53 protein-coding genes and 5 tRNA genes (1 of these 58 running past the window's edge) are annotated in these 57,362 nt (G+C 57.7%); 42 read left to right on the forward strand and 16 right to left on the reverse strand.

Translation table 11 applies throughout. The annotated features are described in order from the left end of the window. Nucleotides 1-128: 128 nt before the first annotated feature. Nucleotides 129-204, forward strand: a tRNA-Trp gene (locus K5R89_RS20475). Nucleotides 205-313: 109 nt separating this feature from the next. Here K5R89_RS20475 and hdfR read toward each other — a convergent pair. Next, nucleotides 314-1,135 (reverse strand): HTH-type transcriptional regulator HdfR, encoded by an 822-nt coding sequence (gene hdfR / locus K5R89_RS20480; protein WP_023291542.1) that lies wholly within the window; start codon nucleotides 1,133-1,135, stop codon nucleotides 314-316. A 118-nt stretch (nucleotides 1,136-1,253) separates the two neighbouring features. Between hdfR and K5R89_RS20485 the strand changes: the two genes are divergently transcribed. Continuing rightward, complete coding sequence (locus K5R89_RS20485; protein ID WP_004886877.1) at nucleotides 1,254-1,592, forward strand: DUF413 domain-containing protein; 339 nt, start codon at nucleotides 1,254-1,256, stop codon at nucleotides 1,590-1,592. Nucleotides 1,593-1,616: 24 nt separating this feature from the next. Here K5R89_RS20485 and K5R89_RS20490 read toward each other — a convergent pair whose 3' ends face one another. Continuing rightward, the gene (locus K5R89_RS20490) at nucleotides 1,617-3,137 is read right to left on the reverse strand and encodes a YifB family Mg chelatase-like AAA ATPase (protein ID WP_032454493.1); all 1,521 of its coding nucleotides are present in this window, start codon (nucleotides 3,135-3,137) and stop codon (nucleotides 1,617-1,619) included. A 354-nt stretch (nucleotides 3,138-3,491) separates the two neighbouring features. Between K5R89_RS20490 and ilvL the strand changes: the two genes are divergently transcribed. The 7 genes from ilvL to ilvA all read left to right on the forward strand — a co-directional run bounded on the left by ilvL (nucleotide 3,492) and on the right by ilvA (nucleotide 10,035). Further along, nucleotides 3,492-3,590, forward strand: coding sequence for an ilv operon leader peptide (ilvL, locus tag K5R89_RS20495; RefSeq protein WP_001311244.1), 99 nt, complete (start codon nucleotides 3,492-3,494; stop codon nucleotides 3,588-3,590). Nucleotides 3,591-3,677: 87 nt separating this feature from the next. After that, nucleotides 3,678-3,728, forward strand: a complete 51-nt coding sequence (ilvX, locus tag K5R89_RS27880; protein WP_175426296.1) for a peptide IlvX — start codon at nucleotides 3,678-3,680, stop codon at nucleotides 3,726-3,728. Nucleotides 3,729-3,730: 2 nt separating this feature from the next. Next, entirely contained in the window at nucleotides 3,731-5,377 is a 1,647-nt protein-coding gene (gene ilvG, locus K5R89_RS20505; RefSeq protein ID WP_049013138.1) for an acetolactate synthase 2 catalytic subunit, read from the forward strand. Then, the gene (ilvM, locus tag K5R89_RS20510; RefSeq protein ID WP_004886870.1) at nucleotides 5,374-5,631 is read left to right on the forward strand and encodes an acetolactate synthase 2 small subunit; all 258 of its coding nucleotides are present in this window, start codon (nucleotides 5,374-5,376) and stop codon (nucleotides 5,629-5,631) included. Before ilvG ends, ilvM begins: the two co-directional genes overlap by 4 nt. A gap of 16 nt (nucleotides 5,632-5,647) precedes the next feature. Beyond that, nucleotides 5,648-6,577, forward strand: a complete 930-nt coding sequence (gene ilvE / locus K5R89_RS20515) for a branched-chain-amino-acid transaminase (RefSeq protein ID WP_002883171.1) — start codon at nucleotides 5,648-5,650, stop codon at nucleotides 6,575-6,577. 60 nt (nucleotides 6,578-6,637) lie between these two features. Next, a complete protein-coding gene (gene ilvD / locus K5R89_RS20520) occupies nucleotides 6,638-8,488 on the forward strand; it encodes a dihydroxy-acid dehydratase (RefSeq protein WP_023291545.1) in 1,851 nt (616 codons plus the stop codon). Nucleotides 8,489-8,490: 2 nt separating this feature from the next. Continuing rightward, nucleotides 8,491-10,035, forward strand: a complete 1,545-nt coding sequence (gene ilvA, locus K5R89_RS20525; RefSeq protein WP_017899412.1) for a threonine ammonia-lyase, biosynthetic — start codon at nucleotides 8,491-8,493, stop codon at nucleotides 10,033-10,035. On the opposite strand, the gene ilvY is transcribed toward ilvA, so the two are convergent. After that, the gene (gene ilvY / locus K5R89_RS20530) at nucleotides 10,032-10,922 is read right to left on the reverse strand and encodes an HTH-type transcriptional activator IlvY (protein ID WP_012543253.1); all 891 of its coding nucleotides are present in this window, start codon (nucleotides 10,920-10,922) and stop codon (nucleotides 10,032-10,034) included. The genes ilvA and ilvY overlap by 4 nt on opposite strands. A gap of 152 nt (nucleotides 10,923-11,074) precedes the next feature. Here ilvY and ilvC point away from each other — a divergent pair, with 152 nt between their 5' ends. Beyond that, nucleotides 11,075-12,550 (forward strand): ketol-acid reductoisomerase, encoded by a 1,476-nt coding sequence (ilvC, locus tag K5R89_RS20535; protein ID WP_023291546.1) that lies wholly within the window; start codon nucleotides 11,075-11,077, stop codon nucleotides 12,548-12,550. A gap of 203 nt (nucleotides 12,551-12,753) precedes the next feature. Here the strand turns inward: ilvC and ppiC (K5R89_RS20540) are convergent, their stop codons facing one another. Both ppiC (K5R89_RS20540) and ppiC (K5R89_RS20545) read right to left on the reverse strand, forming a co-directional pair. After that, entirely contained in the window at nucleotides 12,754-13,035 is a 282-nt protein-coding gene (gene ppiC, locus K5R89_RS20540; protein ID WP_004886861.1) for a peptidylprolyl isomerase PpiC, read from the reverse strand. Nucleotides 13,036-13,085: 50 nt separating this feature from the next. Further along, the gene (gene ppiC / locus K5R89_RS20545) at nucleotides 13,086-13,367 is read right to left on the reverse strand and encodes a peptidylprolyl isomerase PpiC (protein ID WP_032454495.1); all 282 of its coding nucleotides are present in this window, start codon (nucleotides 13,365-13,367) and stop codon (nucleotides 13,086-13,088) included. Nucleotides 13,368-13,479: 112 nt separating this feature from the next. Between ppiC (K5R89_RS20545) and rep the strand changes: the two genes are divergently transcribed. Then, nucleotides 13,480-15,504 (forward strand): DNA helicase Rep, encoded by a 2,025-nt coding sequence (gene rep / locus K5R89_RS20550; RefSeq protein WP_004886858.1) that lies wholly within the window; start codon nucleotides 13,480-13,482, stop codon nucleotides 15,502-15,504. A 51-nt stretch (nucleotides 15,505-15,555) separates the two neighbouring features. On the opposite strand, the gene gppA is transcribed toward rep, so the two are convergent. Further along, complete coding sequence (gppA, locus tag K5R89_RS20555) at nucleotides 15,556-17,046, reverse strand: guanosine-5'-triphosphate,3'-diphosphate diphosphatase (RefSeq protein WP_023291549.1); 1,491 nt, start codon at nucleotides 17,044-17,046, stop codon at nucleotides 15,556-15,558. 117 nt (nucleotides 17,047-17,163) lie between these two features. After that, nucleotides 17,164-18,429 carry an ATP-dependent RNA helicase RhlB gene (rhlB, locus tag K5R89_RS20560; protein ID WP_023291550.1) on the reverse strand — a complete coding sequence of 422 codons (1,266 nt, stop codon included), beginning with the start codon at nucleotides 18,427-18,429 and terminating at the stop codon, nucleotides 17,164-17,166. A 342-nt stretch (nucleotides 18,430-18,771) separates the two neighbouring features. On the opposite strand from rhlB, the gene trxA reads away from it, so the two are divergent. The 19 genes from trxA to K5R89_RS20655 all read left to right on the forward strand — a co-directional run bounded on the left by trxA (nucleotide 18,772) and on the right by K5R89_RS20655 (nucleotide 35,844). Continuing rightward, nucleotides 18,772-19,101: a thioredoxin TrxA gene (trxA, locus tag K5R89_RS20565; RefSeq protein WP_002883224.1), complete on the forward strand. Its 330-nt coding sequence runs from the start codon at nucleotides 18,772-18,774 to the stop codon at nucleotides 19,099-19,101. A gap of 331 nt (nucleotides 19,102-19,432) precedes the next feature. Then, a complete protein-coding gene (rho, locus tag K5R89_RS20570) occupies nucleotides 19,433-20,692 on the forward strand; it encodes a transcription termination factor Rho (protein ID WP_002883293.1) in 1,260 nt (419 codons plus the stop codon). Nucleotides 20,693-20,932: 240 nt separating this feature from the next. Next, entirely contained in the window at nucleotides 20,933-22,036 is a 1,104-nt protein-coding gene (wecA, locus tag K5R89_RS20575) for a UDP-N-acetylglucosamine--undecaprenyl-phosphate N-acetylglucosaminephosphotransferase (RefSeq protein WP_004886849.1), read from the forward strand. A 13-nt stretch (nucleotides 22,037-22,049) separates the two neighbouring features. Next, nucleotides 22,050-23,096, forward strand: coding sequence for an ECA polysaccharide chain length modulation protein (gene wzzE / locus K5R89_RS20580; RefSeq protein ID WP_032429045.1), 1,047 nt, complete (start codon nucleotides 22,050-22,052; stop codon nucleotides 23,094-23,096). Between the two features lie 56 nt (nucleotides 23,097-23,152). Continuing rightward, complete coding sequence (gene wecB / locus K5R89_RS20585; RefSeq protein WP_071997580.1) at nucleotides 23,153-24,283, forward strand: non-hydrolyzing UDP-N-acetylglucosamine 2-epimerase; 1,131 nt, start codon at nucleotides 23,153-23,155, stop codon at nucleotides 24,281-24,283. Beyond that, nucleotides 24,280-25,542 carry a UDP-N-acetyl-D-mannosamine dehydrogenase gene (wecC, locus tag K5R89_RS20590; RefSeq protein WP_050534268.1) on the forward strand — a complete coding sequence of 421 codons (1,263 nt, stop codon included), beginning with the start codon at nucleotides 24,280-24,282 and terminating at the stop codon, nucleotides 25,540-25,542. Before wecB ends, wecC begins: the two co-directional genes overlap by 4 nt. Beyond that, entirely contained in the window at nucleotides 25,539-26,606 is a 1,068-nt protein-coding gene (gene rffG, locus K5R89_RS20595; protein WP_044521750.1) for a dTDP-glucose 4,6-dehydratase, read from the forward strand. The genes wecC and rffG overlap by 4 nt, the downstream gene beginning before the upstream one ends. An 18-nt stretch (nucleotides 26,607-26,624) precedes the next feature. Beyond that, the gene (gene rfbA, locus K5R89_RS20600) at nucleotides 26,625-27,506 is read left to right on the forward strand and encodes a glucose-1-phosphate thymidylyltransferase RfbA (RefSeq protein WP_023291555.1); all 882 of its coding nucleotides are present in this window, start codon (nucleotides 26,625-26,627) and stop codon (nucleotides 27,504-27,506) included. Continuing rightward, complete coding sequence (gene rffC, locus K5R89_RS20605) at nucleotides 27,484-28,158, forward strand: dTDP-4-amino-4,6-dideoxy-D-galactose acyltransferase (protein WP_023291556.1); 675 nt, start codon at nucleotides 27,484-27,486, stop codon at nucleotides 28,156-28,158. Before rfbA ends, rffC begins: the two co-directional genes overlap by 23 nt. Nucleotides 28,159-28,162: 4 nt before the next feature. Beyond that, on the forward strand, nucleotides 28,163-29,293 hold the full coding sequence (gene rffA / locus K5R89_RS20610; RefSeq protein WP_117132124.1) for a dTDP-4-amino-4,6-dideoxygalactose transaminase: 1,131 nt from the start codon (nucleotides 28,163-28,165) through the stop codon (nucleotides 29,291-29,293). Between the two features lies 1 nt (nucleotide 29,294). Continuing rightward, a complete protein-coding gene (wzxE, locus tag K5R89_RS20615; RefSeq protein WP_032454508.1) occupies nucleotides 29,295-30,545 on the forward strand; it encodes a lipid III flippase WzxE in 1,251 nt (416 codons plus the stop codon). Further along, nucleotides 30,542-31,618, forward strand: a complete 1,077-nt coding sequence (locus tag K5R89_RS20620; protein WP_101995824.1) for a TDP-N-acetylfucosamine:lipid II N-acetylfucosaminyltransferase — start codon at nucleotides 30,542-30,544, stop codon at nucleotides 31,616-31,618. Before wzxE ends, K5R89_RS20620 begins: the two co-directional genes overlap by 4 nt. Further along, nucleotides 31,615-32,961: an ECA oligosaccharide polymerase gene (gene wzyE, locus K5R89_RS20625; protein WP_032454510.1), complete on the forward strand. Its 1,347-nt coding sequence runs from the start codon at nucleotides 31,615-31,617 to the stop codon at nucleotides 32,959-32,961. The genes K5R89_RS20620 and wzyE overlap by 4 nt, the downstream gene beginning before the upstream one ends. An 11-nt stretch (nucleotides 32,962-32,972) precedes the next feature. Then, entirely contained in the window at nucleotides 32,973-33,713 is a 741-nt protein-coding gene (gene wecG, locus K5R89_RS20630; protein ID WP_023291561.1) for a lipopolysaccharide N-acetylmannosaminouronosyltransferase, read from the forward strand. 206 nt (nucleotides 33,714-33,919) lie between these two features. Continuing rightward, nucleotides 33,920-35,305, forward strand: coding sequence for an amino acid permease (locus K5R89_RS20635; RefSeq protein ID WP_087827006.1), 1,386 nt, complete (start codon nucleotides 33,920-33,922; stop codon nucleotides 35,303-35,305). Between the two features lie 102 nt (nucleotides 35,306-35,407). Further along, nucleotides 35,408-35,484 (forward strand) — tRNA-Arg (locus K5R89_RS20640). A 55-nt stretch (nucleotides 35,485-35,539) separates the two neighbouring features. Continuing rightward, nucleotides 35,540-35,615, forward strand: a tRNA-His gene (locus K5R89_RS20645). Nucleotides 35,616-35,638: 23 nt separating this feature from the next. Then, nucleotides 35,639-35,725: transfer RNA gene (locus K5R89_RS20650), tRNA-Leu, on the forward strand. A 42-nt stretch (nucleotides 35,726-35,767) separates the two neighbouring features. After that, nucleotides 35,768-35,844, forward strand: a tRNA-Pro gene (locus K5R89_RS20655). A gap of 462 nt (nucleotides 35,845-36,306) precedes the next feature. Here the strand turns inward: K5R89_RS20655 and hemY are convergent. Genes hemY through hemC form a run of 4 tightly spaced genes read right to left on the reverse strand, consistent with a single transcriptional unit; the run spans nucleotide 36,307 to nucleotide 40,388 of the window. After that, a complete protein-coding gene (gene hemY / locus K5R89_RS20660; RefSeq protein WP_023291562.1) occupies nucleotides 36,307-37,503 on the reverse strand; it encodes a protoheme IX biogenesis protein HemY in 1,197 nt (398 codons plus the stop codon). Between the two features lie 3 nt (nucleotides 37,504-37,506). After that, nucleotides 37,507-38,688, reverse strand: a complete 1,182-nt coding sequence (gene hemX / locus K5R89_RS20665) for a uroporphyrinogen-III C-methyltransferase (protein ID WP_032454512.1) — start codon at nucleotides 38,686-38,688, stop codon at nucleotides 37,507-37,509. Between the two features lie 21 nt (nucleotides 38,689-38,709). Further along, nucleotides 38,710-39,450 carry a uroporphyrinogen-III synthase gene (gene hemD, locus K5R89_RS20670; RefSeq protein ID WP_023291564.1) on the reverse strand — a complete coding sequence of 247 codons (741 nt, stop codon included), beginning with the start codon at nucleotides 39,448-39,450 and terminating at the stop codon, nucleotides 38,710-38,712. Next, nucleotides 39,447-40,388, reverse strand: a complete 942-nt coding sequence (gene hemC, locus K5R89_RS20675; protein WP_032454513.1) for a hydroxymethylbilane synthase — start codon at nucleotides 40,386-40,388, stop codon at nucleotides 39,447-39,449. Before hemC ends, hemD begins: the two co-directional genes overlap by 4 nt. A 358-nt stretch (nucleotides 40,389-40,746) precedes the next feature. On the opposite strand from hemC, the gene cyaA reads away from it, so the two are divergent. Beyond that, the gene (gene cyaA / locus K5R89_RS20680) at nucleotides 40,747-43,299 is read left to right on the forward strand and encodes a class I adenylate cyclase (RefSeq protein ID WP_002883383.1); all 2,553 of its coding nucleotides are present in this window, start codon (nucleotides 40,747-40,749) and stop codon (nucleotides 43,297-43,299) included. 148 nt (nucleotides 43,300-43,447) lie between these two features. Here cyaA and cyaY read toward each other — a convergent pair whose 3' ends face one another. Further along, nucleotides 43,448-43,768: an iron donor protein CyaY gene (gene cyaY / locus K5R89_RS20685; RefSeq protein ID WP_004886799.1), complete on the reverse strand. Its 321-nt coding sequence runs from the start codon at nucleotides 43,766-43,768 to the stop codon at nucleotides 43,448-43,450. A 138-nt stretch (nucleotides 43,769-43,906) separates the two neighbouring features. Between cyaY and K5R89_RS20690 the strand changes: the two genes are divergently transcribed. The 8 genes from K5R89_RS20690 (at nucleotide 43,907) to corA (ending at nucleotide 50,821) form a co-directional block, all read left to right on the forward strand. Next, complete coding sequence (locus K5R89_RS20690; RefSeq protein ID WP_004886794.1) at nucleotides 43,907-44,110, forward strand: lipoprotein; 204 nt, start codon at nucleotides 43,907-43,909, stop codon at nucleotides 44,108-44,110. A 35-nt stretch (nucleotides 44,111-44,145) separates the two neighbouring features. After that, entirely contained in the window at nucleotides 44,146-44,970 is an 825-nt protein-coding gene (gene dapF / locus K5R89_RS20695; RefSeq protein ID WP_002883394.1) for a diaminopimelate epimerase, read from the forward strand. After that, on the forward strand, nucleotides 44,967-45,674 hold the full coding sequence (locus K5R89_RS20700; RefSeq protein ID WP_044521756.1) for a DUF484 domain-containing protein: 708 nt from the start codon (nucleotides 44,967-44,969) through the stop codon (nucleotides 45,672-45,674). The genes dapF and K5R89_RS20700 overlap by 4 nt, the downstream gene beginning before the upstream one ends. Further along, nucleotides 45,671-46,573, forward strand: a complete 903-nt coding sequence (xerC, locus tag K5R89_RS20705; protein ID WP_004886788.1) for a tyrosine recombinase XerC — start codon at nucleotides 45,671-45,673, stop codon at nucleotides 46,571-46,573. The genes K5R89_RS20700 and xerC overlap by 4 nt, the downstream gene beginning before the upstream one ends. Further along, nucleotides 46,573-47,289, forward strand: coding sequence for a 5-amino-6-(5-phospho-D-ribitylamino)uracil phosphatase YigB (gene yigB / locus K5R89_RS20710; protein WP_023291569.1), 717 nt, complete (start codon nucleotides 46,573-46,575; stop codon nucleotides 47,287-47,289). Before xerC ends, yigB begins: the two co-directional genes overlap by 1 nt. 63 nt (nucleotides 47,290-47,352) lie before the next feature. Continuing rightward, nucleotides 47,353-49,515 (forward strand): DNA helicase II, encoded by a 2,163-nt coding sequence (gene uvrD / locus K5R89_RS20715; protein ID WP_004886784.1) that lies wholly within the window; start codon nucleotides 47,353-47,355, stop codon nucleotides 49,513-49,515. A gap of 148 nt (nucleotides 49,516-49,663) precedes the next feature. Continuing rightward, a complete protein-coding gene (gene ysgD / locus K5R89_RS27885; RefSeq protein WP_349815745.1) occupies nucleotides 49,664-49,720 on the forward strand; it encodes a YsgD/CorL family protein in 57 nt (18 codons plus the stop codon). Nucleotides 49,721-49,870: 150 nt separating this feature from the next. Beyond that, nucleotides 49,871-50,821, forward strand: a complete 951-nt coding sequence (gene corA / locus K5R89_RS20720; protein WP_002883400.1) for a magnesium/cobalt transporter CorA — start codon at nucleotides 49,871-49,873, stop codon at nucleotides 50,819-50,821. 84 nt (nucleotides 50,822-50,905) lie between these two features. On the opposite strand, the gene rarD is transcribed toward corA, so the two are convergent. Next, a complete protein-coding gene (rarD, locus tag K5R89_RS20725) occupies nucleotides 50,906-51,802 on the reverse strand; it encodes an EamA family transporter RarD (RefSeq protein ID WP_064155690.1) in 897 nt (298 codons plus the stop codon). Nucleotides 51,803-51,850: 48 nt separating this feature from the next. Continuing rightward, a complete protein-coding gene (gene yigI, locus K5R89_RS20730) occupies nucleotides 51,851-52,315 on the reverse strand; it encodes an acyl-CoA thioesterase YigI (protein ID WP_002883404.1) in 465 nt (154 codons plus the stop codon). 152 nt (nucleotides 52,316-52,467) lie between these two features. Between yigI and pldA the strand changes: the two genes are divergently transcribed. The 3 genes from pldA to rhtC all read left to right on the forward strand — a co-directional run bounded on the left by pldA (nucleotide 52,468) and on the right by rhtC (nucleotide 55,904). Next, a complete protein-coding gene (gene pldA, locus K5R89_RS20735; RefSeq protein ID WP_004886777.1) occupies nucleotides 52,468-53,328 on the forward strand; it encodes a phospholipase A in 861 nt (286 codons plus the stop codon). Between the two features lie 67 nt (nucleotides 53,329-53,395). Then, nucleotides 53,396-55,222, forward strand: a complete 1,827-nt coding sequence (gene recQ, locus K5R89_RS20740) for an ATP-dependent DNA helicase RecQ (protein WP_032454515.1) — start codon at nucleotides 53,396-53,398, stop codon at nucleotides 55,220-55,222. Between the two features lie 61 nt (nucleotides 55,223-55,283). Continuing rightward, a complete protein-coding gene (gene rhtC, locus K5R89_RS20745) occupies nucleotides 55,284-55,904 on the forward strand; it encodes a threonine export protein RhtC (protein ID WP_023291572.1) in 621 nt (206 codons plus the stop codon). Nucleotides 55,905-55,947: 43 nt separating this feature from the next. On the opposite strand, the gene K5R89_RS20750 is transcribed toward rhtC, so the two are convergent. Next, entirely contained in the window at nucleotides 55,948-56,868 is a 921-nt protein-coding gene (locus K5R89_RS20750; protein ID WP_087827005.1) for an Rpn family recombination-promoting nuclease/putative transposase, read from the reverse strand. 162 nt (nucleotides 56,869-57,030) lie between these two features. Further along, nucleotides 57,031-57,362: the 3' portion of a homoserine/homoserine lactone efflux protein gene (rhtB, locus tag K5R89_RS20755; protein WP_087827004.1), read on the reverse strand. Its footprint extends 289 nt past the window's final position; the window shows 332 of its 621 coding nt (coding positions 290-621); its start codon lies off the right edge, out of view; its stop codon occupies nucleotides 57,031-57,033.

Below are 57,362 nucleotides of genomic sequence, written 5' to 3' on the forward strand. Positions count from 1 at the left end.
AGCGGTAGTTCAGTCGGTTAGAATACCTGCCTGTCACGCAGGGGGTCGCGGGTTCGAGTCCCGTCCGTTCCGCCACTTATTTAACATTAAGCCTGCTCAGATAGCAGGCTTAGTGGTAAGAAAGCTTTAGGGGCGTAGTTCAATTGGTAGAGCACCGGTCTCCAAAACCGGGTGTTGGGAGTTCGAGTCTCTCCGCCCCTGCCATTTATAAGAATCCTTTGCTCAGGCAAAGGATTTTTTTTTATCTCTACTCTCTATCTGCAATATCCCTGTTCAAAATACCTTGCTTCTCTCCGTCCATGGAGAGTACTGCTTATTCCAGGATAGGGCTTTTCAGGATCTCGTGGATCTGCGCCTGCTTATCGCTATTTTGTAACCAGATCGCATAGAGTGGGCGGGAAAGCGTAGCGCTGTCCATGACCGTATGTAACCCATGCTTCTCTTTCGCCCAGCGAACAGGTAGCCAACAGCAGCCGTTCAGGCGTGATAATTGCTGGTAGATCAATTCAGCTGAAGAGGTAGTGAGCAGCGGAACATCATCGCTTCCTATCAGACCCACTTCGTTTTGCTGAAAATCAGGCCCCCATTCAAGGCGCAAGTAATTCAATTCATTTCTGTTTTTTGCAGGCGATGCGCAATACAAGGCAAGGGTAAAATTACCCAACAGCTGGCTGCTTAATTCATCCATCTTCGGCGATTCGGTGGTGATCAGCAGATCCAACTGGCGTTCATGAAGCTGTTTAACCAGCGACTGCCGCTGTGCGATACGCGCTTCAAACTGGAGATTGTAAGGTGCGCTGTAGAGGGTGCCGAGCCAGCCGTTAAGCATGCATTCCCACAGCGAGGCGCTGGCTCCGATGGAGAATTCATTATGTCGCGAAGAGTGTGCGACCTCCTTGCGCGCAGCCTGCCAGGTATTCATTAACGTTTCGGCGTAAGGCAGGAGCTTTTCTCCGGCCGTCGTCAGGCGAATGTTATTACGATGTCGGGTGAACAGGTTCACACCAAGTTGATTTTCCAGCTGACGAATACGAAAGCTGACCGCTGACTGCGTCAGGTAAAGCGCCTCTGCTGCTCGCCCAAAGTGACGAGTTCTGCTCACTTCCAGGAAAGTCTTGAGCAATTCCGTATCCACACCGTTCTCCACAAAATTATTTGTCGTGATGATTTAAATGTTTTGTTTGACGCTCTGTCAAGCGTAACTAATACTCCGCGCCATAAATAGCTCGGCCAAAGAATCAGGAGCGTGTAGGATGGCGGAAAGCTTTACGACGACTAATCGTTTTTTCGACAACAAAAATTATCCACGCGGGTTCTCCCGTCACGGTGATTTCACCATCAAAGAGGCGCAACTGCTGGAACGTCATGGTTATGCCTTTAACGAACTGGAACTGGGTAAACGCGAACCTGTTACCGATGATGAAAAACAGTTTGTCTCGGTGTGCCGTGGTGAGCGTGAGCCGGTAACGGAAGCAGAACGCGTATGGATTAAGTATATGGCGCGCATCAAGCGGCCGAAGCGTTTCCATACCCTTTCCGGCGGCAAACCGCAGATGGAAGGCGCTGACGATTACACCGAAAGCGATGACTAAGAAAAAAGGGCGTAAGCCCTTTTTTTACGCCATCATTTTCTGCAGATGGTTTAGCATCCGGTCTATCGCCCGATAGCTGAGCGCCTCCTGCAAATGACGGCGTTCAATCTCTTCAGCCTCTGCCAGATCGGCAATGGTTCTCGCCACCTTTAACAGCCGCTGCCAGGCTCGAATAGAGAGCCCCAACTGCGTTAGCGTCTGTTCCAGCCAGACAGCGTCCTCCCGCCGTAAGTGGCAGCAGCTCTTCATTTCACGATTCTCAAGATGAGCATTGAGCTTATTTTGCCTGAGCATTTGCCGTTCGCGCGCCGCCAGCACCCGCTGCCGGACCGTTGCGCTAGACTCTTCGCCCTGCGTGCCCTGGCTCAGTATCCCTGGCGGCGGCAGCGGGATCTCTAAGGAGAGATCGAAGCGGTCAAGGAAGGGGCCTGACAGACGTCCCAGATAACGTAATGTCTGCTCAGGCGATGTACGATTATGTTTGCCCTGATAATGCCCTGTCGGGCTTGGGTTCATCGCCGCGATAAGCTGAAAGCGCGCCGGATAGTCAATTTTGGCGCGCGAGCGTGATATGTGGATCTTGCCTGACTCAATGGGTTCGCGCAGCGCATCCAGTACACGCCGCTCAAACTCAGGCAGTTCATCAAGAAACAGCACGCCATTATGGGCCAGGGAAATCTCACCGGGGACCGGTATTGAGCCGCCGCCCACCATCGCTGCCAGCGAGGCGCTATGGTGAGGCGCGCGAAACGGCCTCTGACGCCACCGGGTCTTCGCGGTATGCAGATTGACCAGGCTCTGAATGGCGGTGCTCTCCAGTGCTTCCTGATTGCTTAATGGCGGCAGGAGACCGGGTAGCCGGCTGGCAAGCATGGTTTTCCCGGTGCCGGGCGGGCCTATCAGGAGCAGGTTGTGACCCCCGGCGGCCACAATCTCCAGCGCTCGTTTTCCCTGCTGCTGGCCGATAACATCGCGCAAATCTTCGCCGCGTTCATCAACAATGGGTGCCTCGGCAAGAGGCGGTGAAAGCGATGTCTGCCCCGCGAGAAAAGCGCACACCTCCTGCAGATGGTCGGCGACGAGGCAATCGCTGCCGCCGATCAGGCCGACCTCAGCCGCATTATCAGCGGAGACGACGATACGCCGGCCGGCTTTGATGGCCTCCATTGCGCTGGGGATCGCCCCTGGAACGCCGCGTAACCCACCTGTGAGGGCGAGTTCGCCCACAAACTCATAGTGATTCAGTCGCGTCGTATTGAGCTGCTCTGAGGCGACGAGAAGCGCGAGAGCGATAGGCAGATCGTATCGTCCGCCCTCTTTAGGTAGATCCGCTGGCGCCAGGTTAATGGTTATTTTCTTGGCAGGGAAAGCGTAGCCGCTGTTGATCAGGGCGCTACGGACCCGGTCACGGGCCTCTTTCACGGTAGTCTCCGGCAGTCCGACCATAGTCAGGCCGGGCAGACCGTTGCTGAGATGAACCTCGACAGTAATCAATGGCGCTTCGATACCAAGCGCCGCGCGAGTATAGACGATGGCGAGCGACATAAAACCTCCTGGACCAGGCAGGATTATGGCTGACCTGTGGTAAAACGGGAGCGGTAATAGTGAGAATTTAGGACCATAAATCCATACTTTTCGCGCTATATCGTTACATTTAGCCGAAAATGGAATTTCGCTCGCAAAAGAGAGTGGCATGGGAAAGGCACGCGCAAAAGCGCGCGCCAGGCGAGAGAAAACTGAATTTTTTTCATTTCTGATTTTTTTCATATAAAACAATTATTTTTGCTGAAACTGTTAGGCTGCTCAGCAACGGAGATATAAAAAAATCTTGTGTTTTATGTGATGTCTGTGGTACCTCTTTAGGTATTCCTTCGAACAAGAAGCCAGAAAGTACAGAAAATGACAGCCCTTCTACGAGTGATTAGCCTGGTCGTGATTAGCGTGGTGGTGATTATTATCCCACCGTGCGGGGCTGCACTTGGACGAGGAAAGGCTTAATAATCAAGCCTTAACGAACTAAGACCCCCGCACCGAAAGGTCCGGGGGTTTTTTTATAACTGAAATAACCTAAGCGAGGAGCAGATGATGACTTTTAGCATAAAATTCTGTTTCTCCCGATTTATGACGGGGAACTAACTATGAATGGCGCGCAGTGGGTGGTACATGCTTTGCGGACACAGGGGGTCGACACCGTTTTTGGCTATCCGGGTGGCGCAATTATGCCGGTTTACGATGCACTGTATGACGGCGGCGTGGAGCACCTGCTGTGCCGGCATGAGCAAGGGGCAGCCATGGCGGCCATTGGTTATGCGCGAGCAACCGGTAAAACCGGAGTGTGTATCGCCACCTCCGGCCCGGGCGCGACCAATCTGATCACCGGCCTGGCGGACGCTTTGCTTGACTCCATCCCCATTGTCGCCATCACCGGCCAGGTGGCCGCGCCCTTCATCGGCACGGATGCGTTTCAGGAAGTAGACGTTCTCGGTTTGTCACTGGCCTGTACTAAGCACAGTTTCCTCGTGCAGTCTCTGGACGAGCTGCCGCGGGTCATTGCTGAAGCTTTCCAGGTGGCAAACTCAGGCCGTCCAGGCCCGGTGCTGGTTGATATCCCTAAGGATATTCAGATGGCGCAGGGCGATCTCGATCCCCATTTCTCTACGGTCGCCGATGAGATGGCATTTCCGCAGGCGGAAGTGGCTCAGGCTCTGCAGATGCTGGCTCAATCGCAGCAACCGATGCTGTATGTTGGCGGCGGGGTCGGCATGGCGCAGGCGGTACCGGCGCTGCGTGAATTTCTCGCCGTAACCCGGATGCCGGCGACCTGCACTCTGAAAGGGCTGGGCGTGGTGGACGCCGATTACCCGTATTATCTCGGCATGCTGGGAATGCACGGCACCAGGGCGGCCAACCTGGCGGTACAGGAGTGCGATCTGCTGATCGCCGTCGGCGCGCGCTTTGACGATCGCGTGACCGGCAAGCTCAACACCTTCGCGCCGCATGCCAAAGTGATCCATATGGACATCGATCCGGCGGAGCTGAACAAGCTGCGCCAGGCGCACATCGGTCTGACCGGCGACCTGAACCGCTTGCTGCCGGCGCTGCAGCAGCCGTTAGCTATCGATGGCTGGCGCGAGCGGAGTGCCGCGCTGCGTGCCGATCACGCCTGGCGTTACGATCATCCCGGTGAGGCAATCTACGCGCCGCTGTTGCTGAAACAGCTTTCCGACCGCAAGCCGGCGGACAGCGTGGTGACAACCGACGTTGGTCAGCATCAGATGTGGTCGGCTCAGCATATGACCTATACCCGCCCGGAAAACTTCATCACCTCCAGCGGCTTAGGCACCATGGGCTTTGGCCTGCCGGCCGCCGTTGGCGCCCAGGTGGCGCGCCCTAACGATACAGTGATCTGTATCTCCGGTGACGGCTCCTTCATGATGAATGTGCAGGAGCTGGGCACCGTTAAACGCAAGCAGTTACCGCTGAAGATCGTATTACTCGACAACCAGCGGTTAGGGATGGTTCGACAATGGCAGCAGCTGTTTTTCCAGGAACGTTATAGCGAAACCACTCTGACTGATAACCCTGATTTCCTCACGCTGGCCAGCGCCTTCGGTATTCCTGGCCAACACATCACCCGTAAAGACCAGGTTGAAGCGGCACTCGACACCATGCTTTCGAGCCAGGGGCCATACCTGCTTCATGTCTCAATCGACGAACTTGAGAATGTCTGGCCGTTGGTGCCGCCCGGCGCCAGTAACTCAGAAATGCTGGAGAAATTATCATGATGCAACATCAGGTCGCTTTACAGGCACGTTTCAACCCGGAAACCTTAGAGCGCGTGCTGCGCGTTGTCCGCCACCGTGGTTTCCAAATCTGCGCAATGAACATGGAAACCGCGGCGGACGCACAGAACATAAATATCGAATTGACCGTTGCCAGCCCGCGGCCCGTCGAATTACTGTTTAGTCAATTAAGCAAACTGGTCGACGTTGCCTGCGTCGAGATCCAGCAACCCACATCACAACAAATCCGCGCCTGAGCGCAAAGGAAGAAAAATGACGACGAAAAAAGCTGATTACATCTGGTTCAATGGCGAGATGGTTCCGTGGGGCGAAGCGAAAGTTCATGTGATGTCCCATGCGCTGCACTATGGCACCTCGGTATTCGAGGGCATCCGTTGCTATGACTCGCACAAAGGCCCGGTGGTGTTCCGTCATCGCGAACATATGCAGCGTCTGCATGATTCAGCCAAAATTTATCGTTTTCCGGTCTCCCAGAGCGTCGACGAACTGATGGAAGCCTGCCGCGAAGTCATTCGCACCAATAATCTGACCAGCGCTTATATCCGCCCGCTGGTGTTTGTTGGCGATGTCGGCATGGGGGTAAACCCGCCTCCGGGTTACAACACTGACGTGATCATCGCGGCGTTCCCGTGGGGAGCCTACCTCGGCGCAGAAGCGCTGGAGCAGGGGATCGATGCAATGGTCTCTTCCTGGAACCGCGCGGCGCCGAACACCATCCCGACGGCGGCGAAAGCCGGCGGCAACTATCTCTCCTCGCTGCTGGTTGGCAGCGAAGCGCGTCGCCATGGCTACCAGGAGGGTATCGCCCTCGATGTTAACGGCTATATCTCGGAAGGCGCAGGCGAAAACCTGTTTGAAGTGAAGGACGGCGTGCTGTTCACCCCGCCGTTTACCTCTTCCGCGCTGCCGGGCATTACCCGCGACGCCATCATCAAGCTGGCGAAAGATCTCGGTATTGAAGTCCGCGAGCAGGTATTGTCCCGTGAATCCCTGTACCTGGCGGATGAAGTCTTCATGTCCGGCACCGCGGCGGAAATCACCCCGGTACGCAGCGTGGATGGCATCCAGGTCGGCGCAGGCCGTCGCGGTCCGGTTACCAAACGCATTCAGGAAGCCTTCTTTGGCCTCTTCACCGGTGAAACAGAAGACAAATGGGGCTGGTTGGATCCGGTAAGTAAGTAATTAAAAATGGGACGGCACGCACCGTCCCATTTAATAAACACAGATGGGAGTAAAAAGAGCATGCCTAAGTACCGTTCCGCCACCACCACACATGGCCGCAATATGGCGGGCGCCCGCGCGTTGTGGCGCGCAACCGGGATGACCGATGCCGATTTCGGCAAACCGATTATCGCCGTCGTTAACTCCTTTACCCAGTTTGTTCCCGGGCACGTGCACCTGCGCGATCTCGGCAAACTGGTTGCCGAGCAGATTGAAGCCGCCGGTGGCGTGGCCAAAGAATTCAACACCATCGCAGTGGATGATGGGATCGCCATGGGCCACGGGGGTATGCTCTATTCACTGCCATCCCGCGAGCTGATTGCCGACTCGGTGGAGTACATGGTTAACGCCCACTGTGCGGATGCGATGGTCTGTATCTCCAACTGCGACAAAATCACCCCGGGGATGTTGATGGCTTCCCTGCGCCTGAACATTCCGGTGATCTTTGTGTCCGGCGGCCCAATGGAAGCCGGGAAAACCAAGCTGTCAGATAAAATCATCAAGCTCGACCTGGTGGATGCGATGATCCAGGGGGCGGATCCGAAAGTGTCCGACGAGCAGAGTAATCAGGTGGAACGCTCCGCCTGTCCGACCTGCGGCTCCTGTTCCGGGATGTTTACCGCCAACTCCATGAACTGCCTGACCGAAGCGCTGGGCCTGTCGCAGCCGGGTAACGGCTCTCTGCTGGCGACCCACGCCGATCGTAAGGAGCTGTTCCTTAACGCCGGGAAACGTATCGTTGAGCTGACCAAACGCTATTACGAGCAGGATGACGCTTCCGCGCTGCCGCGTAATATCGCCAGCAAGGCGGCCTTTGAGAACGCCATGACGCTGGATATCGCCATGGGCGGTTCCACCAACACCGTTCTGCACCTGCTGGCGGCGGCGCAGGAAGCTGAAATCGATTTCACCATGAGCGATATCGATAAGCTCTCCCGCAAAGTGCCGCAGCTGTGTAAGGTGGCGCCGAGCACGCAGAAATACCATATGGAAGATGTGCATCGCGCCGGCGGCGTGCTGGGCATTCTGGGCGAGCTGGACCGCGCCGGGCTGCTGAATCGCGAGGTTAAAAACGTCCTCGGCCTGACGCTGCCGCAGACCCTGGAACAGTACGATGTGATGGTGACTCAGGACGATGCGGTGAAAAAGATGTTCCGCGCCGGCCCGGCGGGCATCCGTACCACCCAGGCGTTCTCGCAAGACTGCCGCTGGGATACGCTGGATGACGATCGCGCCGAAGGCTGTATCCGTTCTCTGGAACACGCTTACAGCAAGGACGGCGGCCTGGCGGTGCTGTACGGCAATTTCGCGGAAAACGGTTGTATCGTGAAAACCGCCGGCGTGGACGACAGCATCCTGAAATTTACCGGTCCGGCGAAAGTATATGAGAGCCAGGACGATGCGGTTGAGGCCATCCTCGGCGGCAAAGTCGTTGAAGGCGACGTCGTGGTGATCCGCTACGAAGGGCCGAAAGGCGGGCCGGGGATGCAGGAGATGCTTTACCCCACCAGCTTCCTGAAGTCGATGGGGCTGGGCAAAGCCTGCGCGCTGATCACCGATGGCCGTTTCTCCGGCGGCACCTCAGGGCTCTCTATCGGTCACGTCTCACCGGAAGCGGCGAGCGGCGGCAACATTGCGCTCATTGAAGATGGCGACATGATCGCGATTGATATTCCAAACCGCAGTATCCAGCTGCAGCTGAGCGATGCGGAAATTGCGGCGCGTCGTGAAGCCCAGGAAGCGCGTGGCGACCAGGCGTGGACGCCGAAGCATCGCCAGCGTCAGGTCTCCTTTGCCCTTCGCGCCTACGCCAGCCTGGCGACCAGCGCTGACAAAGGCGCGGTTCGCGATAAATCGAAACTGGGTGGCTAATCATGGCGGATTCACAACCCCTCTCCGGCGCCCCCGAGGGCGCCGAATACCTGAGAGCAGTGCTGCGCGCGCCGGTTTATGAAGCGGTGCAGAAAACGCCGCTGCAAAAAATGGACAAACTCTCTTCTCGCCTGGATAACGTTATTCTGGTGAAGCGCGAAGATCGCCAACCGGTACACAGCTTTAAGCTGCGCGGCGCCTACGCGATGATGTCCAGCCTGACCGCGGAACAGAAATCCCACGGGGTGATCACCGCCTCGGCGGGCAATCATGCCCAGGGCGTGGCGTTCTCCGCATCGCGGCTGGGCGTTAAGGCGCTGATCGTGATGCCGGTAGCGACCGCCGACATCAAAGTGGATGCCGTTCGCGGCTTTGGCGGCGAAGTACTGCTGCATGGCGCCAATTTTGACGAAGCGAAGGCGAGAGCGATTGAGCTGGCGCAGCAGCAGGGCTTTACCTGGGTGCCGCCGTTCGATCACCCGATGGTCATCGCCGGTCAGGGAACCCTGGCGCTGGAGCTGCTGCAGCAGGATGCCCACATCGACCGCGTGTTCGTCCCGGTAGGCGGCGGCGGCCTGGCGGCAGGCGTGGCGGTGTTGATCAAGCAACTGATGCCGCAGATTAAAGTGATAGCGGTGGAAGCGGAAGATTCGGCCTGCCTGAAGGCGGCGCTGGATGCCGGTCATCCGGTGGATCTGCCGCGCGTCGGCTTGTTTGCCGAAGGCGTGGCGGTCAAACGCATCGGCGATGAAACCTTCCGTCTGTGCCAGGAGTATCTGGACGACATCATCACTGTCGACAGCGACGCTATTTGCGCGGCGATGAAAGATCTGTTCGAAGATGTGCGGGCGGTGGCAGAGCCTTCCGGCGCCCTGGCGCTGGCGGGGATGAAGAAATATGTCGCCCAGCACAATATTCGCGGCGAGCGACTGGCTCACATTCTGTCCGGGGCCAACGTCAACTTCCACGGTCTGCGCTACGTGTCTGAACGCTGCGAGCTCGGGGAACAGCGCGAAGCGCTGCTGGCGGTGACGATCCCGGAAGAGAAAGGCAGCTTTCTGAAGTTTTGCCAGCTGCTGGGGGGGCGTTCGGTGACCGAGTTCAACTACCGCTTTGCCGATGCCAAAGACGCCTGCATCTTTGTGGGGGTGCGTCTGAGTCGTGGGCTGGAGGAGCGGAAAGAGATCCTCCAGTTACTGAACGATGGCGGCTACAGCGTCGTTGACCTTTCCGATGACGAAATGGCCAAGCTCCATGTGCGCTATATGGTTGGCGGCCGACCGTCCAAAGCGCTGCAGGAGCGGCTGTTCAGCTTCGAATTTCCGGAGTCCCCGGGGGCGCTGCTGAAGTTCCTGCACACCCTTGGCACCCACTGGAATATTTCGCTGTTCCACTACCGTAGCCACGGTACCGACTATGGTCGGGTTTTGGCGGCCTTCGAGCTGGGCGAGCACGAGCCGGACTTTGAAACTCGGCTCAATGAGCTGGGCTATGAGTGTCACGATGAGACCCATAACCCGGCATTCCGCTTTTTCCTCGCGGGCTAGTGGTTCGGCAGGATTTTCCAGAAAGCATCAATAAGCGGCTCATGCAGCCGCTTTTTTTGTGCGCAAACGCCGAGCTCGAACGGGGTTTGCTCATCGCTGCGCTCCAGAATCATCACCCTGTTGCGTACCGGCTCCGGGCTGTTCTCCAGCACCACCTCCGGCAGCAGCGCCACGCCGCATCCCAGGGCGACCATCGACACCATCGCTTCGTGGCCCCCGACGGTGGCGTAGATCGACGGATTGCTGATTTTATGCCGCCGAAACCACAGCTCGATACGCCGACGTACCGGCCCCTGGTCAGCCATGATAAACGGCACTGTCGACCAGTCCGGACGCTCGACGGTCACCTGGTTGCGCACCGGGCAGGGAAGGGCCGGGGCAATTAACACCACGGCGAGGTTCTCCAGCATCGAAAACGCCACCGACCCTGGCAGGGTCTCCGGTTTACCGGCAATCGCCAGGTCGGCTTCGCCGGTGACCACCTTCTCCATGGCGTCGGCGGCGTCGCCGGTCGACAGCTTGATCTCTACCGAGGGATGCGCGGCGCGAAAGCGGTCGAGGATCGGCGGCAGATGGCTATAGGCGGCGGTGACAGAGCAGAAGATGTGAAGCTCGCCGGAGAGCGAAGGGCCCTGCTGATCGATGGCGTGGCGAAGCTGCTGATACTGCAGTAAAGTCTGCTGGGCAAAGGTGCGTAACTCTTCCCCTGCTTCGGTCAGGGTCACCGTGCGATTATCTCGCACGAACAGCGGCTGGCCGAGGTCCTCTTCCAGGCGCTGGATCTGGCGCGAAAGCGTCGACGGGCTGACGTGCATGGCCCGCGCGCTGCGGCCAAAATGGCGGCTTTCCGCCAGATGCAGAAAGGTTTTCAGATCGCGTAAATCCACGGCGCGTACTCCCCGGTTTTGTATTTCATAAAATGCAACGTGACGTTGTGAATATATCAATTTCCGCAATAAAATTCCTGTCATATAGTAAGTTCATTCTCGCAAAAGCGAACCGAACAATAAGCACGACACAACATCACGGAGTTACAGACATGGCTAACTACTTTAATACACTGAACCTGCGCCAGCAGCTGGCACAGCTGGGCAAATGCCGCTTTATGGCGCGCGACGAATTCGCCGATGGCGCAAGCTACCTTCAGGGTAAAAAAGTGGTCATCGTCGGCTGCGGCGCGCAGGGTCTGAACCAGGGTCTGAACATGCGTGACTCCGGCCTGGATATCTCCTATGCGCTGCGCAAAGAAGCGATCGCCGAGAAGCGCGCCTCCTGGCGTAAAGCGACCGAAAACGGTTTTAAAGTCGGCACTTATGAAGAGCTGATCCCACAGGCGGACCTGGTGGTTAACCTGACCCCGGACAAACAGCACTCTGACGTTGTGCGCTCCGTACAGCCGCTGATGAAAGACGGCGCGGCGCTGGGCTACTCCCACGGCTTCAACATCGTGGAAGTGGGCGAGCAGATCCGTAAAGACATCACCGTGGTGATGGTGGCGCCGAAGTGCCCGGGTACCGAAGTGCGTGAAGAGTACAAACGCGGTTTCGGCGTACCGACGCTTATCGCGGTACACCCGGAAAATGACCCGAAAGGCGAAGGCATGGCCATTGCGAAAGCATGGGCAGCGGCGACCGGCGGCCACCGTGCGGGCGTCCTGGAGTCTTCCTTCGTGGCAGAAGTGAAATCTGACCTGATGGGCGAGCAGACCATCCTCTGCGGCATGCTGCAGGCGGGTTCTCTGCTGTGCTTCGACAAGCTGGTGGCGGAAGGTACCGACCCGGCGTATGCAGAAAAACTGATTCAGTTCGGCTGGGAAACCATCACCGAAGCGCTGAAGCAGGGCGGCATCACCCTGATGATGGATCGCCTCTCTAACCCGGCGAAACTGCGCGCTTATGCGCTCTCCGAGCAGCTGAAAGAGATTATGGCGCCGCTGTTCCAGAAACACATGGACGACATCATTTCCGGCGAATTCTCCTCCGGTATGATGGCGGACTGGGCGAACGACGATAAGAAACTGCTGACCTGGCGTGAAGAGACGGGTAAAACCGCGTTCGAAACCGCGCCGCAGTATGAAGGTAAAATCGGCGAGCAGGAGTACTTCGATAAAGGCGTTCTGATGATCGCGATGGTGAAAGCAGGCGTTGAGCTGGCGTTCGAAACCATGGTCGATTCCGGCATCATCGAAGAGTCCGCTTACTACGAATCACTGCACGAGCTGCCGCTGATCGCCAACACCATCGCCCGTAAGCGTCTGTACGAGATGAACGTGGTTATCTCCGATACCGCAGAATATGGTAACTACCTGTTCTCTTACGCTTGCGTACCGCTGCTGAAAGAGTTCATGACCACCCTGCAGACTGGCGACCTGGGTACGGCGATTGCCGAAGGCGCGGTAGACAACGCCCAGCTGCGTGATGTCAACGAAGCCATCCGCAGCCACCAGATCGAGAAAGTGGGTCACAAACTGCGTGGCTATATGACCGATATGAAGCGTATTGCGGTTGCCGGCTAATTCCTCGTCGTCTTTCGACTGGCCGATGCGTTGGCTACGGTACGTACACCCCAGTCACATAGTAATCTATGTTCCTGGGGGTGTACTTCCTGGCCGCCTTCCGGCAAGCTGAAATCCATAGAGGAATGAATTTGTTTAGTAGGCCTGATAAGCGAAGCGCCATCAGGCAAAAACCCGGAGATTAAGATCCCCGGGTTTTTTTATTATTTCCGGTACAGGACTTTGATGATGTGGTAGCCGAACTGGGTATGCAGCGGTCCGGTTGGCTCCAGCACCGGGCAGGAGAAGACCACTTTATCGAACGCCGGGACCATCTGGCCCTGGCGGAATTCACCTAAATCACCGCCGCGTTTACCTGATGGGCAAATAGAGTGTTTCTTTGCCAGCTTACCGAAGTCGGCGCCGTTTTTAATCTGCTCCAGAAGATCCAGAGCCAGTTTCTCTTCTTTAACAAGAATATGCAGTGCTGCTGCTGTTTTTGCCATGATCGTGCCTTGAATAGGTTGAGATAAATCGGGGCGCAATATACCACGCGTCAGCGGCGATAAAGCACCTTAATGATATGGTAGCCAAACTTGGTTTTTACCGGACCGTAGGGCTTGAGAAGCGGGCAGCTAAAGACCGCCTGATCGAATGGGCCGACCATCGCGCCTTGCTGAAACTCGCCCAGGTCGCCGCCGTTGCGCCCCGACGGACATTGGGAATAGCGCTTCGCCAGATGATCGAAGCTGACGCCCCGCTCCAGTTTGGCGAGGATCTCCTGGGCCAGTTTTTCTTCTTTGACCAGGATATGCAGGGCTGCTGCGGTCTTTTTCATGGTTCTGCTCTATGGGTTAATCGCGATTTCTTCACTTTACCATCAGTCGGTAAATCTCGGCTCCGCTTTCTGCTACAATCCCCACCCCGTTCGAAGATTGAGCAAGACTCCCATGCGTTTAAACCCTGGCCAACAACAAGCCGTCGAATTTGTAACCGGACCGTGCCTGGTGCTGGCGGGCGCCGGCTCCGGTAAGACCCGCGTGATCACCAATAAAATCGCCCACCTGATCCGCGGCTGCGGCTATCAGGCGCGCCATATCGCGGCCGTGACCTTTACCAACAAAGCCGCGCGCGAGATGAAAGAGCGCGTTGGGCAAACGCTGGGGCGCAAAGAGGCGCGCGGGCTGATGATTTCCACCTTCCACACCCTGGGGCTGGATATCATCAAGCGGGAATACGCCGCGCTGGGCATGAAGTCTAACTTCTCCTTATTCGACGATACCGACCAGGTGGCGTTGCTCAAAGAGCTGACCGAAGGGTTGATCGAAGATGACAAAGTGGTGCTCCAGCAGTTGATCTCGACGATCTCCAACTGGAAAAACGATCTGAAAACCCCGGCCCAGGCCGCCGCGGGTGCGAAAGGCGAACGGGACCGCATCTTCGCCCACTGCTATGGGCTGTACGATGCGCATATGAAGGCCTGCAATGTCCTCGATTTTGACGATCTGATCCTGCTGCCGACGCTGCTGCTGCAGCGCAATGAGGAGGTGCGCGAACGCTGGCAGAATAAGATCCGCTACCTGCTGGTGGATGAGTATCAGGATACCAACACCAGCCAGTATGAGCTGGTGAAGCTGCTGGTGGGCCAGCGGGCGCGTTTTACCGTGGTAGGCGACGATGACCAGTCGATCTACTCGTGGCGCGGCGCGCGGCCACAGAACCTGGTGCTGCTCAGCCAGGACTTCCCGGCGCTGCAGGTTATCAAGCTTGAGCAGAACTATCGCTCCTCCGGGCGTATTCTGAAAGCCGCTAACATTCTGATCGCCAACAACCCGCACGTTTTTGAAAAGCGTCTGTTTTCCGAACTGGGATACGGCGCTGAGCTGAAAGTGCTCTCCGCCAACAATGAAGATCATGAAGCGGAGCGCGTGGCCGGGGAACTGATCGCCCACCACTTTATCAATAAAACCAATTACAAAGACTACGCGATCCTTTATCGCGGCAATCACCAGTCGCGGGTCTTTGAAAAGATGCTGATGCAGAACCGCATCCCGTACAAAATCTCCGGCGGCACGTCGTTCTTCTCGCGCCCGGAAATTAAAGATTTGCTGGCCTATCTGCGCGTGCTGACCAACCCGGACGACGACAGCGCCTTTCTGCGTATCGTCAACACGCCGAAGCGCGAGATCGGCCCCGCGACGCTGCAAAAGCTCGGTGAGTGGGCGATGGGCCGCAACAAAGGATTGTTCACCGCCAGCTTTGATATGGGTCTTAGCCAGACGCTGACCGGGCGCGGCTATGAATCACTCACCCGCTTCACCCACTGGCTGCGCGAGATCCAGCAACTGGCCGAACGCGAGCCGGTCAACGCCGTGCGCGACTTGATCCGCGGGATTGATTACGAATCCTGGTTGTATGAAACCTCGCCCAGCCCGAAAGCCGCGGAAATGCGCATGAAAAACGTCAACCAGCTGTTCACCTGGATGACCGAGATGCTGGAAGGCAGCGAAATCGATGAGCCGATGACCCTGACGCAGGTGGTCACCCGCTTTACGCTGCGCGACATGATGGAGCGCGGCGAATCGGATGAAGAGCTGGATCAGGTGCAGCTGATGACCCTCCATGCCTCAAAAGGGCTGGAGTTCCCGTATGTTTACCTGGTGGGCATGGAGGAGGGATTGCTCCCGCACCAGAGCAGCATTGATGAAGATAACGTCGATGAAGAGCGCCGGTTAGCCTACGTGGGCATCACCCGTGCGCAGAAAGAGCTGACCTTTACGCTCTGTAAGGAGCGCCGGCAGTATGGTGAGGTGGTGCGCCCGGAACCGAGCCGTTTCCTGCTCGAGCTACCCCAGGACGATCTGATTTGGGAGCAGGCGCGCAAAGTGATTACCGCTGAAGAGCGAATGCATAAAGGACAGGCTAACGTGGCGAACATTCGCGCCATGCTGGCAAAAGCTAAAGAGAAAGGATAGCGATAAGCAGGCCGGGTAAGGCGAAGCCGCCGCCCGGCAATGTTCAGCGTATTACTTCACCTCAAGCATCCAGTGCACATAGCTTTGCCACTGGCATTCCTGTTCGATCAGCTCAGCCCCAAGCGGGTGATTATCCAGCCAGTTTTCCGGCAGCGTCAGGGACAGTTTTTCATCATCGGCCACCAGATTGATGGCGGGCAGCAAATCGTCACGCCGCCGGCTGGCAAAGAGTATCGCCAGTCGCAGCAGGCGACAAAGATGTTCGGCAACCCGCGGCGGGACGGCGTTCTGCTGATGAAGCGATGAGAGGTCGATGGCGTTAGTCTGGTTAAGCAGCAGCGTCGCAATCAGCTTCTTCTGCGCTGGGGTAAAGCCGGGCAGGTCGAGATTATTGACCAGATAGGCCGCGTGCTGCGGCGCGCGCTTAAAATCCACGCTCAGGCCAATCTCATGCAACGCACAGGCGCTGAGGAGCAAATCGCGGCTCAGCGGATCCAGTTCCCAGCAGCCGTCCAGCTGGCTGAGCAGGTGGCTGGCGAGACCAGCGACGCGCTGGGCCTGTTCGGTGTCGATCATAAAACGACGCTGAATATTACGCAGAGTGCGGCTGCGGATGTCCTGTTCAACGGAGAGATGCAGCATGCCATACACCAGCCCTTCCCGTAATGCGCCGCCCGCGAGGGTCATACACTGAATATTCAGTTCGCTGAAGATAGCGATAAGGATCGCCAGCCCGCTCGGAAACACCAGCGCTCGCTCAAGGGTTAAGCCTTCGATCTCCAGCTCTTCCAGGCGTCCGCACTGGATGGCGCGCTGTTTAAGCTGCTGGAGTTTGGTCAGGGTGATCCGCTCATCCATCCCCTGCGCCATCATAATTTCCTGCAGAGCCTGAACGGTGCCGGAGGCGCCAACGCACACTTTCCATCCGTGATAGCGCAGCACATCGGCGATGGGCAGTAGCACCTCACGCGCGGCCGCCTCGGCAAGATCGAAATTCTCTTTCGTCAGGCTGCGGTCGGCGAAATAGCGTTCAAGCCAGGTCACACAGCCCATCGACAGGCTAAATAGCGAGGTCGTTTGCGCGCCGGTGCCGGTCACCAGTTCGGTGCTGGCGCCGCCGATATCGACCACCAGACGCTGATCGGCGCCGCCGGTGGTGTGGGCGACACCCTGATAAATCAGGCGCGCTTCTTCTTCACCGCTAATGACCTGTACCGGACTGCCGAGGATCTCCTGCGCTTTCGCCAGAAATTCGCCGGCATTAACGGCAAGACGCAGCGTGGCGGTGGCCACGACGCGGATTTGCGCCGGCGGAATATCCTGCAGGCGTTCGGCAAACAGGCGTAAGCACTGCCAGCCGCGCTCCATCGCTTCTGCGGAGAGCGTGTTGTCGCTATTCAGGCCGGCGGCCAGACGAACTTTGCGCTTAATGCGGCTCAGCGTCTGGATACTGCCAGCCACCTCGCGCACCACCAACATATGGAAACTGTTGGAGCCCAAATCAATGGCGGCATACAGCGAGGTGGAGCTCATGCTCTTCATCGTTCAGAAGGCTCCCTCGTCGACGGGGCGCTTGTGCCCAATCCGTGTAACTGAGCGGGTTGCCGGGGAAACGCGCCCTGGCAGATTCTGAATGATTGAGCGTATAGCATAGAGTTCTTAACCTGAACGACGACGATTGCGCGGTGGACCGCTGCGGCGCGGGCCGTTGCCTGGACGCGCACGGGTCAGTCGCAGCGGCTTAGGCAGGTCGGTCATCAGCGCGTCCGGGTTGTACTTGCTGACCGGAATTGAGTGACCAATATAGGTTTCGATAGCCGGCAGGTTCAGCGCATACTCTTCGCAGGCGAGGCTGATGGAGTGACCGCTGGCGCCAGCGCGACCGGTACGGCCAATGCGGTGAACGTAATCTTCGCAGTCGTCCGGCAGATCGTAGTTAAAGACGTGGGTCACGGCCGGAATGTGCAAGCCACGAGCGGCAACGTCAGTCGCGACCAGAATATCAAGGTCGCCGCGGGTAAATTCTTCGAGAATCCGCAGACGTTTTTTCTGCGCCACGTCGCCGGTCAGCAGACCTACGCGATGGCCGTCGGCGGCGAGATGGCCCCAGATATCTTCACAACGATGCTTGGTATTGGCGAAGACGATGGCGCGATCGGGCCACTCTTCTTCCAGCAGCGTCTGCAGCAGGCGCATTTTTTCTTCGTTGGACGGGTAGAAGAGCTCTTCTTTAATACGGTGGCCCGTTTTCTGTTCCGGCTCGACTTCAACGTACTCGGCGTTGTTCATTTGTTCGAACGCCAGTTCGCGTACGCGATAAGAAAGCGTCGCGGAGAACAGCATGTTCAGACGCTGAGTGGCCGGCGGCATGCGGCGGAACAGCCAGCGGATATCTTTAATAAAGCCGAGATCGTACATGCGATCGGCTTCGTCCAGCACGACGACCTGAATGGCGCCGAGGTTAATGTGGTTTTGCTTCGCGTAATCGATCAGACGACCGGTGGTACCGATCAGAATATCGACGCCGCTTTCCAGCACTTTCAGCTGCTTATCGTAGCCGTCGCCGCCGTAAGCCAGACCCAGCTTCAGACCGGTGGCCTGCGCCAGCGGTTCAGCGTCCGCGTGGATCTGTACCGCCAGTTCACGCGTCGGCGCCATAATCAGCGCGCGCGGCTGGTTAACCTGGCGATCGGCGATAGCCGGGTGAGAGAGAAGATAATGAAACGTCGACGTCAGGAACGCCATCGTTTTACCGGTACCGGTTTGCGCCTGCCCGGCGACATCGCGGCCTTCCAGCGTCAGCGGAAGGGCGAGGGCCTGAATAGGTGTGCAATTATGAAACCCTTTCTTTTCAAGGGCTTCAATGACTGCCGGGTGCAGGGCGAAGTCGGAAAACTTCTGTTCTGTTAAATGTGTTTTGCTCATAGTGTGGTAGAATATCAGCTAACTATTGCATTAAGAAAGCGTATCCGGTGAAATAACGTCAACCTTTCGTTGGCGGTGTACGAAATTATTCAAGGTACGTCTACGGTAACTGAACGAATCCAGGATAGCTTAGACCACTAAGCGAGCCGGGAGCGATAAATCTGCAATATGCAGTGCGCGTTCAGGTGACCCTGGCGTCAAAGGGTGGGTCCATGAGGGATCGCGCCAGTTGGCAGACCAGAGAATTGAGGTATCCTGAAGAATAGCGTGCATAACGTAGCCGCAGCGCGTCGTTGATGGCTACGACACCAACACACCAGGCTTATTCCTGTGGAGTTAAATATGAGCGATAAAATTATTCACCTGACTGACGACAGTTTTGACACGGACGTACTCAAGGCTGACGGGCTGACCCTCGTCGATTTCTGGGCAGAGTGGTGTGGTCCGTGCAAAATGATCGCCCCGATTCTGGATGAGATCGCTGAAGAGTATCAGGGCAAACTGACCGTAGCTAAGCTGAACATCGACCAGAACCCGGGCACCGCGCCGAAGTACGGCATTCGCGGCATCCCAACCCTGCTGCTGTTCAAAAACGGCGAAGTGGCGGCCACCAAAGTCGGCGCACTGTCCAAGGGTCAGCTGAAAGAGTTCCTCGACGCCAACCTGGCGTAAGCGAATTGCTGTTCCGGCGTCCAGATTCCTATTTTTTGCGGAACTCTGGACGCCCGGCTGGAGTCGTGCTAAGTTAATCCACAGACTTCGTTTTAAACATACCTTGTTTGAATCTTGTTTTACCCGAAGCATCCCGCAAAAAATGCGCGTGAAGCTATTAATTCCGGGCTTTTCACTCATTCCGTCTAGTCGTTTCAGTTCTGCGTTCTTTCCTGTGACCAGGCGACGTACAGACACGAGATGAAGGCCGTTAACAGGCATGGAAGTTCCTGCCATACCATTCACAACATTAAGTTCGAGATTTACCCCGAGTTTAAGAACCCACACCACTATGAATCTTACCGAATTAAAGAATACGCCGGTTTCTGAGCTGATTACTCTCGGCGAAAATATGGGGCTGGAAAACCTGGCTCGTATGCGTAAGCAGGATATTATTTTTGCCATCCTCAAGCAGCATTCGAAGAGTGGCGAAGATATCTTTGGCGACGGCGTACTGGAGATACTGCAGGATGGATTTGGATTCCTCCGCTCCGCAGACAGCTCCTACCTCGCCGGCCCTGACGACATCTACGTATCCCCCAGCCAAATCCGCCGTTTCAACCTCCGCACTGGTGACACCATTTCCGGTAAGATTCGTCCTCCGAAAGAGGGTGAGCGTTACTTTGCGCTGCTGAAAGTTAACGAAGTTAACTACGACAAGCCGGAAAACGCCCGTAACAAGATCCTGTTCGAGAACTTAACGCCGCTGCACGCGAATTCTCGTCTGCGTATGGAGCGTGGTAACGGTTCTACCGAAGACTTAACCGCTCGCGTACTGGATCTGGCTTCCCCGATTGGCCGCGGCCAGCGTGGTCTGATCGTCGCGCCGCCGAAAGCCGGTAAAACCATGCTGCTGCAGAACATCGCGCAGAGCATCGCTTACAACCATCCGGACTGCGTGCTGATGGTGCTGCTGATCGACGAACGTCCGGAAGAAGTGACCGAGATGCAGCGTCTGGTGAAAGGTGAAGTGGTTGCTTCCACCTTCGACGAACCGGCATCCCGTCACGTTCAGGTTGCTGAGATGGTTATCGAGAAAGCGAAACGTCTGGTTGAACACAAGAAAGACGTTATCATCCTGCTTGACTCCATTACCCGTCTGGCGCGCGCCTACAACACCGTGGTCCCGGCTTCCGGTAAAGTGCTGACCGGTGGTGTGGACGCCAACGCCCTGCACCGTCCGAAGCGTTTCTTCGGTGCGGCGCGTAACGTCGAAGAGGGCGGCAGCCTGACCATCATCGCCACGGCGCTGATCGACACCGGCTCCAAAATGGATGAAGTTATCTACGAAGAGTTTAAAGGCACCGGTAACATGGAGCTGCACCTCTCTCGTAAGATTGCTGAAAAACGCGTCTTCCCGGCTATCGATTACAACCGTTCCGGTACGCGTAAAGAAGAGCTGCTCACCACTCAGGAAGAGCTGCAGAAAATGTGGATCCTGCGCAAAATTATCCATCCGATGGGTGAGATCGATGCGATGGAATTCCTCATTAATAAACTGGCAATGACTAAGACGAATGATGACTTCTTCGATATGATGAAGCGCTCGTAAGGTAAAAAAAGCCAAAAACGCCACGCCTTTGCGTGGCGTTTTCATTTTGGGATTTGTATGATCCAGAGACAGAGAAAGCGGGACGAAAGTTGTCGTATAATGGCGCCGGACAGCAGGCGGAGACAGCTTTAACAGACTAAAATCTATACAATAAATTTGTAATGTTCTGCTTTTCCCCTTCTGGAGTTGGGGCATCATCGCTATACTTCCCGGATTAACTATGCTGAGAGCACATGCGTTGTGAATTTACTCACTGCTATTACTGAATTAATCAGTATTTTCTTATTCACGACCCTCTTTATTTTTGTCGCGCGGAAAGTGGCAAAAAAGATTGGGTTAGTGGATAAACCAAACTATCGCAAACGGCATCAGGGGTTGATTCCGTTGGTCGGTGGTATCTCAGTTTATGCAGGCATCTGTTTCACCTTCGCCATCGCCGATTATTATATTCCTCACGCCTCGCTGTATCTGGCCTGTGCGGGGGTATTGGTGCTGGTTGGCGCGCTGGACGATCGCTTCGACATCAGCGTGAAAATTCGCGCGGTCATTCAGGCCGCGATCGCCGTGATTATGATGATGGCAGGGAATCTGCATCTGAGTAGTCTGGGCTTTATTTTTGGCTCGTGGGAGCTGGTGCTGGGGCCTTTCGGCTTCTTCCTCACTCTGTTTGCCGTCTGGGCCGCCATCAACGCGTTTAATATGGTCGATGGGATTGACGGCCTGCTCGGCGGCCTGTCATCCGTCTCCTTTGCGGCGACCGGGATCATCCTCTGGTTTGACGGTCAGTACAGCCTGGCGATGTGGTGTTTTGCGATGATCGCCGCCATTCTGCCCTATATTCTTCTTAATCTTGGCGCCCTCGGCCGCCGCTATAAAGTTTTTATGGGTGACGCCGGCAGCACCATGATTGGCTTCACCATCATCTGGATCCTGCTGGAAACCACACAAGGTAAAACGCATCCCATCAGCCCGGTCACCGCGCTGTGGATTATCGCTATCCCGTTGATGGATATGGTGGCGATTATGTATCGCCGCCTGCGCAAAGGCATGAGTCCTTTCTCACCGGACCGGCAGCATATTCATCATTTGATCATGCGCGCCGGGTTTACTTCCCGCCAGGCGTTCGTCCTGATCACCCTGGCCGCTGCCCTGCTGGCGCTGGTTGGCGTCGCGGCGGAATATACCCGCATTGTGCCGGAATGGGTGATGTTAATTCTCTTTTTGGTGGCCTTCTTCCTTTATGGCTACTGTATTAAGCGCGCCTGGAAAGTGGCGCGTCTGGTTAAGCGCATCAGACGCAGAATTCGGCGACACAGCGGCAATAATCCGAAACTAACCAAGTAAAGCTGGGGATGTGATGACTCAACCATTACCGGGAGCACAATCAGTGAACGTTGAGAACGAGCTGGATATTCGCGGGCTGTTTCGCGCTTTATGGGCAGGAAAAGGCTGGATAGTCGGCGGTGCTGTACTCTTCGCCGCTATCGTGTTGGTGTACACCTTCTTTGCTCGCCAGGAGTGGAGCGCCACGGCGATCACCGATCGGCCTACTGTCAACATGTTGGGGGGGTACTATTCCCAGCAGCAGTTCTTACGCAATCTGGATATCAAAGCCGACCTGGCCTCGGTGGATCAGCCTTCCGCCATGGATGAAGCGTATAAAGAGTTCATCATGCAGTTGGCCTCCTGGGATACCCGGCGTGATTTCTGGCTGCAAACGGACTACTACAAGCAGCGACAGTCGGGTAATGCTCGCGCCGATGCGGCGATGCTGGATGATTTAATTAACAATATCCAGTTTATGCCAGGCGATGCGGCCAAGAGCGTCAACGACAGCGTCAAACTGACCGCCGAGACCGGGCAGGATGCCAATAATTTGCTGCGCCAGTATGTGGCTTTCGCCAGCCAGCGGGCGGCTGGCCATCTTAACGACGAGCTCAAAGGCGCCTGGGCGGCGCGGACGGTACAAATGAAGGCGCAGGTGAAGCGCCAGGAAGAAGTGGCCGAGGCTATTTTCAACCGCCGGACCCACAGCGTGGAGCAAGCGCTGAAGGTCGCTCAGCAGCATAATATCTCGCGCAGCGAAACGGATGTTCCTGCCGATCAGTTGCCGGATTCAGAGCTATTTTTATTGGGCAGGCCGATGCTGCAGGCCAGACTGGAAAACCTGCAGGCCGTCGGACCGGAATATGACCTCGATTACGACCAGAATCGCGCCATGCTGAGCACGTTGAACGTCGGTCCAACGTTGGATCCGCGTTTTCAGACTTACCGGTATTTGCGAACGCCGGAAGAACCTGTAAAACGCGATAGCCCGCGCCGTGTATTTCTGATGGTGATGTGGGGGATTGTGGGTGCGCTCATCGGCGCAGGCGTGGCGTTATCGCGTCGTCGTGTCCTGTGATTGCGGCCTGTGGTGAAGGGCAAATGACCTTCATCGCCTAATCGAAGAGAATCGATGTGAAAGTACTAACTGTATTTGGCACGAGGCCGGAAGCCATCAAGATGGCTCCTCTGGTCCATGCGCTGGCAAAGGATCCTCATTTTGAGGCGAAAGTATGCGTGACCGCGCAGCATCGGGAGATGCTCGATCAGGTGTTGAAACTATTCTCCATCACCCCGGACTACGATCTCAACATCATGAAGCCGGGGCAGGGGCTCACCGAGATCACCTGCCGTATTCTTGAGGGGCTGAAGCCAGTTCTGGAGTCGTTTAAACCCGACGTGGTGCTGGTGCATGGCGATACCACCACCACGATGGCGGCGAGCCTGGCGGCGTTTTACCAGCGCATACCGGTGGGCCATGTAGAGGCGGGTCTGCGGACCGGCGATTTAAGTTCGCCGTGGCCGGAAGAGGGCAACCGTACGCTGACCGGGCATCTGGCGACGTACCATTTCGCCCCTACGGAAACCTCGCGGCAGAATCTGTTGCGGGAGAACATTGCCGACAGTCGCATCACGGTGACCGGGAATACGGTCATCGATGCCCTATTCTGGGTGCGCGATCGCGTTCTGGGCGATGAAGCGCTACGGGAGACCCTGCTGCAGCGCTATCCTTTCATTAGCCACGGTAAAAAAATGATTCTGGTTACCGGCCATCGGCGGGAAAGCTTTGGGCTCGGCTTTGAGCAGATCTGCCAGGCGCTGGCGGAGATAGCCCATACCCACCCTGAGGTGCAGATTGTCTATCCGGTTCACCTGAATCCTAACGTCAGCGAACCGGTGAACCGTATTCTCGGCCATATCGACAACGTGATGTTGATTGAACCGCAGGACTACCTGCCGTTCGTCTGGTTGATGGATCGGGCCTGGCTCATCCTGACCGATTCCGGTGGTATTCAGGAAGAGGCGCCTTCCCTGGGGAAACCGGTGCTGGTCATGCGCGATATGACCGAACGCCCGGAAGCGGTGGCCGCCGGTACCGTCTGTCTGGTGGGCACCGACAGCCAGCGCATCGTGGCGGAAGTCACGCGACTGCTGGAGGATGATGCCGCATACCAGGCGATGAGCCGCGCGCATAATCCTTATGGCGATGGCGAAGCATGTCGTCGAATTTTGTCTGCACTTAAAAATAATCAGGTAACGCTATGAGTTTTTCTACCATTTCAGTGATTGGCCTTGGCTATATCGGGCTGCCAACCGCTGCCGCGTTCGCCTCCCGGCAGAAGCGGGTGGTCGGCGTTGATGTCAATCAACATGCCGTGGAGACCATTAACCGTGGAGAGATTCATATCGTGGAGCCGGATCTGGCGAGCGTGGTGAAGACCGCGGTCGAGCAGGGATATTTAAGCGCCACCACCACCCCGGTGGCAGCGGATGCCTACCTGATTGCCGTGCCGACGCCGTTTAAAGATCGCCACGAGCCGGATATGGTGTTTGTCGAGTCGGCGGCTAAATCCATTGCGCCGACGTTAAAGAAAGGCTCGCTGGTGATCCTCGAGTCCACCTCGCCGGTCGGGTCGACCGAACAGATGGCTGAGTGGCTGGCGGAGATGCGCCCGGACCTCAGCTTTCCCCAGCAGGTGGGTGAAGCGGCGGACGTGAATATCGCCTACTGCCCGGAGCGGGTATTGCCCGGCCAGGTGATGGTCGAGCTGATTAAAAACGACCGCGTTATCGGCGGCATGTCGCCGGTCTGCTCCGCTCGCGCCAGCGAGCTGTATAAAATCTTCCTCGAAGGCGAATGTGTGGTGACCAACTCGCGTACCGCCGAGATGTGCAAGCTGACGGAAAACAGCTTCCGCGACGTCAACATCGCTTTTGCCAACGAGCTGTCGCTGATTTGCGCCGATCAGGCCATTAACGTCTGGGAACTGATCCGCCTGGCGAACCGCCATCCGCGAGTGAATATCCTGCAGCCGGGACCGGGCGTCGGCGGCCACTGTATCGCCGTCGACCCGTGGTTTATCGTGGCGCAAAACCCGCAGCAGGCGCGTCTGATCCGCACGGCCCGTGAGGTCAACGACCACAAGCCGGAATGGGTTATCGAACAGGTGAAGGCGCAGGTAGCTGACTGCCTGAATGCCACCAACAAACGGGCCAGCGAACTGACCATTGCCTGTTTTGGCCTCGCCTTTAAGCCGAATATTGACGACCTGCGCGAAAGCCCGGCAATGGAAATTGCCGCGCAGATTGCCCGCTGGCACAGCGGCACGACGCAGGTAGTTGAGCCCAACATTCACGCGCTGCCGAAGAAACTCGACGGTCTGTGTACGCTGGCGACCCTCGATGCGGCGCTGGCCAGCGCCGACGTGCTGGTGATGCTGGTCGATCACAATGAATTTAAAGCCGTTAGCGGCGACAGCGTCACCCAGGCGTATATCATCGACACCAAAGGAGTGTGGCGGTGAGAACCATTCTGGTCACCGGCGGCGCGGGCTTCATTGGTTCGGCGGTAGTGCGGGAGATTATCCAGCACACCGCCGATCGCGTGGTGGTGGTGGATAAACTGACCTACGCCGGCAATTTAATGTCGCTGGCGCCGGTGGCGCAGGATGCGCGTTTCGCCTTTGAACAGGTGGATATCTGCGACCGCGGCGAGCTGGACCGTATTTTCGTGCAGTATCAACCGGATACAGTGATGCACCTGGCGGCGGAAAGCCATGTCGATCGGTCGATTGACGGCCCGGCGGCATTTATTGAAACCAATATCGTGGGCACCTATACGCTGCTGGAGGCGGCCCGTAGCTGGTGGAATACGCTGGCTACGGCGCAAAAATCGGCGTTTCGCTTCCATCACATCTCTACCGATGAAGTGTATGGCGATCTGCACGGCAGCGATGATTTCTTTACCGAGACCACGCCCTATGCGCCAAGCAGCCCCTATTCGGCCTCGAAAGCCAGCAGCGACCACCTGGTGCGTGCCTGGCTGCGGACCTACGGCCTGCCGACGCTTATCACCAACTGCTCGAATAACTACGGCCCATATCACTTCCCCGAGAAGCTGATCCCGCTGACCATCCTCAACGCGCTGGCAGGCAAGCCGCTGCCGGTGTATGGCAATGGACAGCAGATCCGCGACTGGCTGTACGTGGAAGATCACGCCAGAGCGCTGTATCTGGTGGCGACCCGCGGCGAACCGGGCGAGACTTACAATATCGGCGGTCATAACGAGCGTAAAAACATCGAGGTGGTGGAAACCATTTGCGAATTGCTCGAAGCGCTGGCGCCGCATAAGCCGCAGGGCGTGGCGCACTATCGCGACCTGATCGCCTTTGTTGCCGATCGCCCGGGCCACGATCTGCGCTATGCCATTGATGCCTCGAAGATCGCCCGTGAGCTGGGCTGGACGCCGGCTGAGACCTTCACTTCCGGTATGCGTAAGACCGTGGCGTGGTATCTGGCGAACGAGACATGGTGGCGCCAGGTTCAGGACGGAAGCTATCAGGGCGAGCGTCTTGGACTGCAAGGCTAATCATCTCTGGGGGGAATGATGAAAGGTATTATTCTGGCGGGGGGTTCCGGAACGCGACTGCATCCCATCACCCGCGGCGTGTCGAAGCAGCTGTTGCCGATCTACGATAAGCCGATGATCTACTACCCGCTGTCGGTATTAATGCTGGCCGGGATCCGTGAGATCCTGATCATCACCACGCCGGACGATCTGCGCGATTTCCAGCGCCTGCTCGGCGATGGCTCAGAGTTTGGCATTGCGCTGCACTATGCCGTACAGCCGACGCCGGATGGTTTAGCCCAGGCGTTTATCATCGGCGAAGCCTTTCTTAACGGCGAACCGGCGTGCCTGGTGTTAGGCGACAACATCTTCTTCGGCCAGAGCTTCAGCCCCAAGCTGCGCAGCGTGGCTGCCCGCACGGAAGGGGCGACGATTTTTGGCTATCAGGTGATGGATCCTGAGCGCTTTGGCGTGGTGGAGTTTGATGACAACTTTCGCGCGCTGTCGCTGGAAGAGAAGCCGAAGCAGCCGAAGTCGAACTGGGCGGTCACCGGTCTCTATTTCTACGATGGCAAGGTGGCGGAGTACGCCAAACGGGTCAAGCCATCCGAGCGCGGCGAACTGGAAATCACCTCCATCAACCAGATGTACCTTGAAGATGGCGCATTGACCGTCGAACTGCTTGGACGCGGCTTTGCGTGGCTGGATACCGGCACCCACGATAGCCTGATCGAGGCCAGCATGTTCGTGCAGACCGTCGAGAAGCGTCAGGGCTTCAAAATCGCCTGTCTGGAAGAGATCGGCTGGCGCAACGGCTGGCTGGACGACGACGGCGTCAAACACGCGGCGAAGCGGTTGGAAAAAACCGGCTACGGCCAATATCTGCTGGATCTGCTCCGTGCCCGTCCGCGCCAGTATTGATCCCCTGGAGTGGGAGAACCGCTTCTTTGCCGTTAACAGCGCCGTCGTTCACTTTGACGAGCATGCGCCGCGGCTGACGCCTGAGGCGCTGGCGGGGTGGTCGCGAGTGCAGGCGAAGGTAGCCGCCAGCGACACCGTCCGGCTCGACGCGCTGCAGCAGCTGGGTTTTCAGCTGGTGGAAGGCGAGGTCGATCTGGCGCTACCGGTGGGCAACCCTGCGGATGCGGGCGCCGACGTCGCCGTGGAGGCGGATATTGCGCCACTGCGCGAGCAGGCGGCGCAGGCCTTTGCGATGAGCCGCTTTCGCGCGCCCTGGTATGCTGCCGACGCCAGCGGCCGCTTCTATGCCCAGTGGATTGAAAATGCGGTGCGCGGCACCTTCGATCATCAGTGCCTGATTTACCGCCATCCAGAGGGCGATATTCGCGCCTTTGTCTCTCTGCGCCAGCTCAATGCCACCGAGGCGCGTATCGGCCTGCTGGCCGGACGCGGCGCCGGGGCGCAGCTGATGCAGGCGGCGCGGTACTGGGCCGCTTCGCGCGGACTTTCTACACTGCGGGTGGCGACCCAGATGGGCAACACCGCCGCGCTTAAACGTTATATTCTCAGCGGTGCTAATGTGGAAAGCACCGCCTACTGGCTATACAGGTGACCCCATGATCCCATTTAACGCGCCGCCGGTGGTTGGAACCGAGCTTGATTACATGCAGTCTGCGATGAACAGCGGCAAGCTGTGCGGCGACGGCGGCTTTACGCGCCGCTGCCAGCAGTGGATGGAGCAGCGTTTTGGCACGGCAAAAGCCCTGCTAACCCCTTCCTGCACGGCTTCGCTGGAGATGGCTGCGCTGCTGCTGGATATCCAGCCGGGCGACGAAGTGATTATGCCCAGCTATACCTTTGTCTCCACCGCCAATGCCTTTGTGCTGCGCGGGGCGAAAATCGTCTTCGTCGATATCCGTCGCGATACGATGAATATCGATGAAACGTTAATCGAAGCCGCTATCACCGATAAAACCCGGGCGATCGTCCCGGTGCACTATGCCGGCGTAGCCTGCGAGATGGATATCATCATGGCCATCGCCGACAAGTACAACCTGTTCGTGGTGGAAGACGCCGCGCAGGGGGTGATGTCCACCTACAAGGGGCGCGCGCTGGGCACCATCGGCCATATCGGCTGCTTCAGCTTCCATGAAACTAAAAACTACACCGCCGGCGGTGAGGGCGGGGCGACGCTGATCAACGATCGCACGCTGGTGGAACGTGCGGAGATCATTCGCGAAAAAGGCACCAACCGCAGCCAGTTCTTTCGTGGCCTGGTGGATAAATATACCTGGCGGGACATTGGCTCCAGCTATCTGATGTCCGACCTGCAGGCCGCCTATCTGTGGGCGCAGCTGGAAGCGGCGGAGCGCATCAACCAGCAGCGTCTGGCGCTGTGGCAGAATTACTATGACGCGCTGCTGCCGCTGGCCCGCGCGGGACGTATCGAACTGCCGACGGTCCCGGCTGACTGCGGGCAAAACGCGCACATGTTCTACATTAAGCTGCGCGATATCGAGGATCGCAGCAGGCTTATCGCCTGGCTGAAAGAGGCGGAGATCCTCGCGGTATTCCATTACATTCCCCTGCACAGCTGTCCGGCAGGCGAACACTTCGGCGAATTCCACGGTGAAGACCGCTATACCACCCAGGAGAGCGAGCGCCTGGTGCGCCTGCCGCTGTTTTACAATCTGTCTGTGGTGAACCAGCGGACGGTGATTAACTCGCTGCTGAGCTACTTCTCCTGATATGTCGTTAGCAAAAGCCTCATTGTGGACGGCGGCCTCGACGCTGGTCAAAATCGGCGCCGGGCTGTTGGTCGTCAAGCTGCTGGCCGTCTCGTTTGGGCCCGCGGGCGTTGGCCAGGCCGGTAACTTCCGGCAACTGGTCACCGTGCTCGGCGTGCTGGCCGGGGCCGGGATATTTAACGGCGTCACGAAGCTGGTGGCTCAGCATCACGACGATCCCCCGCGCCTGAAGCAGGTGGTGGGCACCTCGTCGGCGATGGTGCTTGGCTTTTCCACGCTGCTGGCGCTGGTGTTTTTACTGGCGGCGGCGCCGATAAGCCAGGGGCTGTTCGGTCATACTCATTATCAGAATCTGGTACGGCTGGTGGCGCTGGTGCAGATGGGGATCGCCTGGGCGAACTTCCTGCTGGCGCTGATGAAAGGCTTTCGCGATGCGGCGGGAAACGCCTTCTCGCTGATTGCCGGCAGCCTGATTGGCGTGGCGGCCTATTATGCCTGTTACTACTTCGGTGGTTACCAGGGGGCGCTGCTGGGGCTGGCGTTAGTGCCGGCGCTGGTGGTGATCCCGGCGGGCATCATGCTCTGGCGGCGGGGTAATATTCCGCTGAGCGCCCTGCGTCCGCGCTGGGATAACGGTCTGGCGGGACAGCTATCGAAATTTACCCTGATGGCGCTGATAACCTCAGTGACCCTGCCGGTGGCTTATGTGATGATGCGTAATCTGCTGGCGGCGCATTATGGCTGGGAGGCGGTCGGTATCTGGCAGGGGGTGAGCAGTATCTCCGATGCCTATCTGCAGTTTATTACCGCCTCGTTCAGCGTCTATCTCTTGCCGACGCTGTCGCGGCTGAGCGCCAAAACGGATATCACCCGCGAGATAGTCAAGTCGCTGAAATTCGTCCTGCCGGCAGTGGCGGCGGCGAGCCTGACGGTCTGGCTGCTGCGCGATTTTGCCATCTGGCTGCTGTTTTCCGATCGCTTTACCGCGATGCGTGACCTGTTCGCCTGGCAGCTGGTGGGCGACGTTTTAAAAGTAGGCGCCTACGTCTATGGCTATCTGGTGATCGCTAAAGCGTCGCTGCGTTTTTATATTCTGACGGAAATCAGCCAGTTCACGCTGCTGACCGCATTCTCACACTGGCTTATACCGGCGCACGGCGCGGTTGGCGCGGCGCAGGCGTATATGGCCACTTATATTGTTTATTTCGCCCTTTGTAGTGGCGTGTTTTTACTCTGGCGTAAACGGGCATGACAGCACTGATACATGTACTGGGATCGGATATCCCGCATCATAACCAGACCGTACTGCGGTTCTTTAACGACGAACTGGCCGCCGATCCGCAGGCCAGGAGATTTATGGTCGTCGGTGATGAGGCCAGCGTGCGTGATGGGTATCCGGCGCTGGACATCACCTGCTATCCGGGGAAGAAGTCGCTGGCGCAGGCGGTGATTGCGCAAGCCAAAGCCAACCGTCAGCAGCGCTTTTTCTTCCACGGCCAGTTCAATACCGGCCTGTGGCTGGCGCTGTTGAGCGGCGGTATCCGCCCATCGCAGTTTAACTGGCATATCTGGGGGGCGGATCTGTATGAAAATGCGACCAGCCTGAAGTTCCGCCTGTTCTATCCGCTGCGCCGCCTGGCGCAGGGGCGGGTAGGGCGCGTTTTCGCCACCCGCGGCGATCTTAGCTGGTTCGCTAACCGCCATCCGCGTGTTCCGGGCGAACTGCTCTACTTCCCGACCCGTATGGATCCGGCGCTGAATACTCTGGCAGAAAACGCGCCGCGCGGCGACACGCTGACCATTCTGGTGGGCAACTCCGGGGATCGCAGCAATGAACATATTGCCGCGCTGAAGGTTATCCATCAGCAGTTTGGCGATACGGTAAACGTCATCGTGCCGATGGGCTATCCGGCGAATAACGAGGCCTATATCAATGAGGTTCGTGAGGCGGGGGCGGCGCTGTTTAGTCGCGAGCATCTGCAGATCCTCAGCGAGAAGCTTGAGTTTCATGATTATCTGGCGCTGCTGCGCCGCTGCGATCTGGGCTATTTCCTGTTTGCGCGTCAGCAGGGGATCGGCACCCTGTGCCTGTTGATTCAGGCGGGCATTCCCTGCGTGCTCAACCGCGAAAACCCGTTCTGGCAGGATATGACCGAGCAGCATGTGCCGGTGCTGTTCACCAGCGATGCGCTGGACGTCAGCGTGGTGCGCGAAGCGCAGCGCCAGCTGGCGAGCGTGGATAAGTCGGGTATCGCTTTCTTCCGGCCGAACTATCTGACGGGCTGGCAGCGGGCGCTACGGTTAGCGGCGGAGGGGCAGGCATGACGTTAATGCAATTTAGCGGGCTGCTGGTGGTCTGGCTGCTGTCGACGCTGTTTATCGCCACCGCCACCTGGTTTGAGTTCCGTCGGGTACGCTTCAACTTCAACGTCTTTTTCTCGTTGCTGTTTCTGCTGACCTTTTTCTTCGGCTTCCCGCTGACCAGTATTCTGGTGTTCCGCTTTGACGTCAGCGTGGCGCCGCCGGAGATTTTGCTGCAGACGCTGCTGATCGCGGTGTGCTTCTACGCGATTTACTACGTGACCTATAAAACGCGGCTGCGTCCGGCATCGCGTGAGGTTACGCGTCGGCCGCTGTTTACCATGAACCGGGTGGAAACCCATCTGGCGTGGGGCATACTGATGGGGCTGGCGCTGCTGTGCGTCGGCATCTTCTTCGCCCACAATGGTTTCCTGCTGTTTAAGCTCAACTCCTACAGCCAGATTTTCTCTGCTGAAGTCTCCGGCGTGGCGTTGAAGCGCTTCTTCTACTTCTTTATCCCGGCGATGCTGGTGGTCTATTTCCTGCGCCAGGATTATAAGGCGTGGATTTTCTTCCTCGTCAGCACCGTGGCCTTTGGTCTGCTGACCTACGCTATCGTCGGCGGGACTCGCGCCAATATCATCATCGCCTTCGCCATCTTCCTGTTTATCGGCATTATTCGCGGCTGGATCAGCTTGTGGATGCTGGCTGCGGCGGGCGTGCTGGGCATCGTCGGCATGTTCTGGCTGGCGCTGAAGCGCTACGGGATGAACGTCAGCGGCGACGAAGCGTTTTATACCTTCCTCTATCTCACACGCGATACCTTCTCGCCGTGGGAGAACCTGGCGCTGCTGCTGCAAAACTATGACAAGATAGATTTCCAGGGGCTGGCGCCGATGATCCGCGACTTCTACGTCTTTATCCCCAGCTGGATGTGGCACGGGCGTCCGACGATGGTGCTCAATACCGCCAACTACTTCACCTGGGAAGTGTTAAACAACCATTCGGGGCTGGCGATTTCGCCGACGCTGATTGGCTCGCTGGTGGTGATGGGCGGCGTCTGGTTTGTGCCGCTGGGCGCTGTGGCGGTCGGGTTGATTATTAAATGGTTCGACTGGCTGTATGAGCTCGGCAACCGGGAGAGCAATCGCTATAAAGCGGCAATCCTGCATAGTTTCTGTTTCGGCGCTATCTTCAACATGATAGTGCTGGCGCGCGAGGGGCTGGATTCGTTCGGCTCCCGCGTGGTGTTTTTCCTCGTGATCTTTGGTATCTGCTTGCTGGCGGCGAAACTGCTGTACTGGTTCCTGGATAGCGTGGGACTGATTCATAAGCGCGTAAAACCGCTTTCGCAACCGCAAGTCTGAGAAGGATGGACATGACTGGGACCATTTCCGCGCCGTTGTACCTGTTAAGAGGGCTGCAGCTCATAGGCTGGCGCGATATGCAGCACGCTCTGGATTATTTGTATGCCGACGGCGTTCTCCGGGAGGGGACGCTGGTGGCGATTAATGCCGAGAAAATGCTGGCCGTAGAGGATAACCCCGAGGTGCGGGCGCTGATTGAGGCGGCGGAGTTTAAATATGCGGATGGCATCAGCGTGGTACGTTCGCTGCGTAAAAAATATCCGCAGGCCCAGGTGTCCCGCGTGGCGGGAGCCGATCTCTGGGAAGCGTTAATGCAGCGCGCCGGCGCTGAAGGCACTCCGGTGTTTTTGGTCGGCGGTAAACCTGAAGTCCTGGCGCAGACGGCGTCCAGCCTGCGCCAGCGCTGGCAGGTGAATATCGTCGGCAGCCAGGACGGCTATTTTGCGCCTGAGCAACGGCAGGCATTGTTCGAACGCATTCGCGACAGCGGGGCGAAAATCGTCACCGTCGCCATGGGGTCCCCGCGTCAGGAGATCTTTATGCGCGACTGTCGGCGCCTGTACCCGCACGCGCTGTATATGGGCGTCGGCGGCACTTACGATGTTTTCACCGGGCACGTTCATCGGGCGCCGAAGTTCTGGCAGGATCTGGGGCTGGAGTGGTTTTACCGCCTGGTTTCCCAGCCGAGCCGGATTAAAAGGCAGGCCCGGCTGCTACGATATTTACGTTGGCATTACACCAATAAACTCTAATATTCCTCTGCATTCTGGCGAGTTTGTGTCCATTTTCTGTTTAATGTCTTTACTCGCCTGATACTTTATTTGCCATTTCCATAAAATTCATTAACCATTCGCAGGCTTCATACGCGCGGGGGGAGACCTGCGCGTCGGCAAGGCTATGAGTTCAGTTAATAACAATAACCGGGAGTACCCGGAATACGGCAAACACAAGAGGATATATGACTGAGAAAAAAGCGGAGCTCCAGCGTGGACTGGAGGCCCGGCATATTGAACTGATCGCCCTTGGGGGGACGATTGGCGTGGGGTTGTTTATGGGGGCGGCCAGTACCCTGAAGTGGGCTGGGCCTTCCGTGCTGCTGGCGTACATTATCGCTGGCCTGTTCGTCTTTTTCATTATGCGCTCAATGGGCGAAATGCTGTTCCTTGAGCCCGTCACCGGCTCCTTCGCGGTGTATGCGCATCGCTATATGAGCCCCTTCTTCGGCTACCTGACCGCCTGGTCGTACTGGTTTATGTGGATGGCGGTGGGCATCTCTGAGATTACCGCCATCGGCGTCTATGTGCAGTTCTGGTTCCCGGAGATGGCGCAGTGGATCCCGGCGTTAATTGCCGTGGGGCTGGTGGCGCTGGCTAACCTCGCGGCGGTCCGGCTGTACGGTGAAATCGAGTTCTGGTTCGCCATGATTAAAGTGACCACCATTATCGTGATGATCGTCGTGGGCCTGGGCGTTATTTTCTTCGGCTTTGGCAACGGCGGCCACTCCATCGGTTTTGGCAACCTGACCGAACATGGCGGCTTCTTTGCCGGCGGCTGGAAGGGCTTCCTGACGGCGCTGTGTATCGTGGTCGCGTCCTATCAGGGCGTGGAGCTCATCGGCATTACCGCTGGTGAAGCGAAAAATCCGCAGGTCACACTGCGCAGCGCGGTGGGCAAAGTGCTGTGGCGGATCCTGATTTTCTACGTCGGCGCGATTTTCGTTATCGTCACCATCTTCCCATGGGATCAAATCGGCTCCAACGGCAGCCCGTTCGTACTGACGTTTGCCAAAATCGGTATTACCGCCGCGGCGGGGATTATCAACTTTGTGGTGCTGACGGCGGCGCTTTCCGGCTGCAACAGCGGGATGTACAGCTGCGGACGTATGCTGTACGCCCTGGCGAAGAACCGTCAGCTGCCGGCGGCGATCGGTAAGGTATCGCGCAACGGCGTTCCGGCCGTCGGCGTGGCGCTGTCTATTCTGATCCTGCTGGTAGGCTCCTGCCTGAATTACATCATTCCTAATCCGCAACGGGTGTTTGTCTATGTCTATAGCGCCAGCGTCCTGCCGGGGATGGTGCCCTGGTTTGTGATCCTGATTAGTCAGCTGCGTTTCCGTCGCGTACATCGGACAGCGATAGCCAGCCATCCGTTCCGTTCGCTGCTGTTTCCGTGGGCCAACTATTTCACCATGGCTTTCCTGATCTGCGTGCTGATCGGGATGGGGCTGAATGATGAAACCCGGATGTCGCTCTTTGTCGGCATTATTTTCCTTGCTGCCGTTACCCTGATTTATAAGGTGTTTGGCCTTGGAAGGCAGGGGCAAGTCAATAATACGGCTGAATAAGCGCCAAAACGAACAAAGCATGAGCAAACGATAATTTTCTTTTAAAAGGCACTAGACAGCGGGGGAGGAAGTCCGTATTATCCGACCCCGCAACGGCGCTAAGCGCCCGTAGCTCAGCTGGATAGAGCGCTGCCCTCCGGAGGCAGAGGTCTCAGGTTCGAATCCTGTCGGGCGCACCATTAACCCGGTGCTGGAGCTGCGGTGGTTTTAATACCGCGTAAAAGGTTTGCAGTGGTGGCTATAGCTCAGTTGGTAGAGCCCTGGATTGTGATTCCAGTTGTCGTGGGTTCGAATCCCATTAGCCACCCCATTATTTGATAGAGTTGTGAATTTGCGAAGGTGGCGGAATTGGTAGACGCGCTAGCTTCAGGTGTTAGTGTTCTTACGGACGTGGGGGTTCAAGTCCCCCCCCTCGCACCACGACTTTAACGAATTGAACTAAAAATTCAAAAAGCAGTATTTCGGCGAGTAGCGCAGCTTGGTAGCGCAACTGGTTTGGGACCAGTGGGTCGGAGGTTCGAATCCTCTCTCGCCGACCAATTTTGAACCCCGCTTCGGCGGGGTTTTTTGTTTTCTGTGACTTCCTGCCATGACTTATTTCCCTGATCTTGCTGATAAAAAATCTTCTCTTTGCTTAAGAATACGCGTCAGGAAAACTCTCAATTCATCACTGTGGTAGATGCAATTTCCCTGGATCCTGTGCGATAATAATCGGGTAGATGCTCATTCCATCTCTTATGTTCGCCTTTGTGCCTCATAAACTCCGGAATGATGCAGAGCCGTTCTTACGGTGCTTATCGTCCACTGACAGATGTCGCATTTATGCCTCATCAAACACCATGGACATTACGTTGAGTGAAGCACCCAATTTGTTGTCAAACAGACCTGTTTTAACGCCTGCCCTGATTTCAGCGCAGGCGTTTTTTTCTTTCAGGGGGAGCGTCAACGGGAAGGCGGGGGAGAAGGGCTATCGCCCCGCAGGAGGCGACAGCCAGGTAAGGTTATTGCTGAGGGTTATTCTGCAGCGTCAGCAGCAGACCATCGCGGCGCATGGTGGCCGCTTCCTCCGGTTGATGGAGGCGATCCAGAGCATCCGCCAGCCAGGCGTAATCAAAGGCATCCGGACGCTGCTTAAGCGCGGCGCGGAAGGCGATGCTGGCCTCCTGCCATTCGCCGTGCCGCATCAGCGACTGGCCCAGGGTGCTCCACAGCAGCGGACGATCGCCAACGGCTTTGATCTGCTGGCGCAGTACTTTCTCCAGCTGTTCCGGGTTATTGGTCTTCAGGCGCGGGATCGGCATCACCAGACGGTCGTCATACTGTTTCTTCAGACCATCAATAATAATTTGCTGCGCGGTATCGTGATCGTCGCTCTCGATGAGGCGCTCGGCCATCGCCACCTGCAGCGGCACCAGCGCCCGCGTTTTACGGCTCTGGTTGCGCCACCATTCGCGCAGCCCCTCGCTGCCGCCGTCGGCCAGCGCTTTGTCCATCAGGCCAACCCATGCCAGCTGTTCCAGCGCGGCGCGGTGCTCTTCATCGCCGACGTTAGCTTTCGCCATCGACGGAATGATATCCAGCAGCGACTGCCAGGCGCCGGTACGGGTATAAGCCTGTTCGGCGAGGCGCAGCACTTCCGGATGACGCGGGGTGATTTCCAGTAGCTTATCGATGCCATGGCGCGCGGCGTGATTTTCATTGCGCGCCAGCTGCAGGCGAACGCGGGTGATTTCCACCGGGATCAGGTCATCGCCCGCCAGGTCGGTGGCGCGCTCCAGATGCTGGTTAGCCCGCGCTTCATCGCCGCGCTGCTGGGCCGCTTCCGCCGCCAGCAGATAGTTCACCACCGGCTGTTCGGCGTGATCGGCGTTTTTCGCCATCAGCTTCTCAACCTGCTGGTAATCACCTTCGGCCAGCTTAAGCAGCGCCTGCTCGGTTTGCTTACGCGCGCGACGGCGTTTACGGCCGACAAACCAGCCGCGCGTATGCGCCCCGGTCCGGAAAATACGGCGCAGCAGCCATTCAATGGCGAACAGCACCACCATGGCGAGGATCAGGATGATCACCAGCCCGGTCACGCTGGTCTCGATATTGTAATTATCGGTCTGGATCAGGACGTAGCCCTGATGCCCGGCGATCATCGGGCCAAGCACGATCCCGGCGATCAACAGTGCGAAGAGTAAAAGAATTTTCAGCATGCGTTACTCTCCTTGCGGCGCAGCGGGGGCGGCCGGTGCTGCAGGTGCAGGCGAGGGCGCGCCGCCTGCGGAAACGGCAGGCTGCGCCATCAGATTACGCACCCGGGTCTGCATCAGTTTTTCCAGCAACGCCTGGCTCTGCAGCGTTTCCGGTACCGTCATGGTAATGCTTTGCTGACTGAGCTTATCCACCTCTTCAAGGAAGGCTTTAGTGGTGGCGTCATCGGTATCGTAATAGGCGCGTACCCAAGTCGAGACGTTATCCAGCGACTGTTTCCAGGTCTCTTCCTGATGGCGCGGCACTGCCTGCGCGGCGACCAGCAGGCGAGAGCGAATATTTTCCCGCAGATAGATATCCTGATTCGGCGCCAGCAGCGGGACCGCCGTTTCATCGCGGCGGCGCACGGTGATAAAACTGTCCATAAAATTCTGCCAGCTTTTCTGCAGATTGACGCGCCATTCGCTGATGGAGCTGGAGAGCTCATCGCTATCAGAATCCATCGGCGAATCGTCATCGTTATTATCCGCCAGCCGCAGGTTATCGATTTGGTTCGCCAGCTGATTAACCTTGAGGATCATGCCGTCGTAGTCGACCTGGTTCACCGCGGAGAGGGTGGCGATATCGTCGGTGATCGCCCGGCGGGCGCCGATCAGGCTTGGGTCATTCATGTCGGCGAGGCTGGCGTCGGCGCTTTTCAGCAGCGCGGCGGCGGTGGTGACATCCTGATCGCTCCACAGCTTACGTCCCGCCAGCTTGACGAGGAAGTCGGCCTGGGCCAGCAGCCAGGTTTTGGCGTCGCTACCGGAGATGATCGCCACTTTTTGCTGGACTTCGTCCAGCTGTTTGGCCAGCGTCTCCTGCTGATGTTTGGCTTCGTTTAGCTGCTCGGCCTGCTGTTTGATAATGCCTTCCAGTTCGCTTTTTTGGCTCTCCTGCGCTTTTTGCAGCGCTGCGACCTGGCTTGATAATTCAGAGGTGGTTTCGTTTTGACGCGAGGCCTGCTGTTTGTTCAGGCCATACAGGCCGATACCGGCGGCTATCGCAATGGCGATAGCGATCGCGCTGAGCGCCAGGCTGGTTTTGTTGCCAGCCTTCTTCTTATCAGTGTTCTCTGGCTGTGGTGTGGTCTCCACGGCCTCCCTGGTCTCTTCAACCACGGCGGATTGATTTTGTTGTTCCGTCATTATGGCTTCCAATGTTGAGAGTTATTGTAATGCGCGTAGCAGCGCATCGTTGTCGGCGCTATCGGCAACCTGAATCTCCTGCCAGCCCAGCTCCCGGGCCTGAAGGGCCAGACGTTCGCTGACAACGACAACGCGGCAGTGCAGGAGCCACCGTTCGCGATACCATTGCGGTATTAACGACCATAGCTGCTGCAGCATCTCGCCGCTGGTGACCACCAGCGTGGTGACCCCGCGAGATTGCCAGCGCATCGCTTCTTCTGCGCCATCGTAATGCTTTGCACTACGTTGATAACATTCACAAAATGTGACCCTGGCGCCGCGCTCGGTCAGCGTCGCGCCTAAGAGTTCCCGCCCACCATTGCCGCGTAAGATCAGCGCATTCTTCCCGGCAATGTTTTGTAATTCAGGTAATTGTAGCAAGACTTCGCTAATTTCCCGATCTAACGGGTAATGGATGTGCTGCCCGCTGACCGTATGCAGGGCCAGCGCCGTCGTGCGGCCAATGGCAAAATAACGCGGGGAAGTGGGCCAGGGCATACCCTGTTGCTGCAGACGGGCATGGGCGAACTCCACCGCATGCTGGGACAGCGCGAACAGCAGATCGTCAGGCCCCAGGCGGGCAAGCGCGTCGCCCAGCGCGGGAAGCTCCCGGCCGGGCGTAAATTCTATCAGCGGAAAGCTCCAGGCCACGCGTCCCATGGCCCGCAGACGGCTGACCAGCGCTTCTCCTTGCGGTAGTGGACGAGTGACCAGGATGCTCATCGTGGGGCTTCTCCATCATAAACTGCCGCGAGAATATCGCGGGCGCCGTTATCCAGGAGCTCTTCCGCCAGCGAGATGCCAAGCGCTTCGGCCTGCTCTGCTGGCCCGCGCCGTTCGCCGCGTACCATCTGCGAACCATCCGGGGCGCCAACCAGCGCCCGCAGCCACAATTCACCGTCTTTCAGTTCCGCATAGCTACCAATCGGCACCTGACAGCCGCCTTCGAGACGCGTGTTCATCGCCCGCTCGGCGCGAACGCGCACTGCCGTTTCCGTATGGTTGAGAGGCGCTAACAGCCCCTGGGTCCATGCATCGTCGAGACGACATTCGATGCCCACCGCGCCCTGGCCGACCGCCGGCAGAGATTGTTCAGGCGACAGCGGCTGGCGAATTCGCGCCTCGAGCTGCAGGCGCTTCAGGCCGGCGGCGGCGAGGATGATGGCGTCATACTCGCCGTTATCCAGCTTACTCAGTCGGGTACCGACGTTACCGCGCAGAGAGCGGATCACCAGATCCGGACGGGTGGCGGCCAGCTGGCACTGACGGCGTAAACTTGACGTGCCAACGACGCTGCCGGCCGGGAGTTCATCAATCGAGGCATAGCGATTGGAGACAAACGCGTCGCGCGGATCGTCGCGCTCGCAGATAGTCACCAGCCCCAGCCCCTCCGGGAATTCCACCGGCACATCTTTCATCGAATGAACGGCGATATCGGCGCGCCCTTCGAGCATGGCAAGCTCTAACTCTTTCACAAATAGGCCCTTGCCACCCACCTTTGCCAGGGGAGTATCAAGGATGACATCCCCGCGAGTGACCATCGGCACCAGCTCGACCTTCAGTCCGGGATGCGCTTGTTCCAGGCGCGCTTTAACATATTGCGCCTGCCATAGCGCAAGCGGGCTTTGCCGTGTGGCAATTTTCAAAACTTTGTCTAACATGCTTGTTACCGTCATTGTCGACCACTAACCATCCTAACATTGTTGTCTTACGGATGTTAGTTTTCACGGTTTATGTGGGAGATAGCTCCGGCCCACTCTTTTTTAACCTTTCATGCGCGTGGGCGGTTGCCGGAGGCGTAGTGAGGAATTTACAGGTAATAAACGGTGCTACACTTGTATGTAGCGCATCTTTCTTTACGGTCAATGAGCAAGGTGTTAAATTGATCACGTTTTAAACCATTTGTCTGTCCGCTGCTCTTCACAACCACACCGACGACGAATGGTGACGGTTTTTGTTGAAATACTGAAATCCTCCGTACTATTGTACCTCGGGTTTTTGAACATCAGGCGATATGTCTTGTACCTCTATATTGAGACACTGAAACAGAGACTGGATGCCATCAACCAACTGCGTGTGGATCGCGCGCTTGCTGCCATGGGACCCGCTTTCCAGCAGGTTTACAGTCTACTGCCAACGTTATTACATTATCATCACCCGCTGATGCCGGGTTACCTTGACGGTAACGTTCCCCGTGGCATTTGCCTCTACACGCCTGATGAAACCCAACGCCACTATCTTGAAGAACTGGAACTGCATCGCGGCATGCAGACCCAGGAGCCGCCGAAAGGCGAGCTGCCGATCACCGGCGTCTACTCGATGGGCAGTACCTCCTCCGTCGGCCAGAGCTGTTCTTCCGATCTGGATATCTGGGTATGTCACCAGGCCTGGCTGGATAGCGAAGAGCGCCAGCTGCTGCAGCGAAAATGCAGCCTGCTTGAGAGCTGGGCGGCCTCGCTCGGTGTGGAAGTCAGCTTCTTCCTGATCGACGAAAACCGTTTCCGCCATAACGAAAGCGGCAGCCTCGGCGGCGAAGACTGCGGTTCGACCCAGCATATTTTACTGCTCGATGAGTTCTACCGCACCGCGGTCCGTCTCGCCGGCAAGCGTATTCTGTGGAATATGGTGCCGTGCGATGAAGAAGAGCATTACGACGATTACGTCATGGGGCTGTATGCCCAGGGCGTGCTGACGCCAAACGAGTGGCTCGATCTCGGCGGCCTCAGTTCGCTGTCGGCGGAAGAGTACTTCGGCGCCAGCCTGTGGCAGCTGTATAAGAGTATCGACTCCCCCTATAAAGCGGTGCTGAAAACGCTGCTGCTGGAAGCCTATTCCTGGGAATACCCCAATAACCGCCTGCTGGCGAAAGATATCAAACAGCGCCTGCACGATGGCGAGATCGTCTCCTTCGGCCTCGACCCGTACTGCATGATGCTGGAGCGCGTCACCACCTACCTGCAGGCCATCGAAGATGAAACCCGTCTCGACCTGGTGCGCCGCTGCTTCTATCTGAAAGTGTGTGAAAAACTCAGCCGCGAACGCGCCTGCGTTGGCTGGCGTCGCGAAGTCGTCAGCCAGCTGGTCAACGCGTGGGGCTGGGATGAAAAGCGTCTGATGATGCTCGACAACCGCGCGAACTGGAAAATTGATGAAGTGCGCAAGGCGCACAACGAACTGCTCGATGCGATGATGCAGAGCTATCGTAATCTGATCCGCTTCGCGCGGCGCAATAACCTCAGCGTCTCCGCCAGTCCGCAGGATATTGGCGTGCTGACGCGTAAGCTGTATGCGGCTTTTGAAGCGCTGCCGGGCAAAGTGACGCTGGTGAACCCGCAAATATCGCCGGACCTGTCGGAACCGAATCTGACCTTTATCCACGTGCCGCCGGGTCGCGCCAACCGTACCGGTTGGTATCTGTACAACCGCGCGCCGGATATGGAATCGATCATCAGCCATCAGCCGCTGGAATATAACCGTTATCTTAATAAGCTGGTGGCCTGGGCCTGGTTTAACGGCCTGCTGACCTCACGCACCCGCCTGTTTATTAAGGGCAACGGCATCGTCGATCTGGCGAAGCTGCAGGAGATGGTGGCCGACGTGTCGCACCACTTCCCGCTGCGCCTGCCGGCGCCGACGCCAAAAGCGCTATACAGCCCATGCGAAATTCGCCACCTGGCGATTATCGTCAACCTCGAATATGACCCGACGGCGGCCTTCCGCAATCAGGTGGTGCACTTTGATTTCCGTAAGCTTGATGTTTTCAGCTTCGGCGAAGAGCAAAAATGCCTGATCGGCAGCGTCGACCTGCTGTATCGCAACTCGTGGAACGAAGTGCGTACCCTGCATTTCAACGGCGAGCAGGCGATGATCGAAGCGCTGAAAACGATCCTCGGTAAAATGCATCAGGACGCCGCGCCGCCGGACAGCGTGGAGGTGTTCTGCTATAGCCAGCACTTGCGCGGCCTGATCCGTACCCGCGTACAGCAGATGATCTCCGAGTGCATCGAACTGCGTCTCTCCAGTACCCGCCAGGATACCGGGCGCTTTAAAGCGCTGCGCGTCTCCGGCCAGACCTGGGGGCTGTTCTTCGAGCGTCTCAATGTTTCGGTGCAGAAGCTGGAAAACGCCATTGAATTCTACGGCGCTATCTCGCACAACAAGCTCCACGGCCTGTCGGTGCAGGTGGAAACCAATCACGTTAAGCTGCCGGCGGTGGTGGACGGCTTCGCCAGCGAAGGGATTATTCAGTTCTTCTTTGAAGACGCGGATAACAACGACAGCGGCTTTAACATCTATATTCTCGATGAGAGCAACCGCGCTGAGGTGTATCACCACTGCGAGGGCAGCAAAGAGGAGCTGGTGCGCGACGTCAGCCGCTTCTATTCGTCATCGCACGATCGTTTTACCTACGGCTCCAGCTTTATCAACTTCAACCTGCCGCAGTTCTATCAGATTGTCGAGGTGGATGGGCGCACCCAGGTGATCCCTTTCCGCACTCAGGCGATTGCCGCCGCGATACCCACCAGCCAGGACGTTACCGCCTCGCCGGTGCTGCAGCAGCGCTACTCGTAACGCTTATCGGGGCGCGCTTTCCCAGGGCGGATCAGGCGTCGCGGCTCCGTGCCTGCGTTCGTCGCCCGGCGGTACGGGCCTGGGGACTACCTGAGCCGTCGGGTAGCCCGGATAAGGCGCGATGCGCCGCCATCCGGGAAACACGTCATTAACGGAATCTCACCGTCTCACCGGCCTGCTGACTTGCCGCCTGCTCCAGCAGATCCCAGAAGGTCTCGCCGCTGCGATCGCAGATCCACTCGTCGCCTTTGAGATCGAAATGGTAGCCGCCCTGTTTGGTGGCCAGCCATACCTGGTGCAGCGGCTCCTGACGGTTAATAATGATTTTGCTGCCGTTTTCAAAGCTGATGGTCAGCACGCCGCCGTTGATTTCGCAGTCGATGTCGCTATCGCCGTCCCAGTCGTCCAGGCGTTCTTCGATGGTCATCCACAGGCTGTCGGCAAGGCGATGAAATTCACTGTCATTCATGATTCTGTCCCGCATTTTTGAGATTGGCGGCAGTATAGCGCGAAACAAAAGCGCGCGCAGTCAGATGCTAAAGGCTTGCTTTTACGCCTTCTCCTGCGATGATAGAAAGCAGAAAGAATGAATCACGGGCAACTATCAATGAAAAACGTTTTTCCTACGCTTGCCGTTTTGTTTGCGATCTTCAGCCTGACCGGCTGCGGTTTGAAAGGGCCTCTCTATTTCCCGCCGGCTGACAAAACTGCGCCGCCGCCGACCAAACCGGTTAACCCGGGCATTCAGAGCTCAACGCCGGATCGTAACGATCGTGGCGATACCGGTGGTCCGAGCCAGGTCAATTACTAACGATAACGTTCTGTTCCGCGCAACTGGAGTAGATGATGCAGTTCTCTAAAATGCATGGCCTTGGCAACGATTTTATGGTCGTTGACGCGGTAACGCAGAATGTTTTTTTCTCGCCGGAGCTGATTCGCCGCCTGGCGGATCGCCACCTTGGCGTCGGGTTCGATCAGCTGTTAGTGGTGGAGCCGCCCTACGATCCGGATCTGGATTTCCATTACCGGATCTTTAATGCCGACGGCAGCGAAGTGTCGCAGTGCGGCAACGGCGCGCGCTGTTTCGCACGCTTCGTCCGGCTGAAAGGCCTGACCAATAAACGTGACATCCGCGTGAGTACGGCCAACGGCCGTATGGTATTAAGCGTAACGGAAGACGATCTGGTGCGGGTGAACATGGGCGAGCCCAACTTCGAGCCCTCCCAGGTGCCGTTCCGCGCCAACAAAGCGGAAAAGACCTATATCATGCGTGCCGCCGAGCAGACAGTATTGTGCGGCGTGGTATCCATGGGGAACCCGCACTGCGTTATCCAGGTGGATGATGTGGATACGGCGGCGGTGGAAACCCTCGGCCCGGTAATGGAAAGCCATGAGCGTTTTCCGGAGCGCGCCAATATCGGCTTTATGCAGGTGGTTGGCCGGTCCCATATCCGTCTGCGCGTCTACGAACGCGGCGCCGGGGAAACTCAGGCCTGCGGCAGCGGCGCCTGCGCCGCGGTGGCGGTGGGGATCCAGCAGGGGCTGCTCGCTGAAACGGTACGTGTGGAATTACCCGGCGGTCGTCTTGATATCGCTTGGAAAGGCCCGGGCCAGCCGCTGTTTATGACCGGCCCGGCGGCCCATGTCTATGATGGATTTATTCATTTATGAAACCAATCGGGGAAGAACAACAGGAGGTCGCCAGCGCATTGAACGATCGCGCCGTGGTGGACTATCTGTTGCAACATCCTGAATTTTTTATTCGTAATGCCGCCCAGGTCGAACACCTCCGCGTCCCGCATCCGGTACGCGGTACGATTTCGCTGGTGGAGTGGCATATGATGCGGGCGCGTAACCATATTCATGTGCTGGAAGAGAATATGTCGCTGCTGATGGAGCAGGCGGTCGCCAATGAAAGCCTGTTCCAGCGCCTGCTGCAGCTGCAAACGCGGCTGGCGGCGGCGGAGAGCCTCGACGATATGCTCAACCGCCTTCACCGCTGGGCGCGCGAGCTGGGGCTGGCGGGCGCCACGGTGCGCCTGTTCCCTGACAGCTGGCGCCTCGGCGCGCCTTCGAAGTTTACCCATCTGGCGTTAAGCCGGCAGGCGTTTGAGCCGATCCGTATTCAACGTCTGGGCCAGGCGCGCCACTACCTTGGGCCGCTCAACGGTCCGGAGCTGTTGGTGGTGCTGCCGGAGGCGAAAGCCATTGGGTCAGTGGCGATGTCGCTGCTGGGCGGCGATAATGCCCCCGGCGTGATGCTCTTTAGCAGCCGCGATGCGCAGCATTATCAGCCAGGACAGGGGACGCAGCTGCTGCAGGAGATTGCCCAGATGCTGCCCGGCCTGCTGGAGCGCTGGATTGAACGCGCATGACCGATTCTCCTCTCTTCTCCGCCGTCGCCCGCTTTCTGCGCCACCTGGGCGTTGAACGCCAGCTCAGCCCGATCACGTTACTGAATTACCAGCGACAGCTGGACGCGCTGATCGCCCTGGCGGATGAGGCGGGTCTGAAAAGCTGGTCGCAGTGCGATGCCGCTCAGGTGCGAAGCTTTGCGGTGCGCAGTCGCCGCGCGGGGTTAGGCCCGGCGAGCCTGGCGCTTCGCCTGTCGGCGCTGCGCAGTTTCTTCGACTGGCTGGTCGGCCAGGGCGAGCTCAGCGCCAACCCGGCGAAAGGGATCGCCGCGCCGAAAATTCCCCGTCACCTGCCGAAAAATATCGATGTCGATGACGTCAATCGGCTGCTGGATATCGATCTCAACGATCCGCTGGCGGTGCGCGACCGGGCGATGCTGGAGGTGATGTACGGCGCGGGGCTGCGTTTGTCCGAGCTGGTCAACCTTGATATCAAACATCTCGATCTCGAAAGCGGCGAGGTCTGGGTGATGGGCAAAGGCAGCAAAGAGCGCCGTTTGCCGATCGGTCGCAACGCCGTGATGTGGATTGAGCACTGGCTGGATTTACGCGGCCTGTTCGGTACCGACGACGACGCGCTGTTTTTGTCGAAACTGGGCAAGCGCATTTCGGCGCGCAACGTACAGAAGCGGTTCGCCGAGTGGGGCATTAAGCAGGGGCTGAACAGCCATGTGCATCCGCACAAGCTTCGCCACTCCTTTGCCACCCATATGCTGGAGTCCAGCGGCGATCTGCGCGGTGTGCAGGAGCTGTTGGGGCATGCTAACCTCTCCACCACCCAAATTTATACCCATCTCGACTTTCAACACCTTGCCTCGGTGTACGATGCCGCGCATCCGCGCGCAAAACGGGGGAAATAATGCGTTTTTACCGACCTCTGGGCCAGATTTCCGCGCTGACGTTTGACCTGGACGATACCCTTTATGATAACCGCCCGGTAATTGACCGGACGATGCACGAGTCGCTGGCTTTTGTGCGCAGCTACCATCCGTCGCTCAGCCAGTTCGACGCCCATGAGCTTAATCAGCTGCGCCAGACGCTGCTGGCATCCGAGCCTGAGATCTATCACGACGTGACCGTCTGGCGCCACCGTGCGCTGGAGTTAGGCATGCGTAACGCCGGCCTCTCCGCCGACGCGGCGAAAGCGGGGGCCGATGCGGCGATGGAACACTTCGCCCACTGGCGCAGCCGCGTCGATGTCCCGCAGGAGACCCACGATACGCTGGCGAAGCTGGCGGAGAAGTGGCCGCTGGTGGCGATTACCAACGGCAACGCCCGACCAGAGCTGTTCGGCCTGAGCGACTATTTCCGCTTTGTGCTGCGCGCCGGGCCGGATGGCCGCTCCAAGCCGTTTGCCGACATGTACCATCTGGCGGCGGAGCGCCTGAACTTACCGCTCGGGCATATTCTGCACGTCGGCGATGACCTGACCACTGACGTCGCCGGATCGCTGCGCTGTGGCATGCAGGCCTGCTGGATCAAACCGCAAGGCGCGGACCTGATGCACACCGCGGACAGCCGCCTGCTGCCGCATATTGAAATTTCACGGTTGGCATCTCTGACCTCGCTGATATAATCACCAGTCACTCTGTATATATTAACAGGGGTTCGTGGAACCCCTTCTCTTCCGGCGGTGCCAATGGACGTTTCTTACCTGCTCGACAGCCTCAATGACAAACAGCGTGAAGCCGTAGCGGCCTCGCGCACCAACATGCTGGTGCTGGCAGGGGCGGGCAGTGGTAAGACGCGCGTTCTGGTGCACCGTATCGCCTGGCTGCTGAGCGTAGAGAACTGCTCGCCGTATTCTATTATGGCGGTGACCTTTACCAACAAAGCGGCGGCAGAGATGCGCCATCGTATCGGCCAGCTGATGGGCACCACCCAGGGCGGCATGTGGGTGGGCACCTTCCACGGCCTGGCCCACCGCCTGCTACGCGCGCACCATCTGGACGCCAACCTGCCGCAGGATTTCCAAATCCTCGATAGCGAAGACCAGTTGCGCCTGCTGAAGCGTCTGATTAAGGCGATGAACCTCGATGAGAAGCAGTGGCCGCCGCGTCAGGCGATGTGGTACATCAACAGCCAGAAAGATGAAGGGCTGCGTCCGCATCATATTCAGAGCTACGGCAACCCGGTCGAGCAGACCTGGCAGAAGGTCTATCAGGCCTATCAGGAAGCCTGCGATCGCGCCGGGCTGGTGGACTTCGCCGAACTGCTGCTGCGCGCCCACGAGCTGTGGCTGAATAAGCCGCATATCCTCCAGCACTACCGCGAGCGTTTCACCAACATCCTCGTCGACGAATTCCAGGATACCAACAACATTCAATACGCCTGGATCCGCCTGCTGGCGGGCGATACCGGCAAGGTGATGATCGTCGGCGATGACGATCAGTCGATTTACGGCTGGCGCGGCGCGCAGGTCGAGAACATTCAGCGCTTCCTTAACGATTTTCCCGGTGCGGAAACCATCCGCCTTGAGCAGAACTATCGCTCGACCAGCAACATCCTCAGCGCCGCCAACGCCCTGATTGAAAACAACAACGGTCGCCTGGGCAAGAAGCTTTGGACCGACGGCGCCGACGGCGAGCCGATCTCGCTGTACTGCGCTTTCAACGATCTCGACGAAGCACGCTTCGTGGTGAACCGGATAAAAACCTGGCAGGAGAACGGCGGGGCGCTGGAGCAGTGCGCCATCCTCTATCGCAGCAACGCCCAGTCGCGCGTGCTGGAAGAGGCGCTTCTGCAGGCCAGCATGCCGTACCGCATCTATGGCGGCATGCGCTTCTTCGAGCGCCAGGAAATCAAAGATGCGCTCTCGTACCTGCGTCTGATCGCCAACCGTAACGACGATGCGGCGTTTGAGCGCGTAGTCAATACGCCGACCCGCGGCATCGGCGACCGCACGCTGGACGTGGTGCGCCAGACGTCGCGCGATCGTCAGCTGACGCTGTGGCAGGCCAGCCGCGAGCTGCTGAAAGATAAAGCGCTGGCCGGTCGCGCCGCCAGCGCCTTGCAGCGCTTTATGGAGCTGATTGACGCGCTGGCGCAGGAGACCACCGATATGCCGCTGCACGTCCAGACCGATCGGGTGATTAAAGACTCCGGGCTGCGCGCGATGTACGAGCAGGAGAAAGGCGAGAAGGGCCAGACCCGTATTGAAAACTTAGAGGAGCTGGTGACGGCGACGCGCCAGTTCAGCTACAACGAAGAAGATGAAGATCTGATGCCGCTGCAGGCGTTCCTCTCCCACGCCGCGCTGGAAGCGGGCGAAGGGCAGGCGGACACCTGGCAGGACGCGGTTCAGCTGATGACCCTGCACTCGGCGAAAGGGCTGGAGTTCCCGCAGGTGTTCATCGTCGGCGTCGAAGAGGGGATGTTCCCGAGCCAGATGGCCCTTGATGAAGGCGGCCGCCTGGAAGAAGAGCGTCGTCTGGCCTACGTTGGCGTGACGCGCGCCATGCAGAAGCTGACGCTGACCTACGCGGAAACCCGCCGTCTGTACGGCAAAGAGGTTTACCATCGCCCGTCGCGCTTTATTGGAGAACTGCCGCAGGAGTGCGTAGAAGAGGTGCGTCTGCGGGCCACGGTAAGCCGCCCGGTAAACCATCAGCGACTGGGCGCGCCGATTGCCGAGAGCGATACCGGCTACAAATTAGGCCAGCGCGTACGACATCCGAAGTTTGGCGAAGGCACCATCGTCAACCTCGAAGGCAGCGGCGAGCACAGCCGGCTGCAGGTGGCTTTTCAGGGTCAGGGGATCAAATGGCTGGTAGCGGCTTACGCCCGGCTCGAGGAAGTGTAACTTTAAGAAAAATATCATTATTTTGTAATATTCTGCTACCTTTATACGTTAAGGCGCCTGATTTGCGCTTTCGCGTTCCGTTGCGTGTTGACGCCGATTTTGCGCTGGCGTAACATGCGCGCACGATTACGCTAAGAGGACATTCGCCTTGGACACACCCAGTAGATGCTGGCTCAACTTCCTGTCATTCAGGAACAACTCCTAAGGCTATCCTCTTATGCTGATAGCCTTAGCGGTTGTCAGCGACCTGCCCCATTCCCGTCGCGCTGAGTCAGGCTTAATGGTCTGAAACCCAATTTGTTTCTGTGTGCCCACCGAACTGTCCGATAATTTTTTTGCATTGGGAGTCCCGGTCATGCTGAGCGCATTTCAACTGGAAAACAATCGTTTAACGCGCCTGGAAGCCGATGAGATCAAGCACCTCGCCAGCTCGGTGTGGGTCGATCTGGTCGAGCCTGACGATGACGAGCGAAGCCGCGTGCAGACGGAACTGGGTCAGAACCTGGCGACGCGCCCGGAACTGGAAGATATCGAAGCCTCCGCACGTTTCTTTGAAGATGAAGACGGGTTACATATCCACTCCTTCTTCTTTTTCGAAGATGCCGACGATCACGCGGGTAACTCTACCGTGGCGTTTACTATCCGCGAAGGGCGCCTGTTTACGCTGCGCGAGCGTGAACTGCCGGCTTTTCGCCTCTACCGCATGCGCGTGCGTAACCAGACGCTGGTGGACGGCAACGCTTACGAGCTGTTGTTAGATCTGTTCGAGACCAAAATCGAACAGCTGGCGGATGAGATAGAAAACATCTACAGCGACCTGGAAAAGCTGAGCCGCGTGATTATGGAAGGCCACCAGGGCGATGAGTACGACGAAGCGCTGTCGACGCTGGCGGAACTGGAAGATATCGGCTGGAAGGTCCGCCTCTGTTTGATGGATACCCAGCGCGCGCTGAACTTCCTCGTGCGTAAGGCGCGCCTGCCGGCGGGCCAGCTGGAGCAGGCGCGGGAGATCCTGCGCGATATCGAATCCCTGCTGCCGCACAACGAATCGCTGTTCCAGAAGGTGAACTTCCTGATGCAGGCGGCGATGGGCTTTATCAATATCGAACAGAACCGCATCATTAAGATCTTCTCGGTGGTGTCGGTGGTGTTCCTGCCGCCAACTCTGGTGGCCTCCAGCTACGGAATGAACTTTGAATTTATGCCGGAGCTGCACTGGAGCTTCGGCTACCCGGGGGCGATCGTCTTTATGATGCTGGCCGGCCTGGCGCCGTATCTCTACTTCAAGCGTAAAAACTGGCTGTAGTTGTTGTGCCGGATGCGCTTCGCTTATCCGGCCTGGGTGCTGGACTTTTGTAAGCCGGATAGGGCATAGACGCTATCCGGCAATTTACTGGCTCCGACGCCCCCGTCTTTGCGTATACACCGCATCCATCACGAATATCGCCAGCGCCACCCAGATAAAGCCAAAGGTGACCATTTTATCCTTGCCCGGCACTTCGCCGTAGAACGTCACCGCCAGCAGGAACATCAGCGTTGGGCCGATGTACTGGAAAAAGCCCAGCGTGGAGAGCCGCAGACGCGTTGCCGCCCCGGTGAAGCACAGCAGAGGGATGGTGGTCACCACGCCCGCCGCCATCAGCAGCAGATTGAGCGACCAGGGGTTCTGCCCCATATGGCTGGTGGGGCTGTCGGTGATGCCGAACAGCCAAATCGCCGCCACCGGCAACAGCCACAGCGTTTCCACCAGCATGCCGGTCTGCGCATCGACAGCGATTTTCTTGCGCACCAGGCCATAAAAGGCAAAGCTGAAGGCCAGCCCAAGGCCGATAATCGGCAGCGAACCAAAGGTCCAGAGCTGTACCAGTACGCCGCAAAAGGCGAGGATCATCGCCAGCCACTGCAGGCGACGGAAACGTTCGCCAAGGAAAATCATCCCTAACAGAATGTTCACCAGCGGGTTGATAAAGTAGCCGAGACTGGCTTCCAGCATATGGTGGTTATTCACCGCCCAGATGAACAGCAGCCAGTTGCCGCCGACCAGCACCGCAGAGAGCGCCAGCAGGAAGATCTTGCGCGGCGTCTTCAGCAGCTTTTTCACCTGCGGCCACTGGCGGCTGACGCTGATGAGCGCCACCATGAAGAAGAAAGACCAGATCACGCGATGGGTCAGAATTTCATCGGCGGGAACATAGTAGATAAGTTTGAAGTACGCCGGCGCGATACCCCAGATAAAGTAGGCGGCGAGGGCCAGAATAATCCCCAACCGCGTCTGTTTCACATCCATCGGTAAAATCCATTGCCAAAGAGAGTGATGTTACTCGATTTTGGCTAATCAACCCACCATATAGGTCGCTGTTGCGCTGGCAATATATACCTGCGCTTCGTTATGCAGTTCCACACGGGCTACCGCCACTTTATTGCCGGCGCGCAGCAGGGTGCTGGTCGCGGTAAAACGTTCGCCGCGGCCCGGACGCAGGTAGTCCACGCGCAGGTCGATGGTTCCCATGCGGGAAAGCCGCTGGCGCAGCTCTTCTTCGTTGATAGTGTCATGGCGGGTAAGGGTGCTGCCAACGCAGACCAGCCCTGCGGCGACGTCCAGCGCGGAGGCGATCACTCCGCCATGCAGAATGCTTTGCGCCCAGTTGCCGACCATCATCGGCTGATTATTAAAGCTGAGCTGGGCAAACGCTTTTTCATAGCGCTCCAGTTCGAGGCCGAGGGCGCGGTTAAACGGCATGTGATAGACGAAAATCTCCCCCACCAGTTTCAGAGCTGCTTCGGCAGTAAGTTCGGACATAACACCGGTTCCATTCGTTAATAAAATGTTGATTTTATGCTTCTAAAATATTGATTTCCACTTTCGGAGTGGATTAGGGGGCAGGGGATTAATAAACAGGTAGAATGTCTTCAGGTTAAACAAAAATAAAAACTATTTATCAGGAGACCAGCATGCGTATCTCTTTGGCCTGCCTGGCGGCGCTGTGCGCGCTACCGGCTGGTGTTATGGCGCAGGATGCGTCGGTACACGACAAACCAGCAGTGCGCGGCAGTATTATCGCCAACCTGCTACAGGATCATGATAATCCTTTTCTGCTCTACCCTTATGAAAGCAACTATCTGCTCTACACGTGGACCAGCGATCTCAATAAAGAGGCGATTCGCAGCTATGACTGGGCCGAAAATGCCCGTAAAGATGAAGTGAAGTTTCAGCTGAGCCTCGCCTTCCCGCTGTGGCGCGGCATCCTGGGGGATAATTCGCTGCTCGGCGCGTCCTATACCCAGAAATCCTGGTGGCAGCTCTCCAACAGCAAAGAGTCGGCGCCGTTTCGCGAAACCAACTACGAACCCCAGCTGTTTCTTGGTTTTGCGACCGACTATCAGTTTGCCGGCTGGACGTTGCGCGATATCGAAATGGGATATAACCACGACTCGAATGGCCGTTCCGATCCCACCTCGCGCAGCTGGAACCGGCTTTATGCCCGCCTGATGGCGCAAAATGGCAACTGGCTGGTGGAAGTGAAACCCTGGTATGTGGTGGGCAGCACCGATGATAACCCGGACATCACCAAATATATGGGTTATTACCGCCTGAAGGTGGGCTACCAGCTGGGCGAGGCGATTCTCAGCGCGCAGGGGCAATACAACTGGAATACTGGCTACGGCGGGGCGGAACTTGGGGTGAGCTATCCCATCACCAAACATGTTCGCGCTTACACCCAGATCTACAGCGGCTACGGCGAATCGCTTATCGACTACAACTTTAATCAAACGCGCGTCGGCGTCGGGCTAATGCTTAACGATCTGTTTTAATCGTTGCACTCTGGCTCGCAGGCGCTGAAAATAGCGCCTGTTTTCTTTTCAGGCAAATGGGGTCAACGTGGCACAGGCGGAAGTATTAAATCAGGAATCGCTGGCTAAGCAGGTTTTACAAGAGACCTTCGGCTACCAGCAGTTCCGTCCTGGCCAGGAGACGATTATCGAGACGGCGCTCGAGGGCCGTGACTGCCTGGTGGTTATGCCGACCGGTGGCGGCAAGTCGCTGTGTTATCAGGTACCGGCGCTGGTCATGGGCGGCCTGACGGTCGTGGTCTCGCCGCTGATCTCGCTGATGAAAGATCAGGTCGATCAGCTGCTGGCCAACGGCGTGGCGGCGGCCTGTCTGAACTCGACGCAGAGCCGCGAACAGCAGCAGGACGTGATGGCCGGCTGCCGCAGCGGGCAGGTTCGTCTGCTGTATATCGCCCCGGAACGGTTGATGCTCGACAACTTCCTTGAGCATCTGGCGAACTGGAATCTGGCGATGCTGGCGGTGGACGAAGCGCACTGCATCTCTCAGTGGGGCCATGACTTCCGCCCGGAATATGCCGCGCTGGGCCAGCTGCGTCAGCGGATGCCGCAGATCCCGTTTATGGCGTTGACCGCCACCGCCGATGACACCACCCGCCGCGATATCGTCCGTCTGCTGGGACTTAACGATCCGCTGATTCAGGTCAGCAGCTTCGACCGGCCGAACATCCGCTATATGCTGATGGAGAAATTCAAGCCGCTCGACCAGCTGATGCGCTACGTCCAGGATCAGCGAGGCAAATCGGGCATTATCTACTGCAACAGCCGTTCGAAAGTGGAAGATACCGCCGCGCGTCTGCAGAGCCGCGGCATCAGCGCGGCGGCTTACCATGCCGGCCTGGAAAACGACGTGCGCGCCGACGTGCAGGAGAAATTCCAGCGCGACGATCTGCAGATTGTGGTGGCGACAGTGGCCTTTGGGATGGGCATCAACAAGCCGAACGTCCGCTTTGTGGTGCATTTTGATATCCCGCGCAATATTGAATCCTACTATCAGGAGACCGGCCGCGCCGGGCGTGACGGCCTGCCGGCGGAAGCGATGCTGTTTTACGATCCGGCGGACATGGCGTGGCTGCGCCGCTGTCTGGAAGAGAAGCCCGCCGGACCGCTGCAGGATATCGAACGGCATAAGCTGAACGCGATGGGGGCGTTTGCTGAAGCCCAGACCTGTCGTCGTCTGGTGCTGCTGAACTACTTTGGCGAAGGACGTCAGGAGCCGTGCGGTAACTGCGATATCTGTCTTGATCCGCCGAAGCAGTATGATGGCTTAATGGACGCCCGCAAGGCGCTCTCCACTATTTATCGGGTTAACCAGCGCTTCGGGATGGGTTACGTGGTGGAAGTCCTGCGTGGCGCCAACAATCAGCGCATCCGCGAGATGGGCCACGATAAGCTCCCGGTATACGGCATCGGCCGGGAACAGAGTCACGAGCACTGGGTGAGCGTGATCCGCCAACTGATTCACCTTGGGCTGGTGACGCAGAATATCGCCCAGCACTCCGCGCTGCAGCTGACCGAAGCCGCACGCCCGGTGCTGCGCGGCGACGTTCCGCTGCAGCTTGCCGTACCGCGTATCGTGGCGCTGAAGCCGAAGGCGATGCAGAAATCCTTCGGCGGTAATTACGATCGTAAGCTGTTTGCCAAGCTGCGCAAGTTACGTAAAGCGATTGCCGATGAAGAAAACATTCCCCCGTACGTGGTCTTCAACGACGCGACGCTGATTGAGATGGCGGAGCAGTCGCCGCTAACCGCTGGCGAAATGCTCAGCGTCAACGGCGTAGGGACACGTAAACTCGAGCGTTTCGGCAAGCCGTTTATGGCGCTGATCCGGTCGCATGTCGATGGCGACGATGAGTAGTCAGCTGGCTATAAAAGTGCCAGAATAGTTATCCTCTTCATTATTTTCCTGCGAGTTAACTATGCTGATGCTTTTCCTCACCGTGGCGCTGGTGCATATCATTGCGCTAATGAGCCCGGGGCCGGATTTTTTCTTTGTCTCACAAACGGCCATCAGCCGCTCGCGCAGAGAGGCGGTGATGGGCGTACTGGGGATCACCTGCGGCGTGATGATCTGGGCGGGGGTTGCGCTGCTCGGCCTGAACCTGATCCTCGCCAGAATGGCATGGCTGCACAACATCATTATGATCGGCGGTGGCTTGTACCTGTGCTGGATGGGCTATCAGATGTTGCGCGGCGCGTTGAAAAAAGAGGCGGTGTCCCCGGCAGAACCGCAGGTTGAACTGGCCCGCAGCGGACGCAGCTTCCTGAAGGGATTGCTGACCAATCTGGCGAACCCGAAAGCGATTATCTACTTCGGCTCGGTGTTCTCGCTGTTCGTCGGTGACAGCGTTGGCGCCGGCGCGCGCTGGGGCATTTTTCTGCTGATTATCATGGAGACGCTGGCCTGGTTTTTGGTGGTTGCCAGCCTGTTCGCCCTGCCGGGGATGCGCCGCGGCTATCAGCGGATGGCGAAGTGGATCGACGGTATCGCCGGCACGCTGTTTGCGGGCTTCGGCATCCACCTGATAATCTCGCGTTAACCTGCGCGATGCTCCACCCGGCTTTATCCGGGTGGAGAAAGTGTCAATGGCAAAGCCGCTGCAGCTCGTCTTCAGACAGACCGGTCATTTCCATAATCGCATCGTCATCAATCCCGCGTTTGCGCATCGCTTCGGCAACCTGCAGCAAGGCCTGATGTTTGCCTTCCTTTATACCTTGCTGTACGCCTTTCCTGATGCCTTTTTCCATACCTTCTGCGAGCCATGTTTCCGCCAGCGTCATCAGTAATCCTCCATGCTGCGGCACGCGCTGTGCCAGCCCGTATAAGAGTGCCCGAGTATCCTCGGCATCCCCTGCCTGAGCCATATAGTTTACCAATACGGTGATTTGTTGTCCGCTCATCTGCTCCAGCATTAAGAGTTGGGTCAACTTATCCAGCAATTGCGCCATGTCGCGCTGGCGGATGTGTTTTTGCACCAGCGTCAGGGCCGCCATGCTGCGGTGCTGCATAATGTCGTCGTCGGGGATCACCGTGATATCGACCAGCGGAAACGCCCCGCTATAGAGCTGGCGGGCGGTCTCGGGATCGGCGAAATTATCCAGCCAGCTCATAGACCAGGGATAGGGGCTGCGTCGTCCCTGATAGAAGAGGACCGGAATAACCAGAGGCAGCGTTTTATGGCCGCTCTCCAGATGGCGCTGCATGGCGGCGATGGCATAGCGCATTAAGCGAAAGGCCATCAGTTTATCGGGGGCGCTCTGGTGCTCGATCAGAACATGGACATACCCCTTACCGCGGGTGGTTTCCAGCGAATAGAGAATATCGCTGTAGTAGGGCCTGAGATCGTCTTCAAGAAAGCTGCCGGATTCCAGACGCAGGGTATCCAGTTTGCAGATCGCTGTTAACGACGGTGGCAGGTGGATCTCGATAAAATCGCGCGCTGTCTCTGCCCGCGACAGAAAAGTTTTAAATACCGCATCATGTGGGGTCGCCGTTTCTGCCATCGCCGTTCATCCGTGAATCACGTCTCTGGCGGCATCCTGGCACGGCGGGCTCAGCGTCGACAGCGGGCAAAAAGATTAATTTCCCGCTTTGCGCGCCGGCTCGCGCAGAGAGATGGCTTCGCCCGCCAGGCGAACCTCTCTTTGCGAGCGAGATTCCATCATTCAGGCGTGACGGGCGGAGGCAAGCAGCGCCCCAACCAGCATAAACAGTGAACCAAAGACTTTGTTCAGCGCCTTCATCTGCTTTGGCCCCTTAATCCATGCTGAAATGTGCTGTGCGAGGGTTGCATAGCCAATCATCACAATGATATCGACGACGATGGTGGTGACGCCCAGAACGAGATACTGCATCACCTGGGGCTGGTGGGGCAGGATAAACTGTGGAAACAGGGCGGCCAGAAAAACGATGCTTTTAGGATTGGTGAGATTCACGAACACCGCCCGCTGGAACAGTTTGCCGCGGGTCTGCGCCTTCGCCAGCGTATTCAGGTCGA

The organism is Klebsiella sp. TF21-TM (assembly GCF_019753495.1).
GTDB classification, from domain to species: Bacteria; Pseudomonadota; Gammaproteobacteria; order Enterobacterales; family Enterobacteriaceae; genus Klebsiella; species Klebsiella quasipneumoniae.

Coding starts and splice junctions, on each gene's coding strand:
- rfbA (WP_023291555.1), top strand. CDS start 26,625: ATGAAAGGTATTATTCTGGCGGGGGGTTCCGGAACGCGACTGCATCCC.
- rep (WP_004886858.1), top strand. CDS start 13,480: ATGCGTTTAAACCCTGGCCAACAACAAGCCGTCGAATTTGTAACCGGA.
- cyaY (WP_004886799.1), bottom strand. CDS start 43,768: ATGAATGACAGTGAATTTCATCGCCTTGCCGACAGCCTGTGGATGACC.
- rffA (WP_117132124.1), top strand. CDS start 28,163: ATGATCCCATTTAACGCGCCGCCGGTGGTTGGAACCGAGCTTGATTAC.
- K5R89_RS20635 (WP_087827006.1), top strand. CDS start 33,920: ATGACTGAGAAAAAAGCGGAGCTCCAGCGTGGACTGGAGGCCCGGCAT.
- corA (WP_002883400.1), top strand. CDS start 49,871: ATGCTGAGCGCATTTCAACTGGAAAACAATCGTTTAACGCGCCTGGAA.
- dapF (WP_002883394.1), top strand. CDS start 44,146: ATGCAGTTCTCTAAAATGCATGGCCTTGGCAACGATTTTATGGTCGTT.
- rho (WP_002883293.1), top strand. CDS start 19,433: ATGAATCTTACCGAATTAAAGAATACGCCGGTTTCTGAGCTGATTACT.
- rhtC (WP_023291572.1), top strand. CDS start 55,284: ATGCTGATGCTTTTCCTCACCGTGGCGCTGGTGCATATCATTGCGCTA.
- hemC (WP_032454513.1), bottom strand. CDS start 40,388: ATGTTAGACAAAGTTTTGAAAATTGCCACACGGCAAAGCCCGCTTGCG.
- hemD (WP_023291564.1), bottom strand. CDS start 39,450: ATGAGCATCCTGGTCACTCGTCCACTACCGCAAGGAGAAGCGCTGGTC.
- K5R89_RS20700 (WP_044521756.1), top strand. CDS start 44,967: ATGAAACCAATCGGGGAAGAACAACAGGAGGTCGCCAGCGCATTGAAC.
- gppA (WP_023291549.1), bottom strand. CDS start 17,046: ATGAAGAGCATGAGCTCCACCTCGCTGTATGCCGCCATTGATTTGGGC.
- ppiC (WP_004886861.1), bottom strand. CDS start 13,035: ATGGCAAAAACAGCAGCAGCACTGCATATTCTTGTTAAAGAAGAGAAA.
- hemX (WP_032454512.1), bottom strand. CDS start 38,688: ATGACGGAACAACAAAATCAATCCGCCGTGGTTGAAGAGACCAGGGAG.
- ilvL (WP_001311244.1), top strand. CDS start 3,492: ATGACAGCCCTTCTACGAGTGATTAGCCTGGTCGTGATTAGCGTGGTG.
- wecG (WP_023291561.1), top strand. CDS start 32,973: ATGACTGGGACCATTTCCGCGCCGTTGTACCTGTTAAGAGGGCTGCAG.
- pldA (WP_004886777.1), top strand. CDS start 52,468: ATGCGTATCTCTTTGGCCTGCCTGGCGGCGCTGTGCGCGCTACCGGCT.
- rhlB (WP_023291550.1), bottom strand. CDS start 18,429: ATGAGCAAAACACATTTAACAGAACAGAAGTTTTCCGACTTCGCCCTG.
- trxA (WP_002883224.1), top strand. CDS start 18,772: ATGAGCGATAAAATTATTCACCTGACTGACGACAGTTTTGACACGGAC.
- yigB (WP_023291569.1), top strand. CDS start 46,573: ATGCGTTTTTACCGACCTCTGGGCCAGATTTCCGCGCTGACGTTTGAC.
- rarD (WP_064155690.1), bottom strand. CDS start 51,802: ATGGATGTGAAACAGACGCGGTTGGGGATTATTCTGGCCCTCGCCGCC.
- K5R89_RS20620 (WP_101995824.1), top strand. CDS start 30,542: ATGACAGCACTGATACATGTACTGGGATCGGATATCCCGCATCATAAC.
- wzyE (WP_032454510.1), top strand. CDS start 31,615: ATGACGTTAATGCAATTTAGCGGGCTGCTGGTGGTCTGGCTGCTGTCG.
- ilvC (WP_023291546.1), top strand. CDS start 11,075: ATGGCTAACTACTTTAATACACTGAACCTGCGCCAGCAGCTGGCACAG.
- hemY (WP_023291562.1), bottom strand. CDS start 37,503: ATGCTGAAAATTCTTTTACTCTTCGCACTGTTGATCGCCGGGATCGTG.
- K5R89_RS20750 (WP_087827005.1), bottom strand. CDS start 56,868: ATGGCAGAAACGGCGACCCCACATGATGCGGTATTTAAAACTTTTCTG.
- uvrD (WP_004886784.1), top strand. CDS start 47,353: ATGGACGTTTCTTACCTGCTCGACAGCCTCAATGACAAACAGCGTGAA.
- wzzE (WP_032429045.1), top strand. CDS start 22,050: ATGACTCAACCATTACCGGGAGCACAATCAGTGAACGTTGAGAACGAG.
- ilvA (WP_017899412.1), top strand. CDS start 8,491: ATGGCGGATTCACAACCCCTCTCCGGCGCCCCCGAGGGCGCCGAATAC.
- xerC (WP_004886788.1), top strand. CDS start 45,671: ATGACCGATTCTCCTCTCTTCTCCGCCGTCGCCCGCTTTCTGCGCCAC.
- K5R89_RS20690 (WP_004886794.1), top strand. CDS start 43,907: ATGAAAAACGTTTTTCCTACGCTTGCCGTTTTGTTTGCGATCTTCAGC.
- yigI (WP_002883404.1), bottom strand. CDS start 52,315: ATGTCCGAACTTACTGCCGAAGCAGCTCTGAAACTGGTGGGGGAGATT.
- wecC (WP_050534268.1), top strand. CDS start 24,280: ATGAGTTTTTCTACCATTTCAGTGATTGGCCTTGGCTATATCGGGCTG.
- K5R89_RS20490 (WP_032454493.1), bottom strand. CDS start 3,137: ATGTCGCTCGCCATCGTCTATACTCGCGCGGCGCTTGGTATCGAAGCG.
- ilvG (WP_049013138.1), top strand. CDS start 3,731: ATGAATGGCGCGCAGTGGGTGGTACATGCTTTGCGGACACAGGGGGTC.
- K5R89_RS20485 (WP_004886877.1), top strand. CDS start 1,254: ATGGCGGAAAGCTTTACGACGACTAATCGTTTTTTCGACAACAAAAAT.
- ilvD (WP_023291545.1), top strand. CDS start 6,638: ATGCCTAAGTACCGTTCCGCCACCACCACACATGGCCGCAATATGGCG.
- ilvE (WP_002883171.1), top strand. CDS start 5,648: ATGACGACGAAAAAAGCTGATTACATCTGGTTCAATGGCGAGATGGTT.
- wzxE (WP_032454508.1), top strand. CDS start 29,295: ATGTCGTTAGCAAAAGCCTCATTGTGGACGGCGGCCTCGACGCTGGTC.
- ppiC (WP_032454495.1), bottom strand. CDS start 13,367: ATGAAAAAGACCGCAGCAGCCCTGCATATCCTGGTCAAAGAAGAAAAA.
- ilvM (WP_004886870.1), top strand. CDS start 5,374: ATGATGCAACATCAGGTCGCTTTACAGGCACGTTTCAACCCGGAAACC.